General features: G+C 73.3%; 49 protein-coding genes (1 of these 49 running past the window's edge). 26 read left to right on the top strand and 23 right to left on the bottom strand.

What is annotated here, in order from left to right; translation table 11 throughout:
* Positions 1-428, bottom strand: the 5' portion of a protein-coding gene (locus ABGB21_RS26235) for a SigE family RNA polymerase sigma factor (protein ID WP_347652653.1). Its footprint begins 94 nt before the window's first position; only the first 428 of its 522 coding nucleotides appear in the window; it begins with the start codon at positions 426-428; its stop codon lies off the left edge, out of view.
* 148 nt (positions 429-576) lie between these two features.
* Here ABGB21_RS26235 and ABGB21_RS26230 point away from each other — a divergent pair, with 148 nt between their 5' ends.
* From ABGB21_RS26230 to ABGB21_RS26215, 4 genes are all read left to right on the top strand, one after another.
* Positions 577-1,209, top strand: a complete 633-nt coding sequence (locus ABGB21_RS26230) for a LysE family translocator (protein ID WP_347652654.1) — start codon at positions 577-579, stop codon at positions 1,207-1,209.
* 286 nt (positions 1,210-1,495) lie between these two features.
* On the top strand, positions 1,496-4,657 hold the full coding sequence (locus ABGB21_RS26225; protein WP_347680000.1) for a S8 family serine peptidase: 3,162 nt from the start codon (positions 1,496-1,498) through the stop codon (positions 4,655-4,657).
* Positions 4,658-4,996: 339 nt separating this feature from the next.
* On the top strand, positions 4,997-5,383 hold the full coding sequence (locus ABGB21_RS26220; RefSeq protein WP_347652656.1) for a hypothetical protein: 387 nt from the start codon (positions 4,997-4,999) through the stop codon (positions 5,381-5,383).
* Between the two features lie 177 nt (positions 5,384-5,560).
* Entirely contained in the window at positions 5,561-5,788 is a 228-nt protein-coding gene (locus ABGB21_RS26215) for a hypothetical protein (protein ID WP_347652657.1), read from the top strand.
* A gap of 78 nt (positions 5,789-5,866) precedes the next feature.
* Here the strand turns inward: ABGB21_RS26215 and ABGB21_RS26210 are convergent, their stop codons facing one another.
* Positions 5,867-6,475: a DedA family protein gene (locus ABGB21_RS26210; RefSeq protein ID WP_347652658.1), complete on the bottom strand. Its 609-nt coding sequence runs from the start codon at positions 6,473-6,475 to the stop codon at positions 5,867-5,869.
* 127 nt (positions 6,476-6,602) lie between these two features.
* On the bottom strand, positions 6,603-6,890 hold the full coding sequence (locus tag ABGB21_RS26205) for an NUDIX domain-containing protein (protein WP_347679998.1): 288 nt from the start codon (positions 6,888-6,890) through the stop codon (positions 6,603-6,605).
* Between the two features lie 140 nt (positions 6,891-7,030).
* On the opposite strand from ABGB21_RS26205, the gene ABGB21_RS26200 reads away from it, so the two are divergent.
* The 3 genes from ABGB21_RS26200 (at position 7,031) to ABGB21_RS26190 (ending at position 9,847) form a co-directional block, all read left to right on the top strand.
* Positions 7,031-7,633 carry a TetR family transcriptional regulator gene (locus ABGB21_RS26200; protein ID WP_347652660.1) on the top strand — a complete coding sequence of 201 codons (603 nt, stop codon included), beginning with the start codon at positions 7,031-7,033 and terminating at the stop codon, positions 7,631-7,633.
* Positions 7,630-8,631: a type I glyceraldehyde-3-phosphate dehydrogenase gene (gene gap / locus ABGB21_RS26195; RefSeq protein WP_347652661.1), complete on the top strand. Its 1,002-nt coding sequence runs from the start codon at positions 7,630-7,632 to the stop codon at positions 8,629-8,631. Before ABGB21_RS26200 ends, gap begins: the two co-directional genes overlap by 4 nt.
* Before the next feature lie 181 nt (positions 8,632-8,812).
* Complete coding sequence (locus ABGB21_RS26190; protein ID WP_347652662.1) at positions 8,813-9,847, top strand: hypothetical protein; 1,035 nt, start codon at positions 8,813-8,815, stop codon at positions 9,845-9,847.
* 57 nt (positions 9,848-9,904) lie between these two features.
* On the opposite strand, the gene ABGB21_RS26185 is transcribed toward ABGB21_RS26190, so the two are convergent.
* Positions 9,905-11,302: an MFS transporter gene (locus ABGB21_RS26185; protein WP_347652663.1), complete on the bottom strand. Its 1,398-nt coding sequence runs from the start codon at positions 11,300-11,302 to the stop codon at positions 9,905-9,907.
* Positions 11,303-11,408: 106 nt separating this feature from the next.
* Between ABGB21_RS26185 and ABGB21_RS26180 the strand changes: the two genes are divergently transcribed.
* The 7 genes from ABGB21_RS26180 to ABGB21_RS26150 all read left to right on the top strand — a co-directional run bounded on the left by ABGB21_RS26180 (position 11,409) and on the right by ABGB21_RS26150 (position 18,937).
* Positions 11,409-11,930: a helix-turn-helix domain-containing protein gene (locus ABGB21_RS26180; RefSeq protein WP_347652664.1), complete on the top strand. Its 522-nt coding sequence runs from the start codon at positions 11,409-11,411 to the stop codon at positions 11,928-11,930.
* Between the two features lie 130 nt (positions 11,931-12,060).
* Positions 12,061-13,107 (top strand): L-dopachrome tautomerase-related protein, encoded by a 1,047-nt coding sequence (locus tag ABGB21_RS26175; protein WP_347652665.1) that lies wholly within the window; start codon positions 12,061-12,063, stop codon positions 13,105-13,107.
* A gap of 167 nt (positions 13,108-13,274) precedes the next feature.
* Positions 13,275-14,468 carry an ATP-binding protein gene (locus ABGB21_RS26170; RefSeq protein ID WP_347652666.1) on the top strand — a complete coding sequence of 398 codons (1,194 nt, stop codon included), beginning with the start codon at positions 13,275-13,277 and terminating at the stop codon, positions 14,466-14,468.
* Positions 14,458-15,690, top strand: a complete 1,233-nt coding sequence (locus ABGB21_RS26165; RefSeq protein WP_347652667.1) for a hypothetical protein — start codon at positions 14,458-14,460, stop codon at positions 15,688-15,690. Before ABGB21_RS26170 ends, ABGB21_RS26165 begins: the two co-directional genes overlap by 11 nt.
* Positions 15,663-16,346: a response regulator transcription factor gene (locus ABGB21_RS26160; protein WP_347652668.1), complete on the top strand. Its 684-nt coding sequence runs from the start codon at positions 15,663-15,665 to the stop codon at positions 16,344-16,346. Before ABGB21_RS26165 ends, ABGB21_RS26160 begins: the two co-directional genes overlap by 28 nt.
* 253 nt (positions 16,347-16,599) lie before the next feature.
* Entirely contained in the window at positions 16,600-17,463 is an 864-nt protein-coding gene (locus tag ABGB21_RS26155; RefSeq protein ID WP_347652669.1) for a hypothetical protein, read from the top strand.
* Positions 17,464-17,668: 205 nt separating this feature from the next.
* Positions 17,669-18,937, top strand: a complete 1,269-nt coding sequence (locus ABGB21_RS26150; protein ID WP_347679996.1) for an AI-2E family transporter — start codon at positions 17,669-17,671, stop codon at positions 18,935-18,937.
* An 89-nt stretch (positions 18,938-19,026) separates the two neighbouring features.
* Here the strand turns inward: ABGB21_RS26150 and ABGB21_RS26145 are convergent, their stop codons facing one another.
* The gene (locus tag ABGB21_RS26145) at positions 19,027-19,665 is read right to left on the bottom strand and encodes an XRE family transcriptional regulator (protein ID WP_347652671.1); all 639 of its coding nucleotides are present in this window, start codon (positions 19,663-19,665) and stop codon (positions 19,027-19,029) included.
* A 74-nt stretch (positions 19,666-19,739) separates the two neighbouring features.
* On the opposite strand from ABGB21_RS26145, the gene ABGB21_RS26140 reads away from it, so the two are divergent.
* From ABGB21_RS26140 to ABGB21_RS26130, 3 genes are read left to right on the top strand one after another with little or no spacing between them, the layout of a single operon-like run.
* Positions 19,740-21,335: an FAD-dependent oxidoreductase gene (locus ABGB21_RS26140; RefSeq protein WP_347652672.1), complete on the top strand. Its 1,596-nt coding sequence runs from the start codon at positions 19,740-19,742 to the stop codon at positions 21,333-21,335.
* Positions 21,336-21,366: 31 nt separating this feature from the next.
* Positions 21,367-22,311 carry a helix-turn-helix domain-containing protein gene (locus ABGB21_RS26135; RefSeq protein WP_347652673.1) on the top strand — a complete coding sequence of 315 codons (945 nt, stop codon included), beginning with the start codon at positions 21,367-21,369 and terminating at the stop codon, positions 22,309-22,311.
* Positions 22,308-22,718 carry a VOC family protein gene (locus ABGB21_RS26130; RefSeq protein WP_347652674.1) on the top strand — a complete coding sequence of 137 codons (411 nt, stop codon included), beginning with the start codon at positions 22,308-22,310 and terminating at the stop codon, positions 22,716-22,718. The genes ABGB21_RS26135 and ABGB21_RS26130 overlap by 4 nt, the downstream gene beginning before the upstream one ends.
* A gap of 45 nt (positions 22,719-22,763) precedes the next feature.
* Here the strand turns inward: ABGB21_RS26130 and ABGB21_RS26125 are convergent, their stop codons facing one another.
* From ABGB21_RS26125 to ABGB21_RS26115, 3 genes are all read right to left on the bottom strand, one after another.
* Entirely contained in the window at positions 22,764-23,222 is a 459-nt protein-coding gene (locus tag ABGB21_RS26125) for a nuclear transport factor 2 family protein (protein ID WP_347652675.1), read from the bottom strand.
* 151 nt (positions 23,223-23,373) lie between these two features.
* On the bottom strand, positions 23,374-24,096 hold the full coding sequence (locus ABGB21_RS26120; RefSeq protein ID WP_347679994.1) for a YafY family protein: 723 nt from the start codon (positions 24,094-24,096) through the stop codon (positions 23,374-23,376).
* 9 nt (positions 24,097-24,105) lie between these two features.
* The gene (locus ABGB21_RS26115; RefSeq protein WP_347679992.1) at positions 24,106-27,264 is read right to left on the bottom strand and encodes a BTAD domain-containing putative transcriptional regulator; all 3,159 of its coding nucleotides are present in this window, start codon (positions 27,262-27,264) and stop codon (positions 24,106-24,108) included.
* A 410-nt stretch (positions 27,265-27,674) separates the two neighbouring features.
* Here ABGB21_RS26115 and ABGB21_RS26110 point away from each other — a divergent pair, with 410 nt between their 5' ends.
* From ABGB21_RS26110 to ABGB21_RS26100, 3 genes are read left to right on the top strand one after another with little or no spacing between them, the layout of a single operon-like run.
* The gene (locus ABGB21_RS26110; RefSeq protein WP_347679990.1) at positions 27,675-29,351 is read left to right on the top strand and encodes a ferredoxin reductase family protein; all 1,677 of its coding nucleotides are present in this window, start codon (positions 27,675-27,677) and stop codon (positions 29,349-29,351) included.
* A gap of 20 nt (positions 29,352-29,371) precedes the next feature.
* Entirely contained in the window at positions 29,372-29,887 is a 516-nt protein-coding gene (locus ABGB21_RS26105; RefSeq protein WP_347652679.1) for an FMN-binding protein, read from the top strand.
* 40 nt (positions 29,888-29,927) lie between these two features.
* Entirely contained in the window at positions 29,928-30,725 is a 798-nt protein-coding gene (locus ABGB21_RS26100; RefSeq protein ID WP_347680052.1) for an FAD:protein FMN transferase, read from the top strand.
* Positions 30,726-30,761: 36 nt separating this feature from the next.
* Here the strand turns inward: ABGB21_RS26100 and ABGB21_RS26095 are convergent, their stop codons facing one another.
* From ABGB21_RS26095 to ABGB21_RS26080, 4 genes are all read right to left on the bottom strand, one after another.
* Positions 30,762-31,451 (bottom strand): TIGR04222 domain-containing membrane protein, encoded by a 690-nt coding sequence (locus tag ABGB21_RS26095; RefSeq protein ID WP_347679988.1) that lies wholly within the window; start codon positions 31,449-31,451, stop codon positions 30,762-30,764.
* Between the two features lie 68 nt (positions 31,452-31,519).
* Positions 31,520-32,185, bottom strand: a complete 666-nt coding sequence (locus tag ABGB21_RS26090) for a hydrolase (RefSeq protein ID WP_347679986.1) — start codon at positions 32,183-32,185, stop codon at positions 31,520-31,522.
* A gap of 313 nt (positions 32,186-32,498) precedes the next feature.
* The gene (locus ABGB21_RS26085; RefSeq protein WP_347679984.1) at positions 32,499-33,152 is read right to left on the bottom strand and encodes an HAD family hydrolase; all 654 of its coding nucleotides are present in this window, start codon (positions 33,150-33,152) and stop codon (positions 32,499-32,501) included.
* A 170-nt stretch (positions 33,153-33,322) separates the two neighbouring features.
* Positions 33,323-33,727 (bottom strand): hypothetical protein, encoded by a 405-nt coding sequence (locus ABGB21_RS26080; protein WP_347679982.1) that lies wholly within the window; start codon positions 33,725-33,727, stop codon positions 33,323-33,325.
* A 557-nt stretch (positions 33,728-34,284) separates the two neighbouring features.
* On the opposite strand from ABGB21_RS26080, the gene ABGB21_RS26075 reads away from it, so the two are divergent.
* The 3 genes from ABGB21_RS26075 to ABGB21_RS26065 all read left to right on the top strand — a co-directional run bounded on the left by ABGB21_RS26075 (position 34,285) and on the right by ABGB21_RS26065 (position 36,701).
* Complete coding sequence (locus ABGB21_RS26075) at positions 34,285-35,025, top strand: phosphotransferase (protein WP_347679980.1); 741 nt, start codon at positions 34,285-34,287, stop codon at positions 35,023-35,025.
* A 172-nt stretch (positions 35,026-35,197) separates the two neighbouring features.
* A complete protein-coding gene (locus ABGB21_RS26070) occupies positions 35,198-35,386 on the top strand; it encodes a hypothetical protein (protein WP_347652684.1) in 189 nt (62 codons plus the stop codon).
* Positions 35,387-35,666: 280 nt separating this feature from the next.
* A complete protein-coding gene (locus ABGB21_RS26065; protein WP_347652685.1) occupies positions 35,667-36,701 on the top strand; it encodes a hypothetical protein in 1,035 nt (344 codons plus the stop codon).
* A 37-nt stretch (positions 36,702-36,738) separates the two neighbouring features.
* Here ABGB21_RS26065 and ABGB21_RS26060 read toward each other — a convergent pair whose 3' ends face one another.
* The 3 genes from ABGB21_RS26060 to ABGB21_RS26050 form a co-directional block, all read right to left on the bottom strand.
* Positions 36,739-39,114 carry a glycoside hydrolase family 65 protein gene (locus ABGB21_RS26060; protein ID WP_347679978.1) on the bottom strand — a complete coding sequence of 792 codons (2,376 nt, stop codon included), beginning with the start codon at positions 39,112-39,114 and terminating at the stop codon, positions 36,739-36,741.
* Positions 39,111-39,965 (bottom strand): beta-phosphoglucomutase family hydrolase, encoded by an 855-nt coding sequence (locus ABGB21_RS26055; RefSeq protein ID WP_347679976.1) that lies wholly within the window; start codon positions 39,963-39,965, stop codon positions 39,111-39,113. The genes ABGB21_RS26060 and ABGB21_RS26055 overlap by 4 nt, the downstream gene beginning before the upstream one ends.
* Positions 39,966-40,130: 165 nt before the next feature.
* Complete coding sequence (locus tag ABGB21_RS26050) at positions 40,131-41,018, bottom strand: LysR family transcriptional regulator (RefSeq protein ID WP_347652688.1); 888 nt, start codon at positions 41,016-41,018, stop codon at positions 40,131-40,133.
* A 118-nt stretch (positions 41,019-41,136) separates the two neighbouring features.
* On the opposite strand from ABGB21_RS26050, the gene ABGB21_RS26045 reads away from it, so the two are divergent.
* The gene (locus ABGB21_RS26045; RefSeq protein WP_347652862.1) at positions 41,137-41,484 is read left to right on the top strand and encodes a nuclear transport factor 2 family protein; all 348 of its coding nucleotides are present in this window, start codon (positions 41,137-41,139) and stop codon (positions 41,482-41,484) included.
* A 20-nt stretch (positions 41,485-41,504) separates the two neighbouring features.
* Here ABGB21_RS26045 and ABGB21_RS26040 read toward each other — a convergent pair whose 3' ends face one another.
* From ABGB21_RS26040 to ABGB21_RS26020, 5 genes are all read right to left on the bottom strand, one after another.
* A complete protein-coding gene (locus tag ABGB21_RS26040; RefSeq protein WP_347652689.1) occupies positions 41,505-43,034 on the bottom strand; it encodes a multicopper oxidase domain-containing protein in 1,530 nt (509 codons plus the stop codon).
* Between the two features lie 124 nt (positions 43,035-43,158).
* Positions 43,159-43,647, bottom strand: coding sequence for a DUF4442 domain-containing protein (locus ABGB21_RS26035; RefSeq protein ID WP_347652690.1), 489 nt, complete (start codon positions 43,645-43,647; stop codon positions 43,159-43,161).
* A 27-nt stretch (positions 43,648-43,674) separates the two neighbouring features.
* The gene (locus tag ABGB21_RS26030) at positions 43,675-44,988 is read right to left on the bottom strand and encodes an ABC transporter ATP-binding protein (RefSeq protein ID WP_347652863.1); all 1,314 of its coding nucleotides are present in this window, start codon (positions 44,986-44,988) and stop codon (positions 43,675-43,677) included.
* Between the two features lie 208 nt (positions 44,989-45,196).
* A complete protein-coding gene (locus ABGB21_RS26025) occupies positions 45,197-46,864 on the bottom strand; it encodes a hypothetical protein (protein WP_347679974.1) in 1,668 nt (555 codons plus the stop codon).
* Positions 46,861-48,882 (bottom strand): glycosyltransferase, encoded by a 2,022-nt coding sequence (locus tag ABGB21_RS26020; protein WP_347652692.1) that lies wholly within the window; start codon positions 48,880-48,882, stop codon positions 46,861-46,863. Before ABGB21_RS26020 ends, ABGB21_RS26025 begins: the two co-directional genes overlap by 4 nt.
* Positions 48,883-49,037: 155 nt before the next feature.
* On the opposite strand from ABGB21_RS26020, the gene ABGB21_RS26015 reads away from it, so the two are divergent.
* Positions 49,038-50,699, top strand: a complete 1,662-nt coding sequence (locus ABGB21_RS26015) for a glycosyltransferase (protein WP_347652693.1) — start codon at positions 49,038-49,040, stop codon at positions 50,697-50,699.
* 64 nt (positions 50,700-50,763) lie between these two features.
* Here the strand turns inward: ABGB21_RS26015 and ABGB21_RS26010 are convergent, their stop codons facing one another.
* A complete protein-coding gene (locus ABGB21_RS26010; RefSeq protein ID WP_347652694.1) occupies positions 50,764-51,882 on the bottom strand; it encodes an FAD-dependent oxidoreductase in 1,119 nt (372 codons plus the stop codon).
* A gap of 106 nt (positions 51,883-51,988) precedes the next feature.
* Between ABGB21_RS26010 and ABGB21_RS26005 the strand changes: the two genes are divergently transcribed.
* A complete protein-coding gene (locus tag ABGB21_RS26005; protein WP_347652695.1) occupies positions 51,989-52,336 on the top strand; it encodes a helix-turn-helix domain-containing protein in 348 nt (115 codons plus the stop codon).
* Between the two features lie 58 nt (positions 52,337-52,394).
* On the opposite strand, the gene ABGB21_RS26000 is transcribed toward ABGB21_RS26005, so the two are convergent.
* Together ABGB21_RS26000 and ABGB21_RS25995 are read right to left on the bottom strand one after the other, a co-directional pair.
* Positions 52,395-54,815, bottom strand: a complete 2,421-nt coding sequence (locus tag ABGB21_RS26000; RefSeq protein WP_347679972.1) for a glycosyltransferase family 2 protein — start codon at positions 54,813-54,815, stop codon at positions 52,395-52,397.
* A 19-nt stretch (positions 54,816-54,834) separates the two neighbouring features.
* Entirely contained in the window at positions 54,835-57,213 is a 2,379-nt protein-coding gene (locus ABGB21_RS25995) for a bifunctional glycosyltransferase family 2 protein/CDP-glycerol:glycerophosphate glycerophosphotransferase (protein ID WP_347680050.1), read from the bottom strand.
* Positions 57,214-57,299 lie beyond the last annotated feature (86 nt).

Raw genomic sequence — 57,299 nt, 5'->3', positions numbered from 1 at the left:
GGGGAACAGCCCACGATCTCGGCGATCAGAACGTCGTCCAGTTCCTCGTAGTAACGCAGCACCAGGACCGCCCGGGGTCGGGGCGGCAGCCGGGACATCCGCCCCCACGTCTGGTCCCGCCCGGCCGCCTCGGATCCGGGGTCAGCCGGGCCGTGACCGGTGGCCGCCGTGGCGGGGGCGCCCGGTCGGGGCTGGCGACGTGACCGTCGGCCGAACCGGCGCCACCGACCGGCGCAGCCGGCGTCGACCAGCATCCGCCGGACGTACACGTCAGGTCTGTCCCCGGCCATCACCCGCCGCCACCGGCGGTGTGCCTTGGCCAGCACGTCCTGGACCAGGTCGTCGGCCCGGTGGTCGTCTCCGGTCAGCAGGCGCGCGAACCGGACCAGCGCGGCACCCCGGAGATGGACGTACTCCTCGAACGTCACGTCGCAGGCCCTTCCTTCGGCTCCCTCTCACCCCCTCAGACGTAACCGGGGCCTCCTGGTGTTGGATGGCGCCGGCAACTTTCTGCGTCACGTCCGAAGGGCGGGAATTCACGGGTACGACGCGGCGCCCGACGGTGAGGATCCGAGCGTGCCGATCGACCATCATCTGCTGATCGCGTTCACCCTGACCACCACCGTCGCCATGGTCACGCCCGGGCCGGACATGCTCTTCGTGCTCGGCTGCGGGATGCGGGGTGGCGCCCGGGCCGGCCTGCTGGCCACCGCCGGGGTGGCGACGAGCGAGGCGATCCACGTCGCCGTGGCGGCGGCCGGGCTGGCCGCGCTCTTCGCGGCGGCGCCGACCGCGTTCACCGTGGTCCGGATCGTCGGCGCCGGCTACCTGATCTGGCTCGGGGTGCAGCTGATCCGACAGCGTGGGAAGGGTACGGCCGAACCGTCGCAGACCGGCGCCGGGCTCTCCGGTCGACGGGCATACCTCAGTGGACTGTTGACGAACCTGCTGAATCCGAAGATGGTCACGTTCACCATCGCCTTCCTGCCGCAGTTCGTCGACCCGGCCCTGGGCCGGGTCTGGCTGCAGTTCGCGATCCTCGGCGCCATCATGATCTTCCTGGAGTTCCTGGTCGACGGCGCGGTCGGCGTCTTCGCCGGCCGGATCGGCGGTTGGCTCCGACGCCGCCGGGCGGTACGCCGCCGGATCGACGCCGCGACCGGCGGCCTCTTCATCGGGCTCGGCGTACGGCTGGCCGTCGAGCGGTGACCGGTCGGCCGGGCGACGACGATTCTGTGGTGTCGTCGCCCGTGCCCGAGCCTCCCGGACACCGCCCCTGACCCGCGCCCCGGTGCGGCGTACGGAGGTGTTCCGTCCCAGGGGATGGCCACCCGGGCAGAAGGTTGATCTTGCTAAGCAAGATCAGTCGTAACATCCTCTGAACTTCCGCCTAACCGGCATCCGGTTGGGTGGGTCGGCACCTCCCGCTGATCCGGGAGGCGCCGCAACGTTCATGGGAGCGCTTCCATCCAGTGGAGGCGTCGAAAGGAGCTCCGTGACGAGCACAAACAGGAGCCTGCGTCGAAGACTGGCGGTACCGCTGCTGGTCCTCGCCCTGGCCGGCGGCGGAACAGTCGCCACCGGGGGTACGGCGTCGGCGGCACCGCCCCAGCCCGGCGGTACGGCACACGACCCCACCGACCTCGGCCTGGTCAAGGACGGCGACCGGATCGACCTGACCGGCGGCGCCGGCCGACGGCCGTTCGACGCCGACCGGACCCGGACACCCGGGTCCGGCACCGAGCGGCGGGCCGCCGAACCCGCCAGCACCGGCCGGTACATCGTGGAGCTGGCCGAGGAGCCGGTGACGACGTACCAGGGCGGGGTTTCGGGCCTGGCCCGGACCCGGCCGGCGGCGGGCGAGCAGCTGGCACCACAGTCGACGGCGGCGCAGGCGTACCGGAAGCATCTCGACGCCCAGCGCGCGGCGGTGGCCGGGGCGGCCGGGGTCACGGTCACCCGGACCTACACCACCGCCTTCAACGGCTTCTCCGCCAAGCTGACCCCGGAACAGGTGGCCGCGTTGCGGCGCGACCACCGGGTCCGCAGCGTCACCGAGTCCCGGCTGGTCACCACCGGCACGGCGACACCGGACGGCACCACCCCCGACACCCGGCCGAGCACCCCGGTCCCGGGCGCACCCGCGACCGCTGACCCGGCCGGGACGGCGACCGGGGAGACCACCGGCGATGCGGACGACGCGACGGCGGATCGGAGCGGCAAGCCGGGCAAGCCCGGAAAGCCCGACAAGCCGAAGCCGGGCAGCGACACCGGCGCCGGCGTGGTGATCGGCGTGCTGGACACCGGCATCTGGCCGGAGAGCCCGTCGTTCGCCAAGAGGATGCCGGCCCCGGCGGGTTGGCACGGGACCTGCCAGACCGGCGCGGCGTTCGTGGTCGAGCACTGCAACGGCAAGATCGTCGGTGCCCGCTACTTCGCCGACGCGTACCTGGCGGTCTACGGCGAGCTGCCGCCGGGCGAACTGCTCTCGGCCCGCGACATGTCCGGGCACGGTACGCACACCGCCTCCACCGCGGCCGGCCTGCCGATCCGCAACGTCACCATCTCCGGCCGCGACTTCGGCCCCGTCGGCGGCGTCGCGCCGGACGCGCAGATCGCCGCCTACAAGGTGCTCTGGGGCGGCGAGGGATTCGACGAGGACATCATCGCCGGCATCGACGCGGCGGTCGCCGACGGCGTGCAGGTGATCAACTACTCGATCGGAATGACCTTCGGGGACCAGCAGCCGAACACCCCGATCGGCAACGCCTTCCTGAACGCCGCCCTGGCCGGGGTCTTCGTCTCGGCGGCCGCCGGCAACGACGGCATGAGCGGGATGATCGCCAACGCGCAGCCGTGGGTGACCACGGTCGGCGCGGCGGTCACCACGCCCAACGAGGGCACCGTCCGGCTCGGTGACGGCAGCAGGATCGTCGGCACCTCGCTCGACGTGCTGCCAGGTGGCCGCAAGCCCCTGCCCCTGGTCTTCGGCGAGCAGGCCGGCTCGCCGGAGAACGGCTCGGCGTACTGCGTGCCGGGCAGCATCGACCCGGCGAAGGTCCAGGGCAAGGTGGTGGCCTGCGCGCTGAGCAACCCGTACGACTCGGTCCAGGAACTGAAGGCGAAGGGTGCGGCGGCGATGCTGCTCTTCGACCCGATCGGCAACTTCCGGGTCAACTCGCTCTACGACTTCCCGGTGCTCTACCTGCCCACCCGGGAACAGTCGGGCACACTCTTCAACTACCTGATGCGGCACCCGACCGACGCCACCGCGCTGGTCGGCTCCGGCGGCGACGGATCCAGCGTTCCCGGCCTGCCGAGCGTCGCGGACTTCTCGTCCAAGGGCCCGGACCAGGTGCACTACGGGCTGTTCAAGCCCGACCTGGTCGCCCCGGGCAGCGACGTCCTCGCCGCGGTCTCCCCGCCGGGCAACTTCGGCCGGGAGTACGACCTGTACTCCGGCACCTCGATGGCGGCCCCGCAGGTCGCCGGCGCGGCGGCGGTACTGCGGGCCAAGCACCCGACCTGGTCCGCGGCCGCGGTCGCCTCGGCGCTGCGGACCACCGCCACCGACACCGAGGGCACCGACACCCCGCTGGCCCAGGGCAGCGGAATGCTGGCCCTGGACCGGGCCGACGACCCCGGGCTGGTGTTCGAGCCGGCCGCCGCCGACCTGGTCGCCTTCAGCGAGGCCGCCACGCCGGACGGCCGGGACCTCAACCTGCCCGCCATCTCGCTGCGCGAGTACGACGGCACCCGGCCGGTGACGCTGACCCGCAAGCTGACCAACGTCGGCGGCAAGCGGGAGACGTACCGGGCCTCGGTCAGTGGCCTGCCCGGGATGCGGGTGACGGTCAGCCCGTCGTCGGTCACCGTCGACCCCGGCAAGACCGTCACGGTCACCATCACCCTGCGTCGCGGTGACGCGCCGTGGGACCGGTACGTCACCGGGGCGATCACCTGGCGCAGCCACGCCCACCAGGTCCGGATCCCGGTCGCCGCCCGTCCGTGGGGCATCACCCCCCGGCCCTACGACGACGAGCAGCTGGAGTTCGGGCGGCTCACCACCGGCGCGTTCGGCCTGCTGGAGCCGGGCTTCACCGGCCCGATCTCCGGCCGTTCGACCGGCTACACCCCGATCGAGTGGAACTCGTACTCCATGCCGGCCGGCGTCGACGGCGGCGTCTTCGACCGCAACGGCCTGGGCGTACGGGCACACACCTTCACGGTGCCGAAGGGCAGCGCCGGAATCGTGGTGCAGACCGGCACCGACGACCCGAACGCCGACCTGGACCTGTTCCTGTACAAGGGCGACAAGCTGATGTACCGGAGCGCCAACTGGCACAGTTCGGAGCAGGCGTACGTCTTCCTGCCCGAACCGGGGACGTACACGGCGTACGTCTTCGCGTACACCGCCAGCGGTCCGGTGGTCGACTACCGGCTCGGGCATGCCGTGCTCAGCCGTACCGGCCGGTACGCGCCGGCCACGCTCACCCTGCCGGCCACCGTGGAACGGGGTACCACGCCGCAGTTCACGCTCCGGCCGGACAGCCCGCTGACCGGCGACGGCGAGTACTGGGCGTACACCGAGCTGCGGATCGACGGCGAGGTGGTACCCGGGCAACTGGTGTACACCTCCCGCTTCTGGTGGCAGTGATCCGACGGCGGTGAGTGACCGGGTGGCGGTGATCAGGTCGCCCTGACCTGGCACGGCGTCCACGGCCGGCAGACGTACCGTCATGGCCGGCAAACGGTGGGACGGGACCTCCGGTCCCGTCCCACCGTCGTCTTCCGGGCGCGGCCTCGTTTTCCGGCATCACGGCGGGGTACCCCGACCGTGGGAGGGGCCCTTCCGCACCCCTGGCTGCCGCCCGGGCGACAACAAGGGACCTTCCTCTCGCCGGGAGAGGGGGTGGAGGTGGCCGGGGCAGGGCGACGACCGCGTGCCGCCACCGCGGCGGTGCTCCGCGGGGGTGCGCGCGGCACGGTGGCCGCGATGGCGATGTCCGGGGTACGGCAGGCCACCACCGCGCTCGGGATCGTCCAGCGCACGCCCCCCGAGTCGGTGCTGTTGCACACGGCGCCCGGCCTCTTCCGCCGGGTGCCGGTGGCCCGCCGGCAGGCGCTCGTCGAACTGGTCCACTGGGCCTACGGCACGGCCGGTGGCGCGCTCTTCGGGCTGCTGCCCCGGGGTCTGCGTCGACGGCGCTGGGTCGGCCCGGCGTACGGCTTCGGCTTCTGGGTGGTGTTCGAGGTCGGCCTCGCCCCACTGCTCGGCATCAGCGAACGTCGGCACGGGGTCCGGGAGCAGTTCGGCCTGCTCGCCGACCACCTCCTGTACGGCGTCGTGGTGGCCGCCTCGCCGTGGCCGCACGCCGACTGAGCACGCCCGGGCCGAGGGCCGACCGAGCACGCCCGGGCCGAGGGCCGACCGAGCACGCCCGGGCCGCACGCCGACTGAGCACGCCCGGACCGACGACAGCCAGTGCGGGCGGGGCGCGGGTTCAAGCAGGTGGGAAAGGGGAAGGCGATCGGTGGCAGCCGAGGGAGGGAGATCACCATGGGTAAGAAGCACGGCCACGCCGACAACATCGTCTACGACCTGGTTTCCATCCAGTACCACGCGCTGAAGGGTGGACAGGTCTACGAGCAGTACAAGAACGACGCCGAGGGCCATGACGACATCCGGCAGTTCATCGAACGCATCCAGCGCGAGGACATCGACCGGGCGCAGCGGGCGCAGGAACTGTTGGCGACGATCATCAACGTTCCGGTCGGCGCCCGCTGACGGACGTACCGGTCGGGCGGGCGGTGGCGAGGTCGACGGGCCGCGTGCCGGGTCCGCCGACGGTGCTGGTGGAGGCGGCTACCGGTGCCGACGACGGCGGCGTAACCACCACCAGACTCCGAGCGCCACGACCACCAGGGCGGCGAGGCCGGCACCGGCCTCGCCGAGGTGGTTCTCCACCCGCCGCCAGGAGGCACCGGCCAGATAGCCGACCAGCACCACGGCGGTCGCCCAGGCCGCGCCGCCGATCGCGTTGTAGAGCAGGAACCTGCGGTACGGCATGCGGTTCATCCCGGCCAGGGCCGGCACCAGGGTACGCAGCACTCCGACCCAGCGGCCCAGCAGCACCGCCACCGGTCCGTGCCGGGCGATGAACTGTTCGGCGCGGTTCCAGCGGTCCTCCCCCACCCATCGGCCCGGTCGGCTGCGCCGCAGCGGTGCGCCGCTCCAGCGGCCGATCTCGTAGCCGACGCTGTCTCCGGCGATGGCACCCACGATCGACACGATGACCATCGCGGGCAGGCTGACCTGCCCGGTGGCGGCGAGGGCGCCGCCGAGCAGCAGGGCGGTCTCGCCGGGCAGGAAAAGGCCGACAAAGGCGGCGGACTCGCCGAAGGCGAGCGCGCCGACCACCAGTAGCGCGGCCCAGCCGGAGAGCGCGGAGAGGGTGTCGACCACGCCGTTCACCGGGCCGCCGTTCAGGTACGACCGCCGCCACCAGGGGTACGACCGCCGCCACCAGGGGTACGACCGCCGCCATCAGGGCCGACCCGGCGAGCGACTGCCGACTGGTGGGCACCGGCCGAAACGAGTTTCACCTGGTCATCGTGCCCGAGAAATTGCGACGATACGCCGGAATCACCCGACCCTGCCGGCCCCCGCCAACTCCTACGGCCCCCCGCCAACTCCTACGGTCCCGCGCCGGGGACTCCCCGATCTCGACGGCGCCGCCGACCAGTCCCCAGCCGTCGTGGTGACCGCGGCGGTGCACCAGCAGGATCCGGCCCCTGGGGTCGACGGGCAGGACCGCGGCCGACGGCAGGGGCAACAGTTCGGTCCCGAGGTGGGCGCGGAGCCGGGCGACGTACGGCCAGATGGCCATGCCGGCCACGGTAGAGCGACACGGTTGGCCGTGCGGACGAACCAGGCCCCACGAGGACGACCACCACCGCCCGGCCCAGGTTGGTCCTCGGGAGGGACACGAGGTTGCGCTGTACCTACTGGTATGTACAGAATACTGGCATGGACTCGCGACAACTGCTGGTCGAGACGATGAGCGAGCTCATGTGGGAGCGCGGCTATGCCGCCACGAGCCCGCGTGACGTGCGCGAACGGTCCGGTCTGGGCCAGGGCAGCATGTACCACCACTTCCCGAGCAAGCGGGAGCTGGCGCTCGCCGCCCTTGAGCGCAACGTCGTCGACCTGCTCCCGGCCGCATCCGAGCTCGACGGTCCGGGCGACCCGATGGCCCGGATCGAGGCCTATCTGATGCGCCCCCGCGCCGCCCTCAAGGGCTGCAAGGTCGGCCGGATGACCCAGGATCCGCAGGTCCGCGAGGACCCGGTGCTGCTCGCCCCGGTGGCGCGGGCGTTCGCCCAGGTCCACGGCAGCTGGGTGAAGGTGCTTCGCGAGGCGGTCGCCGCCGGCGAGTTGCGGGACGACCTCGATCCCGAGCGCCTCGCCCACACCCTGATGGCCGTCCTGCAGGGCGGCTACGTGCTCGCGATCGCGCAGCAGGACCCGGGCCCGTTCGACGACGCCCGCGCCGGCGCCCTCGACCTGCTCCGGGCGGCGGCACCGTCCGCACCGAGCAACACGAACGACAAGAGGAAGAGAACGTCATGACGGTACGCATCGGCATCAACGGGTTCGGGCGGATCGGGCGCAGTTACCTGCGCGCCGCCCTGGCGAACGACGCCGACGTCGAGGTGGTCGCGGTCAACGACCTCACCGACGCCCGCACGCTGGCCACCCTGCTCGAATGGGACTCCATCTTCGGCCGCCTCGACGGCGTCGCCTTCGAGGGCGACACGATCACCGTCCGGGGCAGGCGTATCAGGGTCTTCGCGCAACCGGACCCGGCGGCCATCCCCTGGGGTGACGTCGGCGCCGACGTTGTCATCGAGTCCACCGGCCACTTCACGGACGGCGTCGCGGCGGCGGCCCACCTGAAAGGTGGCGCGCGGAAGGTCATCATCTCCGCGCCGGCCAAGGGGGACGTCCCCACGTTTGTTCTCGGAGTGAACGACGAGGGGCTCGACCCGGACAGCCACGACGTCTTCTCCAACGGTTCGTGCACCACGAACTCGCTGGCGCCGCTGGCGAAGGTGCTGAACGACTCGTTCGGCATCGAATCCGGCCTGATGACGACGGTCCACGCCTACACGGGCGACCAGCGGCTGCACGACGCCCCGCACTCCGACCTGCGCCGGGCCCGCGCCGCCGCCGTCTCGACCATTCCGACGTCGTCCGGCGCGGCGAGGGCGATCGGCAAGGTGATCCCGGAGCTCGACGGACGGCTCACCGGCGCGGCACTGCGCGTCCCCGTCCCGGTGGGCTCGATCACCGACCTCACCGTGGTCCTCCGGCGCAGCGCCAGCGTCGAGGAGGTCAACGCGGCGTTCCGCGAGGCGGCCGCCTCCCCGCGGCTCCAGCGTTACCTGCAGTACTCCGAGGCGCCGCTGGTCTCGGCGGACATCGTCGGCAACCCCTACTCGTCGATCTTCGACGCCCCACTGACCGAGGCTGTCGGCAACCAGGTCAAGGTGCTCGGCTGGTACGACAACGAGTGGGGATTCTCCAACCGCCTCGTCGAGTTCTCCGAACGGATCGCCGCCGCCTGACGCCGGACCGCACCGGCCCGGGGTGACCGACCGGCGGTGGTGACCACTGCGCGGGGGTTGGCCGTCCCGGTGGAGCCGGCCCCCGAGGTCGCCACCAGCGCGGAACCGGGAGTCGGGTGAGCGCGTCACAAAGGACAGCGCGGTGGGATGGTGCACCGGGATCTGGGGATGGGGCGACGGCATGCGCGGACCGCTGGCACGACTCCTCGTCGGGCTGCTGCTGGTGGGCGCCGTCACGGCCGCCTCGAGCGGCTGCGCCGGAAGTGGCACGAACAGGTCCGGACCACCGGTCGAGCAGTGGCCGGTGCCGACCGGACCCGCCGTACTGCGGTCGAGCTGGACCTCCTGTGCCGCGGAGGCGTTCCCGCCGGACGGGGGCACCCGGGACGGGGTGCCGCCGCAGTACGACGAAGACCCGCTGACCCTTCCCCGGCTGCCCGACAGTTTTGTCGCCACCTCGGCGGTGCTCTGCGTCCGGGCTCCGCAGCAGCGTCCCGCCGGCGGCCAGGATCTGGTCGAGTTCGAGCGGCGGGCCGAGGACGTCGGCGACCTCGTCACGGCGCTGCGGCTGCCCGACGAACCCCGTACCGACAACCCGTGCCTGCTCAATCTGGTGCTCGTCCCGTGGTTCGCCCTGCTCGACGCCGAGGGGCGGTGGAACCGGCCCGGCGTACCCCGCAACGCCTGCGGCCAGCCCCGGCGTGAGGTGACGCGGGCACTCGACCAGCTCACCCTGACCCAGGTCTCGGCACGGCCGGTGCGGGAGATCGAGTCGGCCGGCGCCGCCGCCTCCGGCTGCGGGCAGGGCCGGGCCGACACGATCGCGATGCACACCCGCCTGGCGCCGGCGCAGACCTCCGGCCGGCTCGACGGCGTCCCGCTGGGCTCGGCCCGCCAGATCCGGCTCTGCGTCTATCGTGTCCCTGCCGACCAGCAGGGCAGTACGAAACCGGCCGGCGACTTCGAGTACGGGCTGCTCCTGCCGCGGGACCGGTGGACCGTACTGCGGGCCGCGCTGGCGGACCGGGGACCGGCCCGGGAGTGTGCCCTGCCGGCAGGCCGGTTCGCACTGTTGCAGGAGGCGGGTGTTCCGGTCGGGGCGGAGGTCACCGTGGAACTCGACGGCTGCCGACGGATCCTGCTGACCGCCGGTTCCGGCGACTCGACGCTGACCCAGGGCGACGCCGCCCTCGCTGACCTCTTCCGGCCGGAGTAGCCGCCGACCGGTCTGCGGCTGGGGAGTCGGCCGATCGCCGTGGCAAGCCGCCGCCGCTCAGCCGGTCGCCACGGCGAGCCGCCGCCGCTGGGTGGCGGCCAGCACGGCGCCGAGCACCGCGACGAGCGCGGCCACGGCGACGGTGACGTCGGCCGGGTCACCGAGTCGTACGCCGCTGGAGGCGATCGAGCCGACCAGGGCCAGTCCGAGCGAGGCACCGACGTACCGGGCGGTGTTGCTGGCGCCGGAGCCCATCGCGACGTGGTCGGCCGGCACGCTCTCCACGGCCAGCCGGGCCAGCGTCGCGTTCAGCACGCCGGTACCGATCCCGGCCACGGCGAGGCCGGGCAGCGCCCGTGACCACGTACCGGAGCCGACCAGGCCGAGCAGCGCCGCCTCCCCGGCGGCGGTGAGCAGCAGCCCGACCACCAGCAGCTTCGCCGAGGAGTGACGGGCGCCGAACCGGCGCATCTGCAACGCGACGAGGAACGCCATGCCGGACCAGACGGCGAAGATCCCGGCGGCGGCCAGCGGTCCCAGCCGCATCGGACCCTGCAGTTGGGTCGGCAGGTACGACATCGGGCCGAGCAGGGCGAGTCCGGTGACCAGCCCGCCGAGGGCGGAGAGCCGGAACATCGGGGAGCGGAACAGCGCCAGCTCCAGCATCGGCTGCCGGCTGCGTCGCTCGACGACGACAAAAGCGCCGAGCAGCAGCAGACCCAGCACCAGCGGCAGCAGGACCGGGGTACGCAGCCAGCCGGTGCGCCCGTCGGTGACCGCGACCAGCAGCAGGGCGAGGCCGGCGGCCAGGGCGACGGTTCCGGCCCAGTCGACGGGCCGGGGCCGGCTCGACCGCGACTCGTCGAGCAGCCACGCCCCGAACGGTACGAGGGCGACGGCGGCGACCGCTGCCACCACGTGGTACGCCCGCCAGTTGACGAGTTCGGCCAGCGCGCCGCTGACCAGCGGCCCGAGCGCGATACCGGCACCGAGGGTGGCACCCCACCGGGCGGTGGCCTTGCCCCGTTCGGGCCCGGTACGGAAGGCGTGGCCGAGCAGGCCGAGGCCGGCCGACATGATCGCCGCGCTCGCCAGTCCCTGGAGTACCCGGGCGGCGATGAAGAGCAGGGGTTCCTGGGCGAGGGCGCTGCCCAGGCTGGCGAGCCCGAGCAGCCCGGTGCCGACCAGGAAGATCCGCCGCCGGCCGAAGTTGTCCGCGACGCTGCCGGAGACCAGCACCGTCGCCGCCAGCCCGAGGGCGATCCCGTTGATCATCCAGACCTGCCCGACCGGGCCGGCGCCCAGTCCGGCGGCGGTCTGTGGCAGCACGGTGACCGGCGCGGAGTAGTCCATCACGGCCAGCAGGGTGGCGATGCAGACCACCAGCAGGACCGCCCCGCCCGCCGACGGCCGGGCCGGGCCTCCGGACCGCGCGGCATGTTGGCGCAGCTCCATTTCCACCTCCAGGTTCGGCCCACACCAGGGCTGGGTTCAATGAACGAACCGGAAGACTACCAGACGAGGTTCGGTGAACGAACCAACCGGCGGGTACCATCGACCCGTGGCCCTGGGAAAGAACTACGAACGGCAGGACTGCTCCTTCGCCCGCGCACTGGAACTGCTCGGCGAACGGTGGACCCTGCTCCTGGTCCGGGACGCCTTCTACGGCGTACGCCGGTACGCCGACTTTCTGGCCCACCTCGACATCCCCCGGGCCGTCCTCGCGGAGCGGCTGCGCACCCTGACCGAGGCCGGGGTGCTGGCCCGACACCGCTACTCCGACTCTCCGCCCCGGGACGAGTACGTGCTGACCGAGCGCGGCCGCGAGTTGTGGGGCATGCTCCACCAACTCGGCCAGTGGGGCGAGCGGCACACCTCCGCCGGCGGGCCCCGCCGACTCTTCAGCCACGCCGACTGCGACGCGCCCCTCGACCCGCGCGGGGTCTGCGAGCGCTGCGACCGGCTCGTCCCGCCCGAGGAGGTCGAGGTACGCCCGGGCCCGGGTGCCCGGGACGACCTGCGCGACGATCCGGTCAGCCGGGCGCTGCGCCAGCCGCACCGGCTACTCGAACCGCTGCTCTGACCGGGCTCTCGGACAGCCGACAGACCGGGCCCTCGGACAGCCGACAGACCGGGCCCTCGGACAGCCGACAAACCGGGGCTGACCGGACGAAACGCTATTACCGGACTGATCCGGCGATACGCTGAACAGCATGCGCGCCGGCACCAGCGAGGACCCCCGACTGCGCCCGGTTACCGCAGCGGACCGGGTCTGGACGGGCGTGACCACCACCGGTGACGGCCGGGTCTTCGTCAGTTTCCCGTCGGCCGACGGCCCCGGGATCCAGGTCGGCGAGGTCGTCTCCGACGGTCGGATCGTCCCCTTCCCGGACGAGGCGTGGAACGAGGTCCGGCACACCCCGGACCCCCGGGGCGCGTTCGTGCACGTGAACGGGCTGCGGATCGGCCCCGACGGCAACCTGTGGATCGTCGACGCGGGCACACCCGGGTTCGGGCTGCCGGTCGTACCCGGAGGGCCCCGACTGGTCGTCGTGGCGACCGACACCGCGACGGTGCTCCGGGAGTACCCGCTCGACACGGCGGTGCACGAGCACAGCTACCTCGACGACGTACGGTTCAACGGGCCGGTGGCGTACCTGACCGACGCCGGGGCACCGGGCCTGATCGTGCTCGACCTGGCGACCGGCGAGGCCCGCCGGCTGCTGGAGCAGCACCCGAGCACCGTCGCCCGCCGACCGATGCGCGCCGACGGGGAGATCCTCCGGGACCCGGACGGCAACGAACTGCGGATCCACGCCGACCAACTGGAAGTGTCGCCGGACGGGGCGTACCTGTACTTCCAACCGGCGTCCGGGCCGCTGTACCGGATCGAGACGCGCTGCCTCGACGACCCGGCCGTACCTCCGGAGGTGGTGGCCGAGCGGGTCGAGCCGTGGGCGGACACCCCGACCACCGGCGGCACCGCCATCGACGCGGCCGGGGTGATCTACCTGAGCGACGTGGACAAGCGGCGGCTCCTGACCGTCGGGCCCGACGGTCGGGTCGAGGTCCTGCTCAGCGATCCGCGCCTGGCCTGGGCCGACGCGATGTGGCTCGACGGCACGGGCCACCTGTGGATTCCCGCCGCGCAACTGAACCGCACCCCGGGCCTGGCCGGCGGCCGGTCCGCCGTCGACTACCCGGTCTGGATCTACCGGCTGCCGGTCAACGCGGTGCCTCCGGCCAACGACCACGCCTGATCCGACCGCGGCAGCGGCCGTTTCCTGCCACGTCGAACCCGTTTCGGGGCCCCGCAGGTCGGCCACCGCCTGCTATTCTCCTGCTTCGATATGTAGCGGTACGGTCCGGTTCGGCACCCCTCGTCGGGGTACCGGCAGGTGGGTGAGCGGGGGGAGGGACGACGGAAGTGTCTGCCCCGTCCCCGCCCGAGATGCCGGCCGCCAGCGCCCTCGGCTGGGTCTACACGATCTTCCCCGCGCTGCTCCGGCTCACCTGCGGGCTCGCCTGCGCCGCCGTCGCGCTCGCGGTCCGCACCCCACCGGTCGACACCACCCTGCTGGTGGTCGCGGTGACCGTACTGACCGTCTGGTCGGCGTTCTTCGCCGGCTGGGTCGTCCGCCACAGCAGACACGCCCCGGTGATGGCCGTCGACGTTCTGCTCACCGTCGGGGCCTGCCTGCTGATCCGGCGCCTGGTGGCCGCCGAGGTGCTGCCCGGCGGGGTCAGCTGGGTGGCGATCCAGTCCAGCACCACGGTGATCATCGCCCAGTTCGTCCTGCCCACCCGCTGGTCGATCCCGGCCGGCCTGCTGGTCGCCGCCGCGTACGGGACGGGCGCGCACCTCGCCGGCGACCAGGCCGAGGCGGTCGACAACAGCGTCACCCTCGTCGTACAGACCCTCTGCAGCGCCGTACTCGCCGGGGTCGCCCGGCGCAGCAGCCGGCGCGCCGACGACGCCTTCGCCGGCTACCAGGAGGCGGCCCGGACCGCGCTCACCGCCCGGGCGGCCCGGATCGCCGAACGCCAGCAGAACCGGGACCTGCACGACACGGTGCTCTCCACGTTGACCGTGGTCGGCCTCGGTGCGGTCACCGGGCAGTCGGCGCCGCTGCGCGAGCGGGCCGCCGGGGACCTGCGTACCCTGGCTGCGCTGGCCGGGGGGCGCGAGCCGGCCGACGTACCGGCGGGCGACGCGGGCCACGACGGTGCCGACGGCGGCGACACCGCGCTCGACGAGCGGCTGCGCCGGCTGCTTCGCCGGTCACCGCAGCTGCGGGTGACGGTGGCCCTGGAACCGTGCGAGGTGCCGACCAAGGTCGCCGATGCGATCACCGACAGCGCCGGCGAGGCACTGTCCAATGTGTTGCGTCATGCGCCGGACGCCACCGCGACGGTCCGGCTGAGCCGCGACGGCGGCACCGTCGTGGTCGAGGTCGGCGACGACGGCCCCGGCTTCGACCCCGGCACGGTCCCACACCACCGGTACGGCCTGCGCGAGTCCGTGCACGGTCGGATGGCCACCGTGGGTGGACGGGCCGAGGTCGACTCCGCACCCGGCCGGGGCAGCCGGGTACGCCTGGAGTGGTCCGATGTCGGCTGACCTGCCCACCGTCTCCACCGTCGTCGGCCGGCCGGCCGAGCCCACCACCGACGGTCCCCCCGGCACGGACAGCGTCGAAGGCCCCACCGGCGCGGTCACCAGCACCGTCGAACGCGGACCCCGGCTGGCGGCGGTGCTCATCGCGTTCGGCTGGCACCTCGCCATCAACCTGCCGGCGGTGATCGCCCAGTGGGACCGGTACCGGTCACCGTGGGTGGTCGCCGCCGGCTGGCTCGGCTATGTGGTCGTCGGCGCGGTCGCCGCCCGGCACCTGCTCCGGGGAACCCGGGCGCCGGCCTGGCCGCTGATCGGGGTGCTGCTCGTCATCGACGTGGCGGTCCTCGCCTGCACCCCGCCCAACGCGGTGTTCGACTCGGCCAACTTCGGCTGGGCGACCCTCGCCTGGTTCGCGCTCCTGCTGCTCTGGGGGCGACGGATCCCGGAACTGGTCGCGGTGCTCGCGGCCGGCGCGCTCATCGCCCTGGTCGGCGTACTGGTCAACACCGACCGCGGCCCGGCCGAACTGAGCCGCTACGCGATGACCGTCTACGGCACCATCGTGCTGCCGATCGCCATGATGATCGCGATCAACCTGCTCACCGAACTGACCGGACGGACGGCCCGGGCGGCGGCCGCCCGGGACGCGCTCGAGACCGAACGGGCCGCCGCCGGCCGGGTGCACCGGGCCCGGCGCGACCGGCTCGCCGAACTGAACCGGACCGCCGGGGCGATCCTGACCGAGCTGGCCGAGGGGCGGGCCGATCCGGCGGATCCCGCCGTCCAGCGTCGCTGTGCCCTGGAGGCGTCCCGGCTGCGTCGGCTCATCGCCGAGTCGGACGACGTCCCGGACCCGCTGTTGCACGAGCTGCGGGCCTGTGTCGACGTGGTCGAACGCAACGGCCTCCAGGTCGATCTCGTCGCGGTCGGAAGCCTGCCGCCGCTGCCGGTGGAGATCCGTCGACGGCTGGCCGAACCGCTGACCGCGACCCTGGCCGCCGCCACCCGGTGGGCGCGGCTGACCGTCGTGGCCCAGCCCGACGAGGTGGTGGTCAGCCTGACCACCCCGGGGACCTCCACGGTGGCGTCCGGTCCGGCCGGCACCGGCAGCATCGACACCACCGGGGACGGCCGGACCGGCGACCCGGACCACGGGGCAGAGGTCGAGTACCTCTACGAAGAGAACGAGGACATGGTATGGGTGCAGACCCGGTGGCGGGCGTGACCTCGGAGCGGTCCCGGGTCGCCATCGCGATCGTCGACGACCACCCGGTGGTCATCGAGGGAATCCGGTCCTGGCTGGCCACCGAGCCCCGGCTGGTGGTGGTCGCGGCCGGCGACGACCCGGACGTGGTGCTCGCCGCCGACCAGCCGGCGGCCGACGTGATCCTGCTCGACCTGCGCCTGCACGGACGGACCGTGATCGACCGGGTCGCCGAACTCAGCGGCGCCGGCCGACGCGTGGTCGTCTACTCCGAACACACCGACTCGGAGACCATCCTGGCCGTCCTGGACGCCGGTGCGGTCGCCTTCCTGGCCAAACACGAGGGACGGGAACACTGTGTACAGACCGTGCTCGCGGCGGCGCACGACCGACCGTACGTGCCACCGGCGCTGGCCGGGGCGATCGTCGGCGACCGCCGCACCGGGCGGCCGGTCCTCTCCGACAAGGAACGGGAGGCGCTGCTGCTCTGGTTCCAGTCGATGTCGAAGGCGTCGGTCGCCCGCCGGATGAACATCAGCGAACACACCGTCAAGCAGTACGTCGACCGGGCCCGGATCAAGTACGCCAGGGCGGGCCGGCCGGCCGCGACCAAGGCGGCCCTGCTCGCCCGGGCGATCGAGGACGGCCTCGTCCGTCCCGACGAGATCGGCAGTTGACCCGGGAGGCCGGGCATCGGTCCCGGCCGTCGCACCGGTGGATCCACCCCGCATCACCCGACGGGTGTCCGGCGGGTCGGCCGAGCGTCCGACCCCCCAACAGCCGTCGTGACAGTTCCGTGTAATTCCGATTACCTGATGACCAAGACGTACCGGAACCCCGGAGGCCCTCCCCCGTGACCGCGCCCGACCCGGGCCCCGGTCAGCCCCGGCGCCCGGGTTCCGGTACCGACCAGCACAGCAGGGAGGCGACATGGCCGAGGACGCGTCTCCGTTCTTCATCCGGCCGCACCGGTTCGACGACCCCGCGCAGGACGACACGTACTTTCCCCGGCTGGACTGGCACCGTCGGCTGGTCCTGGAGCCGGACGAGCAGCTGCTGTGGCGGGACGAGGTGGACGTCGCCGGGCATCTGCTCTCCCCGGACGACAGCACCGGCGAGCTGGTCTGGACGCTGCCCCGGCGGGCCGAGGTGACGGTGACCGACCGACGGCTGGCGTACGTCTGCGTCGACTGGCGGATCGGGCCCGCTCCCGTACCCTGGGCCGGCTCCCGGCAACGGCGCCGCAGCGCTCCGATCGGCAGTCATGTGGTGACCGGGCAGATCCGCTGGCAGTGGCCGTCGGCGCTGCGAATCCTGCCGGCGACCGGGCCGGAGGCCGGCGGTCGGGATCCGGAACGCCTGCTGGTCGTCTGTGACGCCGTCCGGAGCACCGGCCGTCCGGCCCTGGCGCTCTCCGGCGGCACCCTCGGCTCGGCCCGTACGGTCCGCCGGGTCGCCACCCTGATCCGGCGCGGCGTCGCCGGGTTCCGGCTGGCCAACCCGACGATGGTGGAACTCGCCCCGCCGGAGTGGGACGCGTTGCTCGCCCGGGCCGGGCTGGCGCCGTTCGCCGATGCCCTGGCCGACCCCGAGCGTGGTGTCGACCTGCCCGGCGCGTTGCCGGTCGAGTTCGCGCACCGGGACGACTACTACCGCCGGTCGCTGCGCCGCCGCAACGCGCCGACCGCCGGCTGGGCCGCCACGACCCCGGGCCGGAACTCGTCGGGACGGAGCCGCTCCACCGTCGTTTCCCCCACCCGCTGGTCGGACCGCCAACCCGGCTCGGCCTCCTGACCGAGTCGGCGGAGCCGCGCCAGCCACCGGCCGTGGCCGAACCGCCGGACCCGCGCCAGCCATCGCCCCGCCCTCGGGGCGGGCGCCCGGTCACGCCTCCGGCCTGGCCCACCGCCCGTCCGGTCGATCACGCCGGCGGGCGGTGGCAGGTGTTGTCGGCCCGTCCGGTGGGTAACCAGGACACTCGGGCCGACAGGAGGCGGAGATGGACAGGGCGGCCGACCGGTCGGACGGACGCGGCGGGTACCCCGGGCACCTGCTGGACCGCCTCCCGTGGCTGCTGCGCTGGGCGGTGCTGGCCAGCCTCTGCCTGCTCGTCCTCGCCGCCGGGGCGTACGTCCTCGCGGAGATCGCCACCAAACTCGCCCCGCTGAGCATCGCCCTGGCCGCCACCCTCTTCCTGGCCGCGATGTTCGACCCGGTGGCCAGCCTGCTGCGCCGGCACCGGTTTCCGCCCGCGCTGGCCGCACTCGTCTCGGTACTGCTGCTGCTCGGTGTACTGGGTGGGGCGATCGTCCTGGTCTGGCGGCTGACCGCCGACCAGTTCTCCGATCTGGCGCAGCAACTCGACCAGGGGCTGGACCGGACCCGGGACTTCCTCACCTCGGCACTGCCGATCAGCCGGGAGCAACTGGACCAGTGGACGCAGCGGGCGGTCGGCGGTATACGGCGCTCGGCGCCGGACCCGGTCAGCGGCGCGGCCACCGTCGCGGAGGCGGCCGGTGGTCTGCTGCTCGTCCTGGTGCTGCTGTTCTTCCTGCTCAAGGACGGCCGCCCGATGTGGTACTGGGTCCTCGGCCGGGTCTCGGAGCGGTCCCGGCCGGTCGCCGCGAAGGCGGGCCGGGCCGGTTGGCGGACGTTGGGGGCGTACACCCGGGGCACCATGATGATCGCCGCGATCGACGCGGCCGGCATCGGGCTCGCCCTGGTCCTGCTCCGGGTCCCGCTGGCCCTGCCGCTGACCGTGATCACGTTCCTCGGCGGGTTCGTGCCGATCATCGGCGCGACCGTCGCCGGCAGTATCGCGGTGCTGGTCGGGCTGGCCGCCAAGGGGCCGACGACGGCGCTGCTCGTGCTGGCGGCGGTGATCGCGGTACAGCAGACCGAGGGAAACCTGCTCGAACCCCTGATCATGAAACGTCAGGTACGCCTGCACCCCGTCGTGGTGCTGCTCGCGGTCACCGCCGGCACCCTGCTCGGCGGCATCGTCGGCGCCTTCGTCGCGGTCCCGATCACGGCGGTCCTCTACAACGTGTTCAAGACGGTGGCCGACGAACGCCGGGCCGCCGACACCGCCGTCGGTGCGCCCGGCACCGGACGCTCCGGGGGCGACCACGGCCCGGAGACCGACGGACCCGGCGACGAACCCGCCGGGCGGCCGGAGCCGGGGCCAGGGCCAGAGCCAGGGCCGGAGCCGGGGCCGGAGCCGGGGCCAGAGCCGGGGCCAGAGCCGGGGCCGCCACCGGCCCGGTGACGGATACCCGGGTGCGTCAGGTCCCCCTCCCCCGCGTCGCCGACCCTTACCCGACCGAAGACCGGACAAACCGGCCCAGGCAGCCCGGGTCAACGCTTCGTCGGCCGGGCCCGTACGTGCAGGCGCTCGCCCTGCGGACCGAAGAGGGTGAGCAGTTCGGCGGTGCCCGGCCCCGGATTGGTCACGCAGTGCGGCACCCGGGTGTCGAACTCGACAACCTCGCCCGGGGTCAGCACCAGGTCGTGCTCGCCGAGCAACAGACGTACCCGGCCGGAGAGGACGTAGAGCCACTCGTAGCCCTCATGGGTCTGCTGGCGCAGCTCGGCGGAGGGGTTGGCCGGCAGGATCTGCTTGAAGGCCTGCAGCCCACCCGGGCGGCGGGTCAGCGGCAGGAACGTCATGCCGTGCCGGACGATCGGCCGGGCGTGCACCCTCGGATCCCCGGTGGGTGGGGCGCCGACCAGCTCGTCCAGGGCCACCTGGTGGGCCCGGGCCAGCGGCAGCAGCAGTTCCAGGGTGGGCTTACGACCGCCGGACTCCAACCGCGACAGGGTGCTGACCGAGATGCCGGTGAGCTCGGCGAGCTGGGTCAGGGTGGTGCCCCGCTGCTTGCGCAACGCGCGCAGGCGCGGACCGACCCCGGCCAGCACACCGGAGAGGTCCGGACCGTCACCGGACGCCGGGTCGCCGGGATCCGGGGCCCCGGGCCGCCGGGCGTCGTTTGCCATACCGGCAAGAATACTTGTCAGGTCGGCCGCCGCGTCGGACCGTGGACCCAGCGACGGACAGCAGGGAGAAGCGGATGGACAAGACGTACGACGTGGTCGTGGTCGGCGGCGGCGCCGCCGGGCTGAACGGCGCGCTGGCCCTGGCCCGGGCACGCCGCTCGGTACTGGTGATCGACGCCGGGCAGCCCCGCAACGCACCGGCCGGACACGTACACAACTTCCTGACCCGGGACGGTACGCCGCCGGCGGAACTGCTGGCCCTCGGGAACGCCGAGGTGACCCGGTACGGCGGCGAGATCGTCACCGGCCGGGTCGAGGCGGCGACCCGGGACGGCGACGGCTTCCAGGTCACCCTGGACGACGGGCGGCAGACCCGGGCCCGGCGACTGCTGGTGACGACCGGCGGCGTCGACGAACTGCCGGACGTGCCCGGACTGGCCCGGTGGTGGGGACAGCAGGTGCTGCACTGTCCGTACTGCCACGGCTGGGAGGTCCGGGACCGGCGGATCGGCGTACTCGCGACCGGGCCGCTCGCCGTGCACCAGGCCGAACTGTGGCGGCAGTGGAGTTCCGAGGTGCTGCTCCTGTCGCACCACACCCCGCCGCCGAACGCCGAGGAGGCGGAGCGGCTCGCGGCACGCGGCATCGTCGTCGTACCCGGGCCGGTCGCGGCGGTCGAGGCCACCGACAACGCCCTGACCGGGGTACGTCTCGACTCCGGCGAGGTGATCGCGCTCGACGCGGTTGTCGTCGCGCCCCGGCTCACCGCCCGCAGTGCGGTCCTGGAGTCACTGGGACTGGAGCCGGTCGACGTCGAGATCAACGGTCACGTGGTCGGCAGTCAGATCAACGCCGACCCGACCGGGGCGACCGGGGTGGCCGGGGTCTGGGTGGCCGGCAACGTCGCCGACATACGTGCCCAGGTGCTCTCCGCCGCCGCGGCGGGGTTGAACGCGGGTGCGGCGATCAACGCGGACCTGGTCGACGAGGAGACCCGGGCCGCCGTGCGGGCGTACCGGGAGCAGGTGCGCACCCTGTTCGAGGAGGCCGCCTGGGAGGAGCGTTACCAGGGCCGGCCGGCGATCTGGAGCGGACAGCCGAACCCGCAGCTTGTCGCCGAGGCGACCGACCTGGCACCCGGCCGGGCCCTCGACGTCGGCAGCGGCGAGGGCGCCGACGCGGTCTGGTTGGCCCGGCGCGGCTGGCAGGTGACCGCGGTCGACATCTCCACCACGGCGTTGCAACGCGGCGCGGCGAACGCGGCGTCCGCCGGGGCGGAGGTCGCCGGCCGGATCGACTGGCTGCACGCCGACCTGCGTGGCCGGCCGCTGCCCGAGGGCGGGTACGACCTGGTCTCGTCCCAGTTCATGCACCTGCCGAGCGCACAGCGGCAGGAGTTGTTCCGGCGGCTGGCGGACGCGGTGGCTCCGGGCGGAACCCTGCTGATCGTCGGTCACCATCCGTCGGACCTGCGCACCTCGGCGCACCGGATGCACTTCCCGGACATGATGTTCACCGCCGAGGAGGTCGCCGCCACCCTCGACCCGGCCGGGTGGAAGGTCACCGCCGCCGAGGCCCGGCCACGTACCACAGTCGACCCCGAAGGGCGGGAGATCACCATCCACGACGCCGTCCTGGTCGCCCGGCGACTGCCCACGGACGACGCCTGACCGGCCCAGACTTCCGGCCTAGACTTCCCACGTGGTGCCCGAACCGCGGTCGGAACTGGTGCAGCGGCTGCCCGCGCCGCCGCTGCGCCCGTTCCTCGCCCCGTACGTCGGCTACCGGGACCGTGGCGTTCCGCCCGGCCGGCACCGGGGCCTGCCGTCGCCACACCTGACGTTGATCATCACGCTCGACGATCCGCTGGTGGTCACCGCCCACCCGGATCCGCGCACCCCACCGGGCCGGTACGACACGCTCGTCGGCGGTCTGCACACCGCACCGGCGCTGATCGAGCACGACGGTCGACAGTCGGGCGTCCAGCTCAGCCTCTCCCCACTCGGCGCACGGGCGCTGCTCGGCCTGCCGGCCGGCGAGCTCGCCGCCGCCGATCTCAGCGCCGACCTGGTGCTCGGCCCGTTCGCCGGGGAACTGCGGGAACGACTACTCGGTGCTGCCAGCTGGAGCGAGCGGTTCGACGTGCTCGACCGGCTGCTCGTCCGCCGTCTTGACGCTGGCGCCGGGCCGCCGGCCGAACTGGTCCGGGCCTGGCACCGCCTGCTGGCCAGCGGTGGGACGGTGCCGGTGGGTGAACTGGCCCGGCAGACCGGCTGGAGCGGCCGGTACCTGAGTCGCCGGTTCGGCGTCGAGGTCGGACTGAGCCCGAAACGGGCCGCCCGGGTGGTCCGGTTCGACCGGGCCCGACGCCTGCTGCAGCGCCAGGCCGGACGCCTGCCGCAGAGCCGGATCGGAGGCCCGGCGCAGCGGGACCAGACCCGACGCCTGCCGCAGCCCGGAGCCCGACCAGGGGGCCCGGCGGCCGGGCTGGCCGAGGTCGCCGCGGTGGCGGGTTACTACGACCAGGCCCACCTCGACCGGGACTTCCGCGAATTCGCCGGCTGCCCGCCGAGCCGCTGGCTGGCGGAGGAGTTCCGAAACGTCCAAGCCGGCCGCGTCGACCCGCCGACAGAATCGTCGGCATGACAGCCGAACCTCCTCCGCCCCAGGTCTGGCCCACGTTACGAGCCCGGGACGCCCGACAGTTGATCAGTTTTCTCGTCGACGCCTTCGGCTTCGAAGAGGTTTCGGTCAGCGCCGACGGTGACGTCGTACACCATGCGCAGCTCCGGTGGCCCCCGGGCGGCGGGATCATGCTGGGCACTGCCTCCGACCGGGCCGACGACCCGTGGCCGCTGCTGCCCGGCACCTTCGGCGCGTACGCGGTGACGGACGATCCGGACCGGCTCTGCGCCCGAGCGGTCGCGGCCGGCGCCGAACTGGTCCGGGAGGTGCAGGAGACCAGCTACGGCTCACGCGAGTTCCTGGTACGTGATCCGGAGGGCAACCGCTGGTCGTTCGGCACGTACCGGGGCGAGCCGGCACCGAACTGAGCGAGGATCGGGGACGGACCGGCCCCGGCCCGTCCCCGACCACGGTCAGGCGGCGGCGTACGCGGCCGCCCGGTCCTGCCCCGCGTGGGCGTCGTCGTGACTCCAGCACTCGACGATCCGGTCGCCCTCGATCCGGATGATGTCGACGCCCGAGACGGTCCCGACCGACCGGAGCCGACGGGTGGGCTGCCGTCCTGGGCGGAGACCGGTGCAGGTCCACCGGCCGGCGACCAGGTCCGGACCGATGATCGGGCCGACCTGGACGGTCAGCCGCAGCCCGGGGTGGGCGGTGTGCGCCGCCGACAGCCAGGAGAGCAGTTCGCCCCGACCACGCAGCCGGGCCGGGCCGTCGCCGACGCTCGGCAGGTGGACGGTCAGGACGGGAGCGACGATCTCGTCGACCAGCGTCAGGTCACCGTTGCGCAGGGCCACCCAGTTGTCCCAGAGCCTCGGCCGGGGGTCGACGGGGAGCAGGGCCGAGCTGTGGTTGGTGTTGATGGTCATGGCGAGACTTCCTCCCGTGGGGGCGGTGTCCGGCAGCCGCCGCACCGGTCGTTCGCGCTGCCCGCGCCGAACGTCATCAACCACCATTCTCGACCTGTCCCGAGGCACCATCCTGTCCGCTTTTCGCGACGGAAATTGCCTGATCAGAGGCTCAGGACGACATCATGCCGGGCAGGTTCAGCGGGGCCGTCGCCAGTTCGAACCGGCTCCGCCAGGCGGCGCCGACCGACCGGGGCGGGGCGACCTCGTCGGTCGCCGACGCCCGGCGCATCCGGTCCAGCCGGAACCCGCGCACCTCCTGGCGGAGCCGGCACCAGCCGACCAGGTACCACTGGTGGCCGGCGCCGAGCAGTTCCACCGGTTCGATGAGCCGGTGCGAGGCGCGGCCGTGCCGGTCGACGTACTCGATCGCCAGTACGGTCCGCCGGACGACGGCGTCGCCGGCGGTACGCAACACCTGGCGGGCCGGCGTCGCCGACCGCTCCGGGGCGCCGAGGTGGATGCGGTCCGCCACCTGGCGCGCGGCCTCCACATCGGACGACGACATCACTGCGAGGAGCTTGTAGAGCGCCGACCGGGCGTCGTCGAGGAACGGGGTGTCGGCCATCGTCTCCAGGGCGACCGCGGCGGCGATCGCCTCCCGTGGGGTGATGTTGACCGGCGGCAGGGTGTAGGCGCGGTCCAGCACGTAGCCGCCGCGCCGGCCCCGCTCGGGATAGATGGGTACGCCGGACTCCTGCAGGGCGCCGATGTCGCGCCGGATGGTGCGGGCGTCGACCTCGAACCGCGCGGCGAGCCAGCGCGCACTGCGCGGTCGCGGCGCGACCGCCCGCAACTCTTCCACCAGGGCGTAGAGCCGGTCGGTACGGTTCACCCGCCGACCCTACCGACGCGGTACGACGCTTTCCCCCGCCGTGGCCCGGCAGCGGCTCCCGTCCTCGTCGGTACCGCCGTCCGGGCCGCCGGAGGGGTCGGACGAATCCGGTTCGGCCAGCCGCAGCACGATGTTCGCCAACGCCGGGGTACGGATGTCCCGGGGATCGGCGAGCAGGTCCGCCCAGAGCCGGGCGTCCCGGGCGGCCTCCGGCTGCCCGGTCTCGTCGTACGCCCGGGCGAGCATGTGCAGCGTGGCGGCCTGGGTCGCCGGCATCTCCATCTCGCCGAAGGCACGGGCACAGTCGCGCAGCACCTCGACCGCCGCCGCCGCCCGTCCCTCCCCGATCCAGCCGACCGCCAGGTCCCGGGCCAGTCCGGTGGCCCACGGCCGGTCACCGAGCTGCACCGCCAGTTCGTGGCTCTGCCGGAGCCGGTCGATCGCCTCGGTACGCCGCCCGAGGCAGATCGCGGCCGAGGCGAGGTGCCGCAGGGCGGCCAGCAGTACGTACCGGTCGCCGACGGTCTCCAGCAGCGTCACCGCCCGCTCCGCCGCGCCGTACGCCAGTCCCGGCTCGTCGCGCAGCAGTCGGGTCACCGCGAGCGCGTTGAGGCACCGGGCCGTCACGATCTCCGGTACGCCGAGGTCGGCGGCCTCGGTGACCGCCGCCCGGTCCACCGCCAACGCCTCGTCGAGCCGGCCCAGACCCCGGTAGGCGGCGGAGAGCACCGGGGCGGCCAGCACCGCGCCGAGCGGGTCACCTTCGGCGCGGAACAGCTGCACCGCCCGCTGTGCCGTGGCGGCCGCCTCCTCGGCCCGGTTCTGGTAGTCGTAGAGCACCGCCAGGTCGCTGAGCAGGCAGGCCAGGCCGTGCCGGTCGGCGAACCGGGTGAACCGGGCCTCGCCGCTGCGCAGCCGCTCGGCGGCCCCGGCCAGGTCGCCCCGGGCCAGGCAGAGCACCCCCTCGACAAACTCGGTACGCGCCAACGCCCGCTCGTCACCGGTCCGGGCCGCCGCCGCTCCGGCCAGCCGCTGCGCGAGCCGCAACGCGGTCCAGTGTCCGTGCACCCAGAGGAACGGCGCCAGCCGCTCGGCCAGGACGATCGCGGCCCGATCGGCAGTGGGTCCGTCCCGGTCGACGGCGCGGTGCCCGGCCAGACCGATCAGGTTGACCAGGAAGTCGAGTTCGGCGCCGAGCCAGCCGAGCGGGTCGGCGGCGACAAGGCGTTCGACGCCGCTACGGGTCGGTCGTACCGGGTCGGCCGGCTCCTCCGGTCGGGCCCAGGTCAGGGTGCGCGGCAGCCGTCGGGCGGCGGCGCCGGCCAGCGCGGCGGCGGTCGCCAGCAGCCGGTTCCGCCCGGCGGTGGCGGGGCCGCCCGGTCGGGCGGCCTGATCCGGTCCGGTCAGGTCACCGGCGGCGAGTTCCTCGGCGTAGACCCGGAGCAGGTCGTGCAGCCGGTACCGCGGCTCGGTGCGGTCGGTCGGGCAGGCCACCTCCAGCAGGTTCGCCTCCACCAACTCGTCGAGGACCCGGTCCGGGTCGGCGCGGTCGAGCAGCTCGGCGACCGCCCACCCGGCGAAGCTGACCGGCCCGAGGGTGCCGAGCAGCACAAACGCCTCCCGCGCCGCCGGGGGGAGGGCCCGGACGCTGAGCGCGAGGCTGGCCCGGACCTGCTGGTCACCGGCGGCCAGTTCGTCCAGGCGCCGTCGCTCGTCGTCGAGCCGGTCGGCGAGTACGGCCAGCGGCCAGGACCGGGTCGCCAGCCGGGTGCCCGCGATCCGGACGGCGAGTGGGAGGTTGCCGCAGGCGGCGGCGATCCGGGCGGCGGGGACGGGTTCACCAGCCACCCGGTCCGGACCGACCACGTGCGCGAGCAGGTCCCGGGTCTCGCGGTCGGTCAGCGGGCCGACCGGTACGTGCCGGGCGTCGATCAGGTCGCTGAGCCGACGTCGGCTGGTGACCAGCACCGCACTGCCCGGGGTGCCCGGCAGCAGCGGGCGGACCTGGGCGGCGGTCGCGGCGTCGTCGAGGACCACCAGTATCCGCCGGTCCGCGAGCCGGGCCCGGTAGACCGCAGCCAGGGCGGTGAGGTTCTGCGGTACGGCGGTGCCGGGCACCCCCAGGCTCCGGAGCAGGTCGGCGAGGACGCCGGCCGGATCGCGGGGTGCCGCCGAGGCACCGGCGAGGTGGACGAAGAGCTGCCCGTCCGGAAACCGGCCCCGGAGCCGGTGTGCCACCGTCACCGCCAGCGCGGTCTTGCCCACCCCGGGCTGTCCGGAGACCGCGACCACCGGCACCACGCCGACGCCCGGCTCCAGCAGCCTCGCGATCCGTTCGATGCGGTCGGCGCGGCCGACAAAACCCGGTGCGGCCGGTGGCAGCTGGCAGACCGGGAACGGCGTCCCGGACTCCGGGGCCGACCCGACCGCCACCGGCTCCTCACCGTGCAGGACCGCCCGATGCGCCCGACGCAGCTCGGGGCCCGGTTCCAGGCCCAACTCGGTGACCAGGAGATTCCGGGCGTGCCGGTAGGCGGCGAGGGCGTCGGCACGGCGGCCGGCCCGGGCCAGCGCCAGCATCAGCTGGGCGTGCGACCGTTCCCGCAGCGGCTGCTCGGCCACCATCCGGTGCAGTTCGGCGAGCACGGTCCCGAGGTCCCCGCCGGCCGCCAGTTCGGCGTCGACACACTCCTCCTGGGCGCCGGTCCGGTCCAGTTCCCAGCGGGCGAGTTCGGGTTCCAGGGGCGGCACCGACAGGTCGGCCAGCGGTCGGCCCCGCCACTGCCGCAGGCCGGCCCGGAACCGCCGGGCCGCCGTACCCGGGTCGCCGGCGGCCATCGCCGCCCGGCCGAGCCCGATCTCACGCCGGAACACCAGCACGTCCAGGTCGTCGGGGCCGACCCGGAGCAGGTAGCCGTCGCCGCTGTGGTCGATCGTCACCCCGGGCAGCCGCTCCCGCAGCCGGGAGACGTACGTCTGCAGGTTCGAGGCGTACGACGCGGGTGGGCGGTCGGCCCAGAGCACCTCGACCAACCGGTCGACCGCCACCACCTGCCCGGCGCCGACCAGCAGGGTGCCCAGCACCGTGCGCTGGTGCCGGCTGCGCAGCACCACCTCCGCGCCGGTGTCCAGGCGGACCCGCAGTGGCCCGAGAACACCGAACCTCATCCGTCGTCTCCCAGCACCCGCCGGTGGCCAGTCACCGACGGGTAACGGTACCGCCGACGGTGGTTCACCCGACGTACGGCCGGCCCGGGCCTCCGGGGCGGGCGCCGGGCCGGCCCGGAAGGCGCACCCTCCGGTTCGGATGGTCGATGGTGGGCGCGGACGCATTCGTGTGGTGGCTGTGTGGCGGGGCGGTCCAAGCTGCTGGAGGCCCGTCGGGGGGCGGGCCGGCCGACGGGGGCGGGCGGCCCGTTGGGGGGGCGGGCCGCCGGGCGGCGCAGCGAAACCCGGTGGGCCCCGACACGGGCCGTCCGGGTCGTTCGCGACCGGGCTTCCTTAGCCCGCCGCCAAACGAATCTTAAGTGTGGCCTAAGCCGATCGTCGGTGGCGTCGGGATCCGGTACACCTGTTACGTGACACGCCGCCGGGATGTCGAGACCGCCGAACCCCTCACCGAGTGGGTGGCCGGCCTGATACCTCGGGTGTCGGACGACGACCCCTACGACCGGCCACCGTCGCGGGGCCGGGATCGCGACGCCTATCCGGACTACGAGCCGTACCCGACCCGGGGCGTGGACACCTACGCCGAGCCGGATCCGGACCCGTACCCCACCCGGGAACGCCCCCGCCGCGGCGGTACGGACCGGTCGTACCCGTCCGGCGACCGGGATCGGGAGCCCCGGTCGTACGCGGAGACCGCGCCCGCCTGGCGGCCCGGGCCCTCCGGCGGCGCGGAGGCCGCGCGGCACCGGGAGACCGCCGAGGTCGAGGTCTACGACCGGGGTGGCCGGCTCTTCTTCCACATCGTCTTCTGGGCGGCGCTCGCCACCACAGTGGAGCTCTGGTGGCTGAACACCCCGACCGGGTCGATCACCACCACCGCCGACGTGCTGGTCGCCGGTGGTCGGCTGACCGGCCTGGTCGGCGGCTACCTGCTGCTCGCCCAGGTCCTGCTGATGAGCCGGGTACGGTGGCTCGAACGCTGGATCGGGGCACACTCGCTGCTCATCTGGCACCGGGAACTCGGCGCCTTCCTGCTGCTGGCGATCCTGGCCCACGCCGCGCTGATCGCGGTCGGCTACAGCAAACTCACCAACGAGCCGCTGGTCGACGGCACCTGGACCCTGCTGAGCACGTACGAGGACATGCTCAGCGCGGTCGGCGCCACCGCCATCATCGTCGGGATCGCGCTGCTCGCCATCCGGGGCATCCGACGCCGGATGAACTACGAGCTCTGGTACTACCTGCACCTGAGCACCTATCTGGTGCTGCTGTTCAGCTACGGGCACCAGTTCGCCACCGGGCAGGAGTTCGTCAAGCCGGGCTTCGGCCGCTACTTCTGGGCCGGCCTCTACGTCTTCGTCATCGTCTCCGTCCTCTGGGGACGGATTATCTCCCCGCTGCGGTTCAACCTTCGGCACCGGCTGCAGGTCGAGGACGTCGTCCCGGAGGGCACCGACATGGTGTCGATCTACATCTCCGGGCAGCGCCTCGACGAGCTCGACGCCCGGGCCGGGCAGTACTTCCGGTGGCGGTTCCTGACCAAGGGCTGCTGGTGGCAGGCGCACCCGTTCTCGCTGTCGGCGGCGCCGAACGAGCAGTGGCTCCGCCTCACCGTCAAAATCGTCGGCGACCACACGGAGTCGCTGCAGTACCTCGAACCCGGCACCAAGATCTTCGCCGAGGGGCCCTCCGGGGTCTTCACCGCCAACCGGGCGATCCGGCCCCGGGCCCTGCTCATCGCGGGCGGCAGCGGCATCGCGCCGATCCGGGCGCTGCTGGAGGACCTGCCCGAGCGCGCCGTGGTGATCTACCGCTCCCGGACCGAGGAGGAGCTGCTCTTCCGCGACGAGCTGGACTGGCTGGCCCGGTCCCGCGAGGCCCAGGTCTGGTACGTGATCGGCTCCCGCGAGGACCCGGCGCCCCGGCACCTGTTCACCGCCAAGGGCATGCGGGAACTCGTCCCCGACGTCCGCCGCCGCGACATCTACCTCTGCGGGCCGCCCGGCCTGGTCGACGTCTCGCTGCGTACCCTGCGCAAACTCCGGGTCCCCCGCCGACAGATCCACCTCGACCCGTTCGAGTTCTGACCCACCACGAAGGAGAAGAAGTGCGTCGCGCCGCCTTCGCCGTACTCGGCACCGCCATCGGCACCAGCCTGCTGATCGGAGCCAAACTCGGCACCCCGACCCCCGGCACCGGCACCCAGGTGGCGCTCGAACTCACCGACGACGAGGCCGGCGCGGCCGGTGGCGGCGCCCCGGAGAGCCCGAAGGCGACCCCGAGCGGCAAGCAGAGCAGTCCGCCGAAGAAGAACAACCCGCCGACCAAGCCGCCGTCGAGCGGGCTGAAGGACGGCACCTTCGCCGGGGCGACCGCGAACTACACGTACGGCGGGATCAAGGTCACCCTGGTCGTCGAGGGCGGCAAGATCACCGACGTCTCGGCCGCATACCCGCAGGACGACCCGACCAGCATCTCGGTCAACGAGCGGGCCATCCCGAAGCTGCGGCAGGAGGTCCTCACCGCGCAGAGCGCCAAGATCTCCACCGTCTCCGGGGCGAGCCTGACCAGCGAGGCGTACCAGGCGTCGTTGCAGTCCGCGCTCGACAGGGCAAAGGCCTGAGCCGATGGGCAGCACCGGACTGCGTCGGGTCGAACAGATCATGGGTACGCCGATCAGCGTCCGGCTCGCCGATCCGCTGCCCCGGCGGCACCTGGCGGAACTCGCCGACGAGGTCTTCGACTGGTTCCGCGAGGTGGACGAGCGGTTCAGCACGTACAAGCCGGACAGCGAGGTCAACCGCTTCGACCGGGGCGAGCTGTCCATCGAGGACTGCTCTGCCGACCTGCGGCTGGTGGTCGAGGCCTGCGCCGACCTGTGGCGGGAGACCGACGGCTACTTCGACGCGTACGCGACCGGGCGGTTCGACCCCTCCGGTTACGTGAAGGGCTGGTCGGTACAGGTCGCCTCGGACCGGCTGCTCGCCGCCGGCTGCGGCTCACACTGGCTCAACGCCGGTGGCGACATCCGGGCCCGGGGCGGGCCCCGGCCGGACGAGCCGTGGCGGATCGGGATCCGTCACCCGTGGCAGCCGGACCGGGTCTGCTGGGTGCTGGGCGGCACCGACTTCGCGATCGCCACCTCCGGCACGTACGAGCGGGGTTTCCACGTGGTCGACCCGTACCGGGGCGCGCCGGCCACGGCGCTCGCCTCGGTCACCGTGGTCGGCACGGACCTCGGGCGGGCCGACGCCTTCGCCACCGCCGGGGTGGCGATGGGCGCCGCCGGCCTGCACTGGCTCGCCGGCCTGGCTGACCACGAGGTGGGCGTGATCACCGAGGACGAGCTCTCGTTCCGCTCCGACAACTTCCCGGTGGTGGTGCCGTTCGGCGTGCCCGACGAGACCGCCCGCTCGGTACTCGCCGAACCGACCGGGTTCCCGGCCTCCCGGCCACACTGAGCCCGGCTCCGGGCCCGACACCCCGGGCCGAACCGGTCAGACCGCGCCGGCAGGCAGGGACGGGACGCCGGGGCGGAAGGCGTCCAGCAGGCGCGTCCACCACCCCTCCTGGAGCAACCCGCTGTCCCGGGCGAACTGCGGCATCAGGATCCGCAGCGCGGTCACGCCGTACAACGCCACCGCCGTGCCCGGCTCGGCCGCCGGATCGGTGGCCGGCGCGCCCGGTACCGGATGCCGTCGACGGGCGTCCCGGAGCAGCCGGGCACCGGCGACGGTCTGCCGGGGCAGGAACAGGTTGGCGAAGACGGCGAAGGCGAGCACGATCAGCAGCGCCGCCCCGCCACCGACCACGTCGTCGGCGACCAGCCGGGCGACCAGCAGCGGTGGCACCAGCACCAGCATGGCCGGCAGCGCGATCCGCCGCCAGGCCGGGCGGAGCAGCCCGAGGCCGATCAACCCCTCCCGGTGCTCGGCCAGGGCCCGTCGGACCTGGGGCTGGTTGGCCACCTCACGGGGCGCCATCGCACCGTGCAGCGCACCGAAGAGCGCCCGTTCGAGCGGTTCGAGCCGGGCGGGCAGCACCCCGGCACGGCGGAGCCGGCCGGGCGGGTCGGCGACCACCAGGCCACGGGCGTGCAGCATGGCGAGACCGGTACGCACCGCGGCCCGGGCCCCACCGGTCAGGTAACCGAGATCAGTGGCACTGGCGTCCTGCTGCTCCGTCATGCTCCTCAGTATGAGCCGCCCACGCTCATAGGTATCCGTCACGGCGTGCCGGGAGGTGGCGTCGGCGGCTATCCGGCACTTCGGGGCGGCAGGGCGGCGGTGAACCAGTCAGCGGCGTCCCGGGCCACCCGGTCCAGGGTGCCGGGCTCCTCGAACAGATGGCTGGCCCCGGGGATCACCCGCAACTCCGCCTCGGCCGACAGTTGGGCGTGCGCCTGCTCGTTGAGCCGGATCACCTCGGTGTCGAGGCCGCCGACCAGGAGCAGGGTGTCGGCCCGGACCCGGCCCAGGTCGGCACCGGCCAGATCAGGCCGGCCGCCCCGGGAGACGACCGCGTACACCTGGTCCGGCCGGGCGGCGGCGGTGGCCAGCGCGGCGGCGGCGCCGGTGCTGGCGCCGAAGAGCCCGATCGGCAGCGGCCCGGCCGGCTCGCCGGTGGCCAGCCAGTCGACGATGCCGGCCAGGCGCTCGGTGAGCAGCCCGATGTCGAACCGCAGCTCGCCGGTCCGGTCGTCGATCGCCTCCTCGGCGACGGTCAGCAGGTCGACCAGCAGGGTGGCCAGGTGCTGCCGGTTGAGCGCGTCGGCGACCAACCGGTTGCGTGGACTGCGCCGGGAACTGCCACTGCCGTGCGCGAACAGCACGACCGCCCGGGCCTGCGCGGGGACCACCAGGTCGCCGGTGAGCTGCACCCCGGCGATGGGAACTGTCGTCTCGGTCGTCCGGGTCTCCATCCGTCCGCCTCCACCCTTCGCCGGTACGTCGTGGCCGTCCGATCCGCCTTACCCACCGGCCGCCAGGGCACGCATCAGCCCGTGGGCGGTCTCTGCCCCTGCCCAGCGTCACGACCGACCCTGCGCCGCGTCGACCGACGCGCGTCATGCTCAGCTTGACAAGGATTACCTGCGTAATGCCAATGAGGCGGACGTTCGGTGAACCGCCTCTCCACTCGGCGGGCATTTCTCCGGCGGATCGAACCGGCCGGCGGACGGCGAACCGTACTCAACTTCTTCGCTGCTGGAGTGGAGGCTGTCGCAGTCGAATCGCTCAGACCTCTTCGAGCAGGGCCGGCAGTTTGCGCATGTCATCAAAGATCACCGTGGCGGCGCCCTCAAGCTGGCGGGCGGGAGTCAGTCCACCCGCATAGCCGAGGCAGCGCATGCCGGCGGCGCGGGCCGCCTGCATGCCGTACAGGCTGTCCTCGACCACGACGCACGCCGCAGGCGGGACACCCATGGTCGCCGCCGCGTGCAGGAACAGGTCTGGGGCGGGCTTGCCGCGGGCGACCTCGGTCGCACTGAAGATGCGACCCTCAAAGCGGCGGTACAGTCCGGTGCGGCCCAGGGTGTGCCGCATCTTCTCGTGGGTACCGCTGGAGGCCACGCACGTCGGCTGACTGATCGCGTCGAGCGCGTCGGTGATGCCTTCGACCGCGGTCAGTCCGGCGTCCACCTCCCGGCGGTGTGCCAACTCGAACCGCTCGGCCCAGGTCGCGGCCACATCGTGCCCGAGGCGGGCGGCGATCAACCCCCGGATGGACGCGTGGGACCGGCCGATGAACCGCTCGACCACATCCGCCTCGGTGAGTGGCCAGCCAAGGTCCGCGCCGACCGTGACATGGACGCGGACCGCGATGCGCTCGCTGTCGACCAGCACGCCGTCGCAGTCGAAGATGACAAGCTCGACCGGATTGATCTTCATTGAAGAAGACTACGGGGGATGGATGGCGGGCCCGGCAACGCCCAGCTGTCCACAGAGGTGTGCGATCGCTGTCGCCACGGCGGTGTTGGCCAAGCTGGGCAGGTCGAACGCGAGCCAGCACCACCGGCTGTTGCACGATCAAGCTGGCGGGACGTGCTCATCTGCCACGCTCAGGGTGAGGGAGCGTGGAGTCGGCGTACGGTCGGCGCCGGCCTGCGCCGAAGCCGCCACCACATTTCGACGAGGACCGGTGGCAGCACGATCGCGGCGCCGGCGAACGCAAGTGACAGAATGCGCCGTTGTTGGATCTCTTCACGCAGTTCTTCGTAGCTGGCCCGGTCTTCGACGACGTCGCCACGGGACGACACGCACTCGTCGCCGGGCCCGATCAGGACGTCGTGGTCGGCCGGGTTGGGCTCGAAGCAGGCGATCCTGGTCGGCTTCAGTTCCCAGTTGACCCGCTCCCAGTCGACGTCGACCCACGACTGCGACATGCAGGTATCGCCCGAGCAGGACATGCGTACCGGCAACTCCCAGCCGGACCGCAGCATGAGAGCGCCGACGAGCAGGCCCAACAGGACAGAGCCGAGGGAGACGACCGCACGCATGTCAGGTTGGACCGCCGGCAGTCGTATCTGGTTCCACCGGAATCCCGCCATCGACGCCCGCAGCCCGGGGGCTACCCGGGTTCGCTCGGCGGGAGGTGCGGCTGTGGCGTCCGTCCCCGGCCCTTCCGGATGTGCCGGGCCTGCTGTGGTACGGGACCGTCCTCAGTCGGCTTCCGGACGACGGGGCGGTCCCCGGACGTCTGGATCGGCTGCCGGAGGGGCGCCACGAGCAGCGTCGGTTCCGGCGTCCTTCCTGGCTGCCCGTTGTTCCGCCGGCAGGATGCGCCATCGCCACGGACCCGCATCGCCGAGGCGTCCGGTGTACCGGAGCAGCACCCGCGTGGCGTGCTCCCGTTTCCCGTCTGCTGCCGCCGCTCGGTCGTGGCGTCCGGAGCCAGTCGAGCCAGGATGCGACTACTGACCCTCGCGGGAGGCCACCACTTTTCCGTGCGCCGTGGCGCATGCCGCGTCGTACGCGATAAACCTGTGGTGGCGCCGATGATCATTTCGTGATAATGGCTGACATGGAAGAGGTCAAGGTCGTCGTCGCCCATGACGAGCGCGCGACCCTGCGGGTCGGCGACGTGTTTCTGAAGATCGACGCCGATCAGACGCGCATCGACGTCGAGGTCGAGGCGATGGCCCTGGCGCCGATCCCGACTCCGCAGGTCCTCTGGCGCAAGCCCCCGGTGCTCGCGCTCGCCGCCGTGCCCGGGGTCGCACTGGGCCGCCTCGGCGAGCCGTCGCCCGTGTCGGCGGCGGCGTGGGCCGCGGCGGGTGCGGCCGTACGGGCACTGCACGACGCGCCCCTGCCGCCGTGGCCCGGTCGGCGCCTCGACGAACTCGTGTCCCGCCTGGACGGCGAATGCGAGGCGCTCGTCACGAGCGGCGTCCTGCCCGCCGAACTGGTCGCCCGCAACCGCGAGGTTGCCGAGGCTGCGCTCCGACCGTGGAAACCGGTGTTCATCCACGGTGACCTGCAGCTGACCCACATGTTCGTCGACGACGATGACACGATCACCGGTGTGATCGACTGGTCCGAGGCGGCCCAGGGTGATGCCCTGTACGACCTCGCCGTCCTGACGCTCGGACACGAGGAGCACCTTGACGACGTGGTCGCCGGCTACGGCGCCGACGTCGACCGCGACGTGATCCGCGGATGGTGGTCGTGGCGCAGCCTGGTGGCGGCCCGCTGGCTGGCCGAGCACGGCTTCGACCCGGCCGAGCCCGGCTGCGAGTTCGACGTGTTGAGAGCCCGGATGTGAGGCGGCCCGAGGCCGGCGACCACGAGCGGTGACCGGGGCGCCGCTGGACGCATCCGGAGCGGTCCCCCCGACGGGCGGCCCCCCGTTTGCCCTCCCGGCGGTGGGGAACGCGGTGATCCGGAGGCCGGCTGGCCGACGCTCCACGACGTACGCGACGAAGGTGAGGAATGTGATGGCCCGCCAGAAGTCCGGCAAGTCGAAGTCCACCGCCAACCCGGAACAGAAGGCCGGGGAGCACGGTCCCGACCCGAAGCGCTGGACGGACGAGGCGGCGAAGGCACGCAGCCTCGACGACCTGCGCCGACTGCCGCCCCGGGACGCGACCGGGCAGCCCTCCAGCGGCGAGCGCTACGAACGCTGACGGCACACCCACGGGGCGAAATGGCACCTGATCCACTCTTTCGGTGGAAGTTGCTGGTCAATCCCTCTTCTCGGCATGTCGCACTGGCCGGTTCGGTAAGCTGGCCACGGTTTCGCCCGGTGGCGCACCCCTCCGCGCCGGCGTGACCGCCGCCGATTCGCCCTCCGGGCGAGCCGGGGCCCAGCTGACCGGAGAATCCACCGCCGCATCGGGCGCAGCGCGCCCGTCACGGCGTACGCCCGGTCAGCCGGCCCGGTGGTCGGCCGACGGAGGGGCTTGCATGACAGGATCCGGACGTCCACGATTACCACTGGCCTTGGCGCTGCTCGTCGCCGTCGGCGCGCTCGCCACGACCGCGGTCCGCCCCGGTACGGCGTCGGCGGCGCTCGACCCCGCCGCCCCGGCCGGCGACGAGGGTGGCACACCGCTCATCCGGGACGTGCTCGAAGCCACCGGCCGGGGCTATCTGCAGGCCCGGGCCGCGCTCGCGAACGCGAAAACCCGGCAGGCGAAACTCGCCGCCGAGGTACGCCGGGTCGAGGCCCGGATCGCGGAACTGGTGCCCGAGGTCGAACAGGTCGCCCGCAACGCGTACCGGACCGGTCGGATCGGCCCGGTGCTGGTGCTGCTCGGCAGCACCTCGGCCGACAACTTCCTGGAACGCGCCCGGGGTCTGGAGACCATGGCCCTGCGGGACAACCACCGGCTCCGCCAGCTGGGCCAGGCCCGGGCCCGGCTCGTCCGGGCGAAACTCGCCCTCGACGCCGAGGTCACCGAGGAGCGCCGGCAGCTTGCCGTGATGGTCAAGCAGAAGCAGGCCGCCGAACGGGCGCTGGCGCTGGTCGGCGGCGAGTCGACCAGGGGGTTCGTGGCCGTCGAGTCACCGGTGGCCCGGTCCGCGCCGCGCGACGCCGACGGGTCGTGGCCGGCCCAGACCTGCAGCCAACCGGACCCGACCACCAGCGGCTGCGTCACCCCCCGCACCCTGCACGCGCTGACCGAGGCGCGCCGGGCCGGCTTCACCCGGTTCACCTCCTGCTTCCGCCCGGGCGGGCCGTACGAGCACCCGAAGGGCCGGGCCTGCGACTTCTCCGCCGAGAAGCGCGGGTTCGGCGGCGACGCCAGGGGCGGCGACCGGACGTACGGCAACAACCTCGCCGCGTTCCTGGTCCGCAACGCCGACCGGCTCGGCATCCTCTACGTGATCTGGTACCGGCAGATCTGGTTCCCGGCCACCGGCTGGAAGTCGTACGGCAGCGCGCACGGCGACCCGTCCAGCGACCACACCAACCACGTACACCTGTCGCTGCTCTGAGGTACGGCGGCGCCGACGCGACACCCGGCCGGGCGGCCTACGGCTCGCTCTCGGTCGCCCGGCGCACCGGGGCCCGGCCGTCCGGCTGGGCCGGCTGCGGCCCGGTCGGCCGCATCGGCGGCACCGGCAGGGTCACCGGGTCGTCGCAGGTGACCCGGACCAGTTCGCCGTGGTGGGTCAGTTCCATCACCGCGTCCGGGTGGTCGCTGTCGCGTAGCGCGTACGTCACCTCGTGCTGGCGTACGTCGACCCGCAGGTGCACGGTCCGCCAGCGCAGCGAGAACTCCAGCCGGTCGATCCGGCTCGGCAGCCGGGGCTTGAAGCAGAGCACGTCGTCGTGGTCGCGCAGCCCGCCGAAGCCGGCGACCAGGGCGATCCAGGCCCCGGCGAGCGACGCCACGTGCACCCCGTCCCGGGTGTTCTGGTTGAGGTCGTGCAGGTCCATCAGGGCGGCCTCGCCCAGATAGTCGTGGGCCAGTTCGAGCTGCCCCACCTCGGCTGCCAGCACCGCCTGGGTGCAGGCCGACAGCGACGAGTCCCGGACCGTACGCCGCTCGTAGTAGGCGAAGTTGCTGGCCTTCTCCTCGTCGGTGAACGCGTCACCCCGCCAGTGCATCGCCAGCACCAGGTCGGCCTGCTTCACCACCTGCTTGCGGTACAGGTCGAAGTACGGGTAGTTGAGCAGCAGCGGGTACTGGTCCGGCGGGGTGCCGACGAAGTCCCACTCCTGGTACCGGGTGAAGCCCTCCACCTGCGGATGGACCTTCAGCTCCTCGTCCCAGGGGACGTACATGTCGGCGGCGGCGTCCCGCCAGGACGCGGTCTCCTCGTCGTCGACGCCGAGCCGCCACGCCTCCTCGCCGTACCGGGTGGCGGCGTCGGCGGCGGCGAGCAGGTTCCGCTGCGCCATCAGGTTGGTGTAGACGTTGTCGTTCTTCACCGCGGTGTACTCGTCCGGGCCGGTCACCCCGTCGATGTGGAACCGGCCGTGCCGGTCGTGGTGGCCGAGCGACCGCCACAGCCGGGCGGTCTCCACCAGCAGCTCCAGCCCCACCTCCCGCTCGAACTGGGTGTCGCCGCTGGCCAGCACGTACCGGCGTACCGCGTCGGCGATGTCGGCCGCGATGTGGAACCCGGCGGTGCCGGCCGGCCAGTACGCCGACGTCTCCTGGCCCCGGATCGTCCGCCAGGGGAACGCCGCCCCGTTCAGCCCCAGCGTCTTGGCCCGCTCCTGGGCCAGGTGCAGGGTGGAGTGCCGCCAGCGCAGCGCGGAGGCGACCGCCGACGGCAGGGTGTACGTCAGCACCGGCAGCACGAACTGCTCGGTGTCCCAGAACGCGTGGCCGTCGTACCCCGGTCCGGTCAGCCCCTTGGCCGAGATCGGCCGAAGTTCGGCGCGGGCGCCGGCCTGCAGCACGTGGAAGAGTCCGAACCGGACCGCCTGCTGCACCTCCGGATCGCCCTCGACCCGGACGTCGGAGTCGTCCCAGAAGTTGTCGAGGTAGTGCCGCTGCTCGGCGCAGAGCCCTTCCCAGCCGGAGAACCGGGCGCCGGCGATCGCCGCCCCGACCTGGTCGCGCAGCGCCGGCCGGGACCGCCGGCTGGACCAGCCGTACGCCACGTACTTGACCACCCGCAGCTCCTCGCCGGGACGGAGTACGCAGGTGACGGTGGTCCGGGCCCAGTCCTCGTACGCCTCGGTGCCGATCAGCTTCCGCTCCGGCCCGTACACCTCGTGGCTCATCTGGGCGGCGAGCCGCAGCCCGCTCGCCTTGGTGCGGTGGATCAGCAGCCCGCCGTCACTGTGCACCAGCCGTTCCTCGGCCCGCAGCGGCGACTCCAGCACCGCCGCCACCCGGGGGTCGCGGCTCTGCGACGGCAACTGCTCGTTGGCGACCAGCTCCGACTGGACGATCAGCCGCATCGGCCCGCTGAGCGGCTCGACCCGGTATTCGATCGCGGCGACCGACCGCTGGGTGAAGGAGACCAGTCGGGTGCTGCGGACCCGTACCGCACGTCCGGCCGGGGAGTGCCATTCGACGCACCGCTGCAGGGTGCCGGCCCGCAGGTCGAGAACCCGCTCGTGGTTGACCAGTTCGCCGTACCGGACGTCGAACGGCTCGTCGTCGACGAGCAGCCGGATGAGCTTGCCGTTGCTGACGTTGACGATCGTCTGGCCGGATTCGGGGAAGCCGTAGCCGGCTTCGGCGTACGGCAGCGGACGCAGCTCGAAGAACGAGTTCAGGTACGTCCCGGGCAGCCCGTGCGGGTCGCCCTCGTCGAGGTTGCCGCGCAGCCCGATGTGCCCGTTGGAGAGGGCGAAGACCGACTCGGACTGGGCCAGCACGTCCAGGTCGAGCCGGGTCTCCCGGACGTGCCACGGCTCGACCGGATAGGCCCGCTCGCGGATCACCGGGCCACCTCCGGGTCGGCGCCGGGCCGGGGACCGGCCGGGCCGCCCTGGCTGACCTGGCCGCCGCCCTGGCTGGCCCGGCCGCCGCCCTGGCTGGCCCGGCCGTCTTCTCCGGCGTGCAGCAGCTCGGCGAGGTCGGAGACCACGACGTCGGCACCGTGCCGGCGCAGTTCGTCGGCCTGGCCGACCCGGTCCACCCCGACCACGAACCCGAACCCGCCGGCCCGGCCGGCCGCCACTCCGGCCTGGGCGTCCTCGAAGACCGCCGCCTGCTCGGGACGGACCCCGAGCAGGTCCGCGCCGGCCAGGAAGGTGTCCGGGTGTGGCTTGCCGCGCAGTCCCCGCTCCCGGGCCAGCACCCCGTCGACCCGGGCCTCCACGTACGGCCCGAATCCGGCCGCCACCACCACGTCGGCGGCGTTGGCGCTGGCCGAGACGACGGCCCGGCGTAGCCCGGCGGCCTGGGCGGCTTTCAGGTACGCGATAGACCCCTGGTACGCCCGCACCCCGTCGTCGTGGATCCGCCGGAGCAGGATGGCGTTCTTCCGGTTGCCGACGCCGTTGACGGTCGCGGCGGTCGGCGGGTCGTCCGGCTGGCCCTCGGGTAGCACGATCCGCCGGGAGGCGAGGAAGGTGCGTACCCCGTCGGCCCGGGGGCGGCCGTCGACGTACCGGTTGTAGTCCTCGCCGGGGTCGTACGGCCGGAACGGCTCTCCGGTGGCGCTCGCGCGCTGCCGGAGGAAGGCGTCGAAGGTCTCCGCCCAGGCCGCGTTGTGTACCTGGGCGGTCTGGGTCAGCACGCCGTCCAGATCGAACAGGCAGGCGGTCACATGAGCGGGTAGGCCCAGCACGCCTACCAACCTAACCGCGGCGCCCTTGATCGGCACGCACAGCGGCCAGGAAGGGGCCCTTTGTTGTCGCCCGACCAGCGGTTGCCGCGCCCCCGCCAGGCCCGACCGGGCGGCGCCCCGGGGCGCGGCAGGGCACCCTCCGCCCGCCCCCACCGCTGCCGACGTTCAGCGGTCTGCGCCGGGGAAGGCCTCCCGGAGGTGCCCGAGCAGCTTGCGCAGCGCGGGATGCGGCCGGTCGGCCCAGACCAGGGCCAGCCGGGCCGGCGCCTCGACGTCGTCGATCAGCCGGGCGGTCAGCCGGTCCCGGTGGCCGTGGGCCATCGACTCGCTGAGCACCGCCACCCCGAGGCCCCGGGCGGCGAGGTCGGCGATCGCGTCGCCGGCGCTGGCCTGGAATCCGACGGTCGGCCGGAGTCCGGCGGCGGCGCAGGCGCGGTCCAGGACGGTGCGGATGCCGGTCCCCTCCGGCAGGCAGACCAGGGCGTGCTCGGTGAGGTCGGCGAGGGTCACCGTCCGCCGGTCCGCGAGCGGATGGTCCGGTGGTACGACGGCGACCAGACGCTCGCTGACGATGGTGCGGGTGGTCAGCCCGGCCGGGGCGGCGTCCGCGGTGCCGACCAGGGCGAGATCGAGGCGGCCGGAGCGGATCTGGTCGACGAGCCGGTCGGAGTTGTCCTCCCGTACCGTCACGGTCACCCCGGGATGTGCCCGGTGGAACGCGGCGAGCGCGGCGAAGAACGGCCCGACGGTGCAACCGATGATCATGCCGATGCCGAGTTCGCCCCGAATGACGCCGGTCACCTCGCCGACCGCCTGCCGTACCGCGTCGGCGTGGGCGAGCGCGGCCCGGGCCGGTTCGAGTGCGGCCCGACCGGCGGCGGTGAGGGTCGCGGTACGGGTGGAGCGGTCGACCAGGGTCGCGCCGAGCTCCCGTTCGAGCTGCCGGATCTGCGCGCTGATCCCGGACTGGCTGATCCGTACGCGTTCGGCGGCGCGGGTGAAGTTCGCCTCCTCGGCGACGGCGACGAAGTACTCCAGCTGCCGCAGTTCCATAACCGCAGATTCTAGTTTTCAGCAGAACAAGCTGTTGGACTTCTGATCCGGGGCGCCGCAGGCTTGCCCGGTGGACAGTGACGAGAGGGGCGGTACGGTGGCGGACCGCGAGCGGGCCATGCGCCCGGAAGACCTGACCCGGCTTTTTGTCGAGCGCTCCAACGCCGGTGACGCCGAGGGGGTCGCCGCGCTGTACGAGGAGGACGCCGTGTTGGCGTACCCGCCGGGGAGCGTGACCGTCGGACGGGCCGCGATCCGGGACCTGTGGGCGAGGGTGCTGGCGAACCGGCCGCGTCTCGCACCGGAGGAGCCGTTGCCGACGCTGGTCAGCGGGGACCTCGCGCTCACCTCGACGCCGCCCCGGGACGGTGCCGGGGCCCGCGCCCAGGTGGTCCGGCGACAGCCGGACGGCTCCTGGCTGCGGGTCCTCGACCGGCCCGAGTTCACCCCGCCGGCAGCCGGCTGACCCGCCCGGCGGGGTGGCACTCAGTCGTGGTGGTGCGGGTTGGCGGGCGGACGGCCCGGCTGCTGGCCCGGCTCGACCACCACGAACTGGCCCATCATGCCCTGGTCCTCGTGGTAGAGCAGGTGGCAGTGGTACATGTACGGCACGTTCGGGTCGGCGTGGTCGGCGAACCGGGCGATGATCCGGATCGGCCGCCTCGTCTCCAGCAGTACGGTGTCCTTCCAGCCGCGCAGTTCCGGTGGCGGTTCCCGTCCGGCCACCGAGAGGACCTGGAACTGGACGTCGTGCACGTGGAAACTGTGCGAGGTGCCGTCCAGCTTGTTGAGTTCCCAGATCTCGGTGGTGTCCCGGGTGACCGCGAAGTCGATCCGGTCGAGGCTCATGTCGTGGTCGTTGATCTCCCGCCCGGAGAGGGTGAAGGTCCGGGTGGTCGCGGCGGAGGCCGGGTCGAGCCGGTCGATCGGGGCGAGCCGGTCCGGCACCTCCGGGGCCGGGGCGAGGGTGCCGGCGGCCCGTAGTTCGAGTACGTCGAACCGGTCGTCGCCACCGGTGAACCGCTGGCCGAAGATGTCGAGGCCCTGCTCCGGCGGGTAGCTGCGCAGCACCGCCCGTTCGCCGGCCCGGACCGGCACCACGATCTCGGCCCGCTCGCCGGGGGAGAGTCGGATCCGGTCGGTCCGGTGCGGCGCCGCCAGCAGTCCGCCGTCGGTGCCGATCAGCGCGAACTCCCGGTCGTCGGCGAACCCGAACCGGTACGTCCGGGCGGTGGAGCCGTTCAGCAGCCGCAGTCGCACCCGTTCCGTGCCCACCTCGAGGTACGGGCCGACGGTGCCGTTGACCAGCAGCGTGTCGCCGAGTACGCCGATCCCGCCGAGCAGCCCGCGTCCGGCGTCGAACCGCCCGGCGGAGTCGAAGTTCCGGTCCTGCACGATCACCGGGATGTCGTCGACGCCGTACCGTCGGGGCAGCGGCAGACCCATGGAGATCTCGTCGTCCAGGATGAACATGCCGGCGAGTCCCTGGTAGACGTGCCGTTCGGTCTCGCCGTGCAGGTGCGGGTGGTACCAGAGGCTGGCGGCGGGTTGGTTGACCGTCCAGTGCGGCGACCAGGTGGCGTTGGGGCGGATCATCTGGTGCGGCCCGCCGTCCATCACCGCCGGCAGGTGCATGCCGTGCCAGTGCACGCTCGTCGGTTCGCCGATGCCGTTGACGACGTTGACCACGACCTGTTCGCCGCGTGCGGCCCGCAGGGTCGGACCCAGGTAATCCCCGTTGTAGCCCCAGGTGGGGGTGGCGCCGCCCGGGTGGAGGTTCCGGTGGCCGGGCTGGGCGCGCAGGTCGAAGACCCGGCGGCCCTGTTCGTCGATCCGGGACCCGGCCAGCGGCGGAATCGCCAGCGGGTTGACGAAGTCGACGCGGCCGGTGGTGTCGATGGCGCTGCGGGTCCAGACCCAGGCGCCGAGTCCGGCCCCGCCGGTGCAGATGAGCAGCACGCCGGCCAGCGTGCCGACCAGTACCTTGACCCATCGCCGTGCCCCCGTGCCGGACATCCACACCCCTCCTATAGCGCGCTTCGCTACATGTAGGGTGTCTGCATATCTGGCCCGCCGTCGAGACCCACGCCGGAAAGTCAGGGTGGGATCAGGGAGCCCCGTAGCCGTGCCCGGCGGTCCTTCAGGGTCGGCGGGACAGCGGCTTCAGGGTCCAGAGCACGGTCAGTTCGGTGGTCGGCTCGCCGTCCGGGTTCTCCTCGGCCTCGATCTCGACCAGTATCGGGAACTCCGGTCGGCGCCCGGCGTCCAGTTCGGACAGCACCTCGGCAACCGGCCGGCCGAGCCGCGCCGTCGCCTGGACCGGTCCCATCGCCAGCCGGCGGTAGCCGATCTCGGCCCGAACCGCCAGCGGCACGGCCCGGTCGAAGTGCTGACCGAAGACGGCCAGCACCACCGCGCCGGACGCGGTCTCGCCGAGGGTGAAGAGCGCGCCGGCGTGCGGCCCGCCGACGTGGTTACGGGTCGCCGGCGAGTCCGGCAGCCGGACCACGACCTGCGGGGCCCCGCTGGAGTCCGGCGCCGTGAGCGCCACGAACTCGATGCCGAGGGTCTGCGCGAACGGCACCGAACCGAGCATCCCGGCGGCGAGCCGCTGTACGTCAGTGGACATGGCCGCACACTACCGGTCGGTAACTTGTCAGCGCCAGCCGACGTCGATGCGGTCCCCCCGCTCGTCGAAGAAGTGCACGGCGTCCATCCGTACCGAGACCGCCATCGGGTGACCGGCCGAGACCGCCGGGTACGGCGCCAGCCGTACCGCCAGTTCGGCGGGGCGGCGGTGGTGCCGTCCCGGGTCGTTCAGCACACTGTCCCGGGTGCCGTTCCGGCCCGGCGGCGGCACCGGCGCCGACGCGGTGGCCCGGCCGGTCAGTCGCTGCATCACCTGACCCAGCCGCCGGATGCCCCGTCCCGCACCACCGACCCGGTCGCCGCTCACCGGGGCGCCGAGGTCGTCGACGACGATCGCCGTCGCCCCGATGTCGAGGAACGCCAGCGACTCGTGCCCGTGGTGCTCCAAGTAGCGAATCCGCCCCTGGAGCACGTCTCCCGCCGTGTCCGGGGCCACCGGGGTCAACGCCTCGGCCCGCATCCCGACCACGATCCGCTCACCGTGGTAGTGCGCCACCGCCCGGGCCCGGATGTCGTCCCAGGGCAGATAGAGCGCCTGCTCCCCGAGGTTGAGCGTGACGTACCGGTCGAGGTGGACGTAGACCGTCGCCTCCAGCAGATTCATCCGGGGACTGCCGAGGAACGCGGCGACGTAGAGGGTCGCCGGCCGGCCGTACACCTGGGTCGGGGTGCCGACGTCCTGCAGGACCCCCTTGCGCATGATCGCGACCCGGTCCGCCATGGTCAGCGCCTCGGCCTGGTCGTGGGTGACGTAGACCGTGCTCACCCCGAGCTCCCGGACCAGTCCGGAGATCTCCGCCCGCAGTTCCGCCCGCAGCCCGCTGTCTAGATTGGACAGCGGCTCGTCCATCAGAAAGAGACCGGGACGGCGAACGATGGCCCGTCCCATCGCCACCCGCTGCCGCTGACCGCCGGAGAGCTGGCTCGGCTTGCGGCCCAGTACGTCGCCGATCCCGAGCGCGTTCGCCACGTCCGCCACCCGCTCACCGCGGGCGGTTTCCTCCACACCCGACAGCCGCAGCGGAAAGGCGATGTTGTTTCCCACCGACATGTGTGGATAGAGCGCGAAGTCCTGGAAGACCATCGCGATTCCACGGTCCCGTGGCGGCAGGTCGTTGGCGAGTTCACCGTCGAGCAGCACGGCACCGCTGGTCGGGTCCTCCAAGCCCGCGACCATGCGCAGTACGGTGGACTTTCCGCAGCCCGAGGGTCCGAGCAGCACCATGAACTCGCCGTCGTTGACGTCGAGACTCACCTTGTCCACCGCCACTGTCCCGTCCGGGAACACCTTGGTGACATCCTTGAGCGCGACGGTGGTCACCGTCACCTCCCCGCAGCGTAATGGGCCAACCCGGAATGACTGTGACGAGGATCATGGCATAAGCCCATCGGGTAAACGTGCCATGTTCACGTTGTGACGCAACGGTTACCGGAATCGGCGTGAAAGTTGCACGATCGTCAAGCACCCGAGGTCGTCGGGTTGAAACGAATCACCCTCTCGACACGCTGTCCCACTACCTGGCGGGCACTCAGTGCACGCGCAGTCGGACCAACCGGCGGCCGTCCGGTCCGGGTACGACCCGGACCGCGTACCGGTCGAGCCACGGATAACCGCCGGCCGGGGCCAGCACCCAGTCGACCCGGTATCCGGCGAGCAGTACGGTCCGGCGCGGCACCGGGGTCGCCGGATCAAGCAGTGTCGCCTGGTCGGCCCGGCGGCGGGGCTCGTCCGGCAGCAGCGGATCCGGCCACGGTGGAGCGACCGCGCGGATCCGGTACCGCAGCAGGGCACGGCTCACCACCGGGTCGGCGGTGAGCAACACCGCGTCCGGCCGTACCTGGCGGGCCACCCACCGGTGGTCGGACGGCACGCTCACCCGGTACGCCGCCCGGCGGGCCGGGGTGAGCTGTTCCCGGGGCAGCACCAGCAGCAGATTGCCGTACTGGACGACCAGCCCGGCCAGCAGCGTGACCACCGCGGTCGCCGCCCACAACCAGGTCGCCCCGGTACGGAGGGAGACCCGGGGCGCCGTCGCGCGCCGGACCGCCCGGACCGCCCGGACCAGTTCCACCGCCGCCGCCACCTGCAGACCGAGCAGCACGATCGGCCAGAGCCGGCCCAGGGCGTATCCACCGGTCACCCCGCCGACCAGCACCGGAACACCGGTCAGGCCGAAGAGCAGCACCAACGGGTCGAGCCGGTCCCGGCACAGCCGTACCGCGAGTGCGGGCAGCCCCACCAGGAAGCCGAAGCCGTACCGGGCCACCGGATCCAGGTAGAGCGGCCGGTGGATCGGATCAAGGTCACCGGTCCGGGTCACCAGGTCGGTGACCCGGAAGTACGGCCAGGCGAGTGCGACGAGCACCGCCACCACGACGGCGACCGACAGGCCGCGCAGCTCGGCCCGGACCGGGGTCTCGCCGGCGCGCCGCACCAGCAGGGTCCGGCCGAACCGCCCGGCGACCAGCGCGAGCGAACCCAGCGCCGCGCCGAGCGCGGTGAACGGGTGGACCAGGACCAACGCCCCGCCGAGCAGGCCGACCAAGATCCACCGGCCGGTCGTCGGCGCGGCCAGGGCGCGGGCCAGCGCCACCCAGCCGAGCAGCAGCAGGGCCAGCCCGAGGGTGCCCGGGTACGGCAGGATCAGCACCAGCCCGCGCAGGGTCGGAAACCCGCTCCAGCTGAGGACGGCGGTTCCCCAGAGCAGCGGGACGGCACACAGGACCAGCACCGGCGCCCACGGGTCGGCGCTGAACAGCCCGACGAACCGGCGCAGCCCGTACAGCAGCAGGGCCAGGTTGACCGGGGCGGCGGCGCTCAGCACCACGGCGGCCGGGGCGCCGGTCACCCTGGCGACCAACGCCAGCAGCAGGGTGTACGGCGTCGCGTACGGCCCGTTGACCGTCGAGTCGACCATCGGGTTGCCGGGGTGCCCCAGGTCGTCGGCGAGTCGGCCGACCGTCGCGACGTGCAGCCCGAAGTCCGCGCCCCACGGCTGGCGCAGGCTCAGGGCGACCGCCCCGAGCACCGCCAACCCCGACAGCACCAGGTACGCCGAGAGCGTCGACCGGTCAGCCCCGGCCCGGCCGGCTGCCGGGGCGGCCCGGTCCTGCTGACCGGCGGGCCGGCCCGCTGTCGGGTCGGCCCGGTCCGGACCGGCTGGCCGTCCGGGCCGGTCCGACGGCCGCGCCGTCATCCGCCCATCGCGCCGGACCCGACCGGCTCGACCGGTGACCCGCCCGATCCGACCGATCCGACCGACGTGCTGCCGGGACCGGCCGCCCCGTCGGCCGGGCCGGTACCGAACTCGGCGTGTCGGGGCAGACCTGACCACTGCACACCCCCACCCCGCAGGAAGTACTCCAGCCCGGGATCCCAGGTGTGCCCGGTCGAGCGGCGGTGGTAGACGTAGCCGAGCGGATGCGTCCGGTAGACCAGGCCACCGGCCCGCCGTACCCGGTCGATGAGGCCACGGTCGACCGACCGGGGCACCGGGCGCCAGCCGCCGACCTGTTCCAGGTCACCCCGGGCGAGCAGCATCGTGCCACCGGCGACCACCGTGGTGAAGCTCTCCGGGGCGCCCGCGTCCCGCCGTACGGTGGTGTCCAGGGCCGCCAGGTGCACGAACTCGGCGGCCTTGCCGACCAGGGTGGCGCCGGAGTGGTGCCGGGCGAGGACGAGGTCCCAGACGTGTTCGGGGCCGTACGTGTCGTCGTCGTCGAACTTGGTCACCAGGCTGCCCCGGGCCCGGGCGGTGGCCTCGCCCAGCACGGCGCCGAAGCTGTGCCCGGCCGGCACCTCGTGGATCTCCAGCGGGCGGCGGCAGTCGGCCAGCCGGGACCGCAGGTCGGCGGGGAGGGTCACGCCGTGCAGGCAGAGCACGATCTCCAGGTTCGGATAGCTCTGTGCCTCGATCGCGGCGACCGCCTCGGGCACCTGCGCCAGCCGCCGGGTGACCAGCAGCGCCGAGACCGGGGGCACCGTGGGCAGCCCCGGGAAGGCCGGGCCGGCCAACCCGGTCAGCGCGAAGGCCCGACCGTGCCGGCGCAGTACCGCCCGGCGTTGCCGGACCGCGCGGATCTCCCAGTCCAGCGGTGTCGCGTACCGGTCGGGCAGGTCGCCGGCGATCAGGTCGGCGACCTCGGCGGCGAGGTGTGCCCGGGCGGCCGGCGGCAGTTCCGTCGTGTGTACCGGGATCCCGGCCGCGATCAGCCGCAGCAGCAGCGCCGCCTCCCGGGCCGGCCGTCGACCCGGCACCGACCGGCACTCGAGCAGCCCGATCCCGGCCAGTGCCGCCGACTCCCGCTCGGTCAGCCAGGCACGGTCCGGGGGGCCGTTCAGGTCGAGTCCGTCCGGGCCGACGATCCGCCAGCCGGGCGCCGCCGAAGCCACCGGGAAGATCAGTTCTGCCCGGGGTACGTCCGGCCCGAACGGCCCGTACCGTCCGACGGGTACGGCGTGTTCGACGTCGAGCAGCACCGGTCCCGGATCGACCACCAGCAACGCCCGGTACTGCTCCTCCACCGGCACACCGCCGCCTTCGGTTGCCGACCCGGTGGCGCCACCCCGGTCCGGCCCGGCCAGTGGCGGCGTCCGGTCGTCGGGGCGCAGCACCAGGTCGTACGGGCGGATCTCGGGGTTGGCGGTGAGGTCGCCGGTGACGACCGCGAGGTGGGGTCCCGCCCCCAGCCAGTCGGGTACGACGTCCTGGGCGGTCACGTCCGGCCCGGCCGGTACGGGCAGCGGCCGTACCGGGGTGAGCAGCGGCAGGACGGCGGCGAGCACCGAACGCAGCGGGACGGACCAGCGCAGTTCGAGGTCGACGACCGCCCGCCCCCGATCCTGCCGGGGCAGCCGGATCCGCTGGTGGAGCAGGTGCGGCAGCGGGCCCAGTCGTCCGGACCAGCTCCGTTGCGGGATCCGCCACTCGTCGACGACGATCCGGACCTGACGTACCCGGGCCTGTGCGACGGGCTGGTCGAGCAGGTGCCGCAGCCAGCTCAGCGATTCGGCGGCGACGACCATCCGGACCACGAACACCCGGTGCCATGGTCTGCCCGGCCCCGCCTTCCGGCCGCCGGCCGGCGGACCGGGTACCCCGGTCAGGCCGGAGCCCAGCATGGCGACCGGCCAGCGTCGGTGCCGCCGGCGGTGCGGCGCGCCGGCCACCACGCGCCAGCGCAGGTACTTCTCCGGTTCGTCGCTGGTCGGCAAGCCGACCCCCTCATCGACTGGTGACAGAACTCAGCCTACGGGCCGCTATTGTGAAGCCACTTACAGTAGCGGTTTCTGGATCGGATTCCGACAACCTCTCGGCGCGCGGCGACAGAACGTCAGCGCTACGCAGTCAGATAACTACACTGTGGCACGTGTTGTCGTCCCCCAGCCGGGCCGCCGCTCCGGCCCACACCCCGGTCCGGTTGTTCCGCAACGACTGGAGTCCGCTCGCCCCGCCGGCCCTGGACGACTGGCGGCCGAGCCGGTCGGTGTCGCTGGTCATCCCGGCGTACCAGTGCCAGTCGACGCTCGACCTCACCCTGGCCGCGCTGCGGCACCAGACCTATCCGACCGGACTCTTCGAGGTCGTGGTGGTCGACGACGACAGCGACCCGCCGCTGCGGCTGCCGGAGATCCGCCCGGAGAACTGCCGGCTGGTCCGGGCCGACGAGCACGGCGCCGGCTGGGGGCGGGCGAACGCGTTGCACGTCGGCGCGGGGGTGGGTGACGGCGAGATCCTGCACTGGCTCGACGCTGACATGGTCGTCTTCCCGGACCACGTCGCGGCGCAGGTCCGCTGGCAGCACGCCAGCGACGAGGTGGTCACCCTCGGGTACAAGCGGTTCGTCAACCACGGCTGGGCGGTCACCCCGGAACAGGTCGCCGAGGCCTGCGCCACCGGGGCCGTCGACCGGCTGTTCCGGTTCGAGGAGACCGAACCCCACGAGTACGTCGAACGCCTGATCAACGACACCGACCAGTTGCGCGGCGGCGACCACCTGAACTTCCGGGCCCACGTCGGCGCCACCGCCGCCCTCTCCCGGAGTCTGTACGCGGAGACGGGCGGCCTGAACCCCGGTCTGCGGCTCGGCGAGGACACCGAGTTCGGCTACCGGCTCGCCCAGGCCGGCGCGGTCTTCGTCCCGGAACCGCGTGCCCGCAGCTGGCACCTCGGCCCGTCCCACATGATGACCAGGGGCGACGCGTTACGCCGGTACAACCGCCCGTTCCTGGCCGACCTGATGCCGCAGCCCCGCTACCTGCGGCCGGCCGCGAACCGGGTCTTCGCGGTGCCGCTGGTCGTCGCGGTGGTCCCGGCCGACGGGCCGTACGAGATGGTCCGCACCTGCGTGGACCGGCTGCTCGCCGGTGACCTGACCGACCTGCGGGTGATCCTGGTCGCCGACTGGGCCGAGATCGCCGACGACCGCCGGTCGATCCTCGCCGACCCGCTGCTGGAACGCCGGCTGCTCGCCGCGACGTACCGCTCCGAGCCTCGGGTGACCCTGGCCTCGGCCCGGCCGGACACCGCCTTCCCCGCCCCGTACCTGCTGGAACTCGCGCCGTGGGTCGGCGTCGACGCGGACACCGTACGGCGGCTGGTGGCGGTCGCCGACGAGTGGCAGGTCGGCCTGGTCCGGGTACTGCCGGTCGGTGCCGCTACCCCGGACGACGCGGTGACGCTCTGGCGTACCTCGGCGGTCAGCCGGGCCACCCGGGTGCGTCGAGGAGACGAGCCGCTGGACCAGGTGGTCGCCGAGGTGGCCGGCCGGCGCTGGGTCAGCGGCGACGACCTCGGTGTCGGCGACCTGCGACGCCTGCCGGAGAGCCAGTGGGTGGCCCCCCGACCCCGACTGGTCGTCCGGTCGGACAAGCGGGCCCGACGCGCCGCGATGGCCGGCGTCGAGACCATTCCGGTGGGCGGGATCCGGTCCCTGGCCAACGCCACCCGGTTCGTCGCGAACCGGTACGCCGGACTGGCCGCCGACCGCCTCCGGCAGCGGCTGCGCCGGCCCGGCCCGCCCACCAGCTGACCGGTCGTACACATGTTCCATCCACAGGCTGTGGACGAACATGTGTACGAACGCCCCGGGCGGGTCAGTCGACCTCGTCAGGTGCCGCGTCGAACAGCTCCACGAGCGTACCGACCAGCATGTTCCGACCCTTGATGTCGGCGGCGATCTCCGGTCCGGCGACCCCTTCGACCATGCCGGGCAGCAGCCCCGCGCCGCCCTCCGGGCCGAGCGGCACGAGGATGACCGGCGGCATCGGCTGATAGTCGGCGGTCTCGCCCTCGCCGGTGATCAGGTGCCGGAGGTTCGCGGCGACCAGGTCGGCCTGCGCGCTCGCCCGACCTGCCATGTTCAGGTCGGCGTCGGTCAGGTCGCCGACCGCGAAGACCCGGTCCTGGCCGAGCACCCGCAGCCGCGGGTCGACCCGCAGGTAGCCCTGTTCGTTGCGGACCTCGGCGAGCGCGCCGGTGAGGTAGTCGCTGGCCGGGGCGACCCCGAAGCAGCGGTACCAGATGTCGGCGGTCAGTTCCTCGCCCGCCTCGGTGGTCACCGCCACCGCCGCCCGGGTCGCCGGCTCGGCGGCCGGCAGTGCCCGGAGCCGGCTGCCGAGAATCAGCTCCACGCCCATCTTGTCGAGTTGACGGCGCAGCTCGTCACGGAGTTCCTGGTCGTACGGGCCGGGCAGGATGTCCGGTCCGGCGTCGACGATGGTCACCCGCTTCTCCGGGAAGAACGCCTTGATCTCGCCGGCCAGCTCCAGCCCGGACGGGCCGGCCCCGACGAGCAGCACCCGCTCGGCGCCGCGCAGCTCGGTGTGCGCCGTCCGGAGCCGGGCCCGGGCGGTCTCCACGTCCGGGTCGGCGACCTTCGCCGGGAACGGGTACGCCGATCCGGTTGCCAGGACCAGGTAGTCGGGTTCCAGGCGGGCGCCGGAGCCGAGCGTCACCTGGCGGCCGTCGACCGCCACCGCCCGGTCCCGGATGAACCGTCCCCGCCTGAGCAGGTGGTCGTAGCGGAAGAAGATCCGGTCGAGCCACTCGGGCTCGACCAGCGCTCGCCAGGCCGCCACGTTGTGCACGAACGCCTCGGTCGGGTCGACCAGTGTCACCCGGGCCACGTCGTCGAGCTGTTTCGCGACCTTGATACCGCCGTAGCCGCCGCCGACCACCACCACGTGTGGCGGATTGTCTGCCTGCTCGGTCATGTCTGTCTCCTTCTGGCCCGTTTTCGGCCTTGGAAAATCGAAGTCGTGAGCGCCAGACTAGCCGCTTCGAAAAGAAGAGCGCTACCTCCGTGGCTAGCATGGGGTCATGCCAGCGAGAACCCCGGCCGAGACGCCGGAGAGCTGCGCCCGCGCCGACGCCGCGTTGGCCCGGGCCTTCTCGCTGCTCGGCAAGCGCTGGACCGCACTCGTCCTGGGCAGCCTCAGCTCCGGCCCGGCCGGGTTCCGGGAACTGTCCCGGTCGATCGAAGGGGTCAGCGACTCGGTGCTTTCCGACCGCCTGTCGGAACTGACCGAGAACGGGCTCATCGCCCGGAACGTCGACCCGGGACCACCCGTCGCGGTCTCCTACCAGCTGACCCCCCGGGGCCAGGCCCTCATCCCGGCCCTGGACGGCGTCTCCGCCTGGGCCCGGGAACACCTGCCCGACTGCTGAGCCGCAGCCGCCTCGGGCCGTCAGCCGCTGACCGCCCCCGTCCGTGGCCGCAGCCGCCTCAGGCCGGCCGCGGGCCCAGCCGGACCACCTCGCGCTCCCGGTCGGGCAGCAGCTCCAGCCGACGGATCCCCACGTTGACGTCCCGGGGCAGCATCCGCCGCGCGGAAACGTCGAACGGCAGGTCAACCGGCATCTCGTCGGATCGTCGCCGGTACAGCGGCACCCAGTCCCCGTCCGCCGGCCCGTCCGCCCCGGTCAACGGAATCCGGACCGACCACCACGCACCCCGGACCTCGGCCGGCAACACCAGGTCCGGCAACGGCGGGCCGGTCGGCGTACCGGACTCCCGGTGGCGGAGCAGGATCCGCAGCTCGGCCCAGCCCTCGCCGTCGGACGGCAGGCCACCGGTCAGCACCAGCGTCCCGTCGGCCAACTCCGCCCCGGCGGCAACCGGACCGGGCGGCAGCACCCGCAACCACAACACGCCGTCGTCGGTCGGCCGGGCCATCAGCTCCACCGGGCCGAGCACCTGTCGTACTCCGGTGAAGTCCGCCGGCACCGGCAACTCGACCGGCTCCGCCCCCGGTTCGGCCAGCGCCACCCGCCACCCGGCCCCCGCCTCACCGACCAGCACCGCGCGACCGCCGGTCGCCGCCGGGCCGTCCCCGACGGGCCGGGCGTCCCCGTCGACCAGGCCGCTGTCCGCGACCAGATCCTCCAGCGGCACCCGCGCCGTCCAGCACCCGTCCACCGGGCCGGCGCCGGTCGGTAGCACCGGATAGGCCCGACCCACCACCCCGGTGACCCGGCTCAGGCACACCGTCGTCCCCGGCGCCGGCCTCCGCCCGGCCACCCCCTCGACCAGCAGTGCCTTCTCCGCCACCCGTACCCCGGTCACCCGGGCCCCCGGACGCTCCACCCGCAACCAGAGCCGGCCGGAACGGACGAACGGCACCACCCGCACCCCGGCGTCGACCCACCGGGCCGGCAGCGCCGGCCGGGCGTCGCCGACCGCCAGCATGCCCGGACGCGGCCGACCCGCACCGACCAGCAGCACCAGGAAACTCCAGTCCCCGATGGCCCAGCCGCCCCGGCCCCGCAACCGACGCGGGTCGACCAGGGTCGAGAAACCCGCCCAGCCCGCCCCGGGCTGCCGGCCGTCGGCGCCCGGAGGCTCGGTGCCGCCCGTCGCATGCACCCCGCCCGTCGGATGCACCCGAGTCGGCAACGGCAGCATCCGCCGCCACCGGCGGGCCGGCGCACGCAGCCAGAGCAGCCGGATCGGCTGCCACGGCCGGGCGGCGCCCCGGGACACGTCGTAGGCCAGCCCTCGGACCAGAAGCCGGTTCCCGACCCAGCGCGCCTCGTGCACCTCGGTCCGCACCCCGCCCGGCGCCCGGTACGCCCGCCGGGGCACCGCCGGATGCCCGGCGTCCAACAGTGGCAGGTCCAGATAGCGGCGCAGCCCCCGACGGACCACCGTCGACGGCTGCCCCGCCGGGCCGACCGCCAGCACCGCGAGCAGCTCCGGCAGCGCCCGCTCCCGGGCCAACCGCCAGGCGACCCGCAGCCGGGGAGCGAGCCGGTCGAGGACCGACTCGTCCACCCCGGCCAGGAAGTCGACGGTCAGGTCGAGGAACCGGCGGCGGTAGGCGTCGTCGACTACGGGCAGCAGGTCGAGGAACATCCGCAGGTCACTGCGGAGCGCGCTCTCGTCGTACCACCGTTTGAGCTCGGGTTCGGCGAGCCGGGCCAGCGACCGGCTCGCCGACGTCACCGCGGCGAACCGGTCCACCAGGTTGGGTACCTCGTCCTGGCGCTGGCTCAGCGAGCGGACGGCGCCGGGCGGCCGCTGCCGCCAGTAGTAGACCGGCAGGTCGAGCACGTCGACCTGGCGCGCCACCGCGTACGCCGGGATCGTCACCGGGATGTCCTCGTACCGGATCCCCTCCGGGAAGCGCAGCCGGTGCCCGGTCCAGAACGACCGGCGGAACACCTTGTTGCAGGCCAGCCGGTCGTAGACCAGGTTCGGCTGGTCCCGCAGGCTGATCCCGAGCCGGGTCGTGCGATGGGTGCCCCGGTGCAGCCACGACTGCCGCAGCCCCTGTCCGGTCAGCAGCGCCACGTTGCCGGAGGCGAAGTCCGAACCGGTCCGTTCCAGCGCCCCGACCAGCACCTCCACCGCGTACGGCGGCAGCACGTCGTCGCTGTCGACGAACATCAGGTACTCGCCCGTACCGTGGTCGAGGCCGACGTTGCGGGCCGCGCCCAACCCCCGGTTGTCCTGCCGGAGCAACCGGAACCGGTCGTCCCGGGCCGCCCACCCGGCCGCGATCGCCGCACTGCCGTCGGTGGACCCGTCGTCGACCAGCACCAACTCCAGCCCGCGCCAGGTCTGCCGGGCCAGCGAGTCGAGACACTCCGGCAGATAGTCCTCGACGTCGAAGACCGGTACGACGACGGTGACCAGCGCCGGCACGGCAGGACCCGCCGACCGGTCAGTCCGGCTCGCCGAGCAGGGTCCGCCGGACCACCCGCTCGGCCGCCCGGCCGTCGTCGAGGGCGCAGAACCGCCGCCGGAACCGGTCCCGGGCCCGGGTCGCCGCCGGATCGTCCACCGCTCCGGTACGGAACCGGGTCAGCAGTTCGGTGAAACTCGTCGCCACCGCGCCCGGCGCCTCCGCCAGGATGTCGAGGTACACCCCCCGCTGCCGTCGGTAGTCCGCCCAGTCCGGCGCGTAGATCACGATCGGCCGGTCCAGGCAGCCGTAGTCGAACATCGCGGACGAGTAGTCGGTGATCAGCACGTCCGCCGCCAGATAGAGGTCCTCCACCCGGGGATGGCCGGTCACGTCCCGTAGCCGGCCCACGTCGGTGCCGGCGTCCGACCGGTCGACGACCCCGGTGGAGCCGGCGACGGCGTCCGGCGGGTCGGGCGGCGCCCCGGCGGCGGCGCGCCCGGCGGTCGGGTCGAGGTAGTGGCCCCGGACCAGCACCCGGCCGGTCGGGCCGAGGACGTCGAGCAGCGCCGCCGGCTCGAACGGCGGCCGGTAACCGGGCCGGTGTTCGCGGTGCGTCGGCAGGTAGAGCACCACCCGGTCGGCGGGTCCGAACCCGAACGCGTCCCGCACCGCGCCGATCTGGGCCGGGGTGGCGTTCACCAGCCGGTCGTTGCGCGGGTAGCCGGTCTCCAGGGTGACGTACCCGGCCGGGTAGGCCCGGTCCCACATCTGGGTGGAGAAGCTGTTCGAGGTGATGCTGTAGTCCCAGCGGTCGATCCGGCGCAGCAACCGGCGGAAGTCGAGTCCGACCGCACCGGCCGGATAGCGCTGCTGGTCCAACCCCATCACCTTCACCGGCGTGCCGTGGTGGGTCTGGACGTGCACCGAGCCGCGCCGCTTCATGACGTAGTCGGGGAAGTTGACGTTGTTGACCAGCCAGCGGGCCCGGGCCAGGGCCCGCAGGTACGGCCGGGTCCCGGCCACCACGTACGGCACCCCGGGCGGCAGGGTGTCGGCCAGGTCGCGACGTACCACCCAGACACCTCGGATGTGCGGGGCGAGCCGACGGGCCTCGGCGTGGATCGCCGCCGGATTGCAGGCGTAGCCGCGATACCAGTACGCGGCGTACACCGCCAGCGTCGGGTCGATCGGACGACGCAACTGGGCGGCGTAGTAGGCCCGCCGCAGCCCCGCCCGGCCCAGCCCGACCAGCCGGCGGGCCCTCGACGGCCGTACCGTCACCGGCCCGTTCTCCGGCAGTCCCGGCCGGTCCCCCGTCGGTTCCGGCCGGCTGCCCGGCAGTCCCGGCCGGTCCCCCGTCGGTTCCGGCCGGCTATTTGCCGGTTCCGAGCGGCGTCCGGTCAGGGTGGCCAGTGGCACCACCCAGCGGGACCGGCCCGCCAGCGTGCTCCGCGACCGGTGCAGGGCGCGCAACAGCAGGTACGCCCACCAGTGGCCGCCGGCCACCAGCCGGTGCTTCACCCCCTCCGCCCCGCCCGGCCGCCGGTATCCCCCGGCCGGCCGGAAGCGCCGGTAGTCGGCGACCACCCGGTCGAAGAAGTCCCGGCGCAGTCGCGGGGAGAGTCGTCGACCGTTGCCGAGCACGATCAACTGGTGCCAGACCATCCGTTCGAAGATCAACGGGCGGAGGTCGTCGTACGCCGGTCCCCACCGGTCCATCAACGCGAAGACCCGCCGCCAGTGCGGGAAGACCTCGAAGTGCCGGTCGTCGCGGGTACCGGTGATCGCGCCGGCCCGCCGCTGCCGGTAGTGCACACACACCCGGTCCAGTACGTTGATCCGCTCGGCGGCGAGCAGTACCGGATAGCTGAACGACACGTCCTCGTACCAGCCGGGGCCGAAGCGCAGACCGAGGTCGGTGAGGAAACGTCGACGGACCACCTTGTTCCAGGCGGTGTGCAGGACGCCCAGCACCTCGGGCCGGTCCCGGACGGTGAAGACCCGCTCCCCGCTGTCCGGCACGGTACGGGTCATCGCGCTGCCGAGCGTCCGGTTGTTCCAGTACGCCCGCACGTGGTCGACGACCAGCACCTCCGGGTCGGCCCGGCGCAGCCGTTCCGCCACCACCGGCAGGCAGCCCTCGGCCAGCCAGTCGTCGCTGTCGAGGAACCAGACGTACTCGCCGGTGGCCCGGTCGAGGCCGATGTTGCGGGCCTCGCCGAGCCCGACGTTGGTGTCGAGGCGGACCGCCCGGACCCGGGGGTCGCGGGCGGCGTACTCGGTAATGATCTCGCCGCAGCTGTCCGGGGAGCAGTCGTCGACCGCGATCACCTCGATGTCCCGGACCGGCTGGTCGAGAATCGAGTCGAGGCACTCCCGCAGGTAGCCCTGGACCCGGTAGGCGAGCACCGCCACCTCGGCCAGGTCATCGGTGAGTACGACGTCCCGGGCGCCGGCCGCCCGCAACTGTTCCCGCAGGTGCGCGGCGAGTGGCTTGCCGT

Origin of the sequence: Plantactinospora sp. B24E8, from assembly GCF_039871735.1 — a bacterium.
Taxonomy (GTDB): domain Bacteria; phylum Actinomycetota; class Actinomycetes; order Mycobacteriales; family Micromonosporaceae; genus Plantactinospora.
The sequence above is the reverse complement of the archived record's forward strand: the minus strand, read 5'-3'. Positions and strand labels throughout refer to the sequence as shown.

What these genes read in the sequence shown, in the direction of transcription:
- ABGB21_RS26140 (WP_347652672.1), top strand. Translation starts at nt 19,740, where the DNA reads ATGGACAAGACGTACGACGTGGTCGTGGTCGGCGGCGGCGCCGCCGGG.
- ABGB21_RS26185 (WP_347652663.1), bottom strand. Translation starts at nt 11,302, where the DNA reads ATGGAGCTGCGCCAACATGCCGCGCGGTCCGGAGGCCCGGCCCGGCCG.
- ABGB21_RS26215 (WP_347652657.1), top strand. Translation starts at nt 5,561, where the DNA reads ATGGGTAAGAAGCACGGCCACGCCGACAACATCGTCTACGACCTGGTT.
- ABGB21_RS26175 (WP_347652665.1), top strand. Translation starts at nt 12,061, where the DNA reads ATGCGCGCCGGCACCAGCGAGGACCCCCGACTGCGCCCGGTTACCGCA.
- ABGB21_RS26145 (WP_347652671.1), bottom strand. Translation starts at nt 19,665, where the DNA reads ATGGCAAACGACGCCCGGCGGCCCGGGGCCCCGGATCCCGGCGACCCG.
- ABGB21_RS26090 (WP_347679986.1), bottom strand. Translation starts at nt 32,185, where the DNA reads ATGGAGACCCGGACGACCGAGACGACAGTTCCCATCGCCGGGGTGCAG.
- ABGB21_RS26035 (WP_347652690.1), bottom strand. Translation starts at nt 43,647, where the DNA reads ATGTCCACTGACGTACAGCGGCTCGCCGCCGGGATGCTCGGTTCGGTG.
- ABGB21_RS26025 (WP_347679974.1), bottom strand. Translation starts at nt 46,864, where the DNA reads ATGACGGCGCGGCCGTCGGACCGGCCCGGACGGCCAGCCGGTCCGGAC.
- ABGB21_RS26100 (WP_347680052.1), top strand. Translation starts at nt 29,928, where the DNA reads ATGGGTACGCCGATCAGCGTCCGGCTCGCCGATCCGCTGCCCCGGCGG.
- ABGB21_RS26095 (WP_347679988.1), bottom strand. Translation starts at nt 31,451, where the DNA reads ATGACGGAGCAGCAGGACGCCAGTGCCACTGATCTCGGTTACCTGACC.
- gap (WP_347652661.1), top strand. Translation starts at nt 7,630, where the DNA reads ATGACGGTACGCATCGGCATCAACGGGTTCGGGCGGATCGGGCGCAGT.
- ABGB21_RS26150 (WP_347679996.1), top strand. Translation starts at nt 17,669, where the DNA reads ATGGACAGGGCGGCCGACCGGTCGGACGGACGCGGCGGGTACCCCGGG.
- ABGB21_RS26115 (WP_347679992.1), bottom strand. Translation starts at nt 27,264, where the DNA reads ATGAGGTTCGGTGTTCTCGGGCCACTGCGGGTCCGCCTGGACACCGGC.
- ABGB21_RS26200 (WP_347652660.1), top strand. Translation starts at nt 7,031, where the DNA reads ATGGACTCGCGACAACTGCTGGTCGAGACGATGAGCGAGCTCATGTGG.
- ABGB21_RS26165 (WP_347652667.1), top strand. Translation starts at nt 14,458, where the DNA reads ATGTCGGCTGACCTGCCCACCGTCTCCACCGTCGTCGGCCGGCCGGCC.
- ABGB21_RS26205 (WP_347679998.1), bottom strand. Translation starts at nt 6,890, where the DNA reads ATGGCCATCTGGCCGTACGTCGCCCGGCTCCGCGCCCACCTCGGGACC.
- ABGB21_RS26160 (WP_347652668.1), top strand. Translation starts at nt 15,663, where the DNA reads ATGGGTGCAGACCCGGTGGCGGGCGTGACCTCGGAGCGGTCCCGGGTC.
- ABGB21_RS26005 (WP_347652695.1), top strand. Translation starts at nt 51,989, where the DNA reads ATGCCAGCGAGAACCCCGGCCGAGACGCCGGAGAGCTGCGCCCGCGCC.
- ABGB21_RS26125 (WP_347652675.1), bottom strand. Translation starts at nt 23,222, where the DNA reads ATGACCATCAACACCAACCACAGCTCGGCCCTGCTCCCCGTCGACCCC.
- ABGB21_RS26190 (WP_347652662.1), top strand. Translation starts at nt 8,813, where the DNA reads ATGCGCGGACCGCTGGCACGACTCCTCGTCGGGCTGCTGCTGGTGGGC.
- ABGB21_RS26155 (WP_347652669.1), top strand. Translation starts at nt 16,600, where the DNA reads ATGGCCGAGGACGCGTCTCCGTTCTTCATCCGGCCGCACCGGTTCGAC.
- ABGB21_RS26075 (WP_347679980.1), top strand. Translation starts at nt 34,285, where the DNA reads ATGGAAGAGGTCAAGGTCGTCGTCGCCCATGACGAGCGCGCGACCCTG.
- ABGB21_RS26040 (WP_347652689.1), bottom strand. Translation starts at nt 43,034, where the DNA reads ATGTCCGGCACGGGGGCACGGCGATGGGTCAAGGTACTGGTCGGCACG.
- ABGB21_RS26065 (WP_347652685.1), top strand. Translation starts at nt 35,667, where the DNA reads ATGACAGGATCCGGACGTCCACGATTACCACTGGCCTTGGCGCTGCTC.
- ABGB21_RS26130 (WP_347652674.1), top strand. Translation starts at nt 22,308, where the DNA reads ATGACAGCCGAACCTCCTCCGCCCCAGGTCTGGCCCACGTTACGAGCC.
- ABGB21_RS26010 (WP_347652694.1), bottom strand. Translation starts at nt 51,882, where the DNA reads ATGACCGAGCAGGCAGACAATCCGCCACACGTGGTGGTGGTCGGCGGC.
- ABGB21_RS26085 (WP_347679984.1), bottom strand. Translation starts at nt 33,152, where the DNA reads ATGAAGATCAATCCGGTCGAGCTTGTCATCTTCGACTGCGACGGCGTG.
- ABGB21_RS26050 (WP_347652688.1), bottom strand. Translation starts at nt 41,018, where the DNA reads ATGGAACTGCGGCAGCTGGAGTACTTCGTCGCCGTCGCCGAGGAGGCG.
- ABGB21_RS26220 (WP_347652656.1), top strand. Translation starts at nt 4,997, where the DNA reads ATGGCGATGTCCGGGGTACGGCAGGCCACCACCGCGCTCGGGATCGTC.
- ABGB21_RS26045 (WP_347652862.1), top strand. Translation starts at nt 41,137, where the DNA reads ATGCGCCCGGAAGACCTGACCCGGCTTTTTGTCGAGCGCTCCAACGCC.
- ABGB21_RS26070 (WP_347652684.1), top strand. Translation starts at nt 35,198, where the DNA reads ATGGCCCGCCAGAAGTCCGGCAAGTCGAAGTCCACCGCCAACCCGGAA.